The following is a 55,050-nucleotide window of genomic DNA, read 5'->3' on the forward strand; positions in this document are numbered from 1 at the left end:
GGCCCCCGGGGGGGGGGGGCGGGGGCCCCCCCCCCCCCGCCCCCGCGGGGGGGGGGGGGGGGGGCCGCCCCCGGGGGGGGGGCCCCCCGGGGGGGGGGGGGGCCCCCCCCCCCCCCCCCCCCCCCCCCACCGGTCTCAGCCCGTTCTCATCGTGTCCGCTCCGCCCGCCACGGCAGTTCGGCGGTCACCCGCGTGGGGCCGCCCGCCGGGGAGTCCACCACCAGGACCCCGTCCACCGCGTCCAGCCGCTCCGCCAGCCCGGCCAGTCCGGAACCCTCGGACACATCGGCGCCGCCCACGCCGTTGTCCACGATCTGGAGCATCAGCCGGTTCTCCGTCCGCCACACCTCCACGGCCGCCCAGGTCGCCCGCGAGTGCTTGCTGATGTTCTGCAGCAGCTCCGAGACCGTGAAGTAGGCGATGCCCTCGATGGCCGGCGCGGGCCGCTCCGCCAGGTCCACCTCCACCTTCACCGGCACCGTGCAGCGCGAGGCGATCGAGGACAGCGCGGCGTCCAGCCCCCGGTCGGTCAGCACCGCGGGATGGATGCCGCGGGCCAGGTCCCGCAACTCCTGCAGCGCCGTCTTCACCTCGCCGTGTGCCTCGTCCACCATCTGTGCCGCGACCTGCGGATCCTCCCGCAGCTTCTCCTTCGCCAGACCCAGATCCATGGCCAGAGCCACCAGCCGGGCCTGCGCCCCGTCGTGCAGATCGCGCTCGATGCGCCGCAGGTCCGCCGCCGCCGTGTCCACCACGACCCCGCGGTCCGACTCCAGCTCCACCACCCGTGTGGCCAGCCGCGACGGTCCGAGCAGCCCGTGCACCATCACCCGGTCCACCATCGTCAGCGCCCGCACGATCCACGGCGTGGCGAGGGTGAACAGCAGACCCACTCCCGCGGTCACCGTGATCTCGAACGGGTTGTCCAGGTAGATCTGGCGATGCTCGTCGCCGTACAGCTGTATGCCGTCCTGCCCGGCGTACATCGGGAAGGCCCAGAACCACAGCGGGTAGGTCAGCAGCGCCCAGCCCACCGACCAGACGGTCACGCTGACGACGAAGGAGAGCACCGTCCACGGCAGCTGCAGCACCGCGTACAGCAGGGCACGCCAGGAAGCGCCGCTCTTGAGCACGGCCCCGATCCACGCCATGAAGCCCTGCCGCTTCATCCGCAGCGGCTCCGGCTCGGCCACCTGCAGACCCAGCAGCCCCCGCGCCCGCGCCCGCTCCACCGCCCCGAACCCGCGGCAGCCGGCGAGCGCCGCCGCCAGCACCGGGACGCCGAGGAACGTCACCAGCAGGCCCGCCCCCAGTGACACCATCGTGATCGCGTAGGTGAACAGCAGAATGCTGATCGGCAGGCTCAGCAGCACATATCCCAGCTCGCGCCAGGTGCGTCCCTCGACCGGCGCGCGCAGCGCGGCCGGCAGCCGGTGCCGCCGTCCCTCGGCGTGCCCGGGATGTCCGGGCTCCGTGGTGAGCCCGTAGCCCTGTCCGTACTCCGTGCTCATCGGTGTCGTCCCTCTCCTCGTCCGGCGGCTGCGCTGTCGTACCTCCAGACTGCTCCGCCGCAGGTCGGCGGACCATGGAGTCCGTCGCAGTCTTGGGCGGGGGTTTTCCCTACCCCCGGCCGCGGACGGACGCTTCCCCGGGCGCCCTCCCGGTCCTGCCCGTGTCCTCGGCCAGGGCACCGGAACGGTCCCGCCACGGCAGCTCAGCCGTCACCGTCGTCGGACCGCCCTCCGGCGACTCCACGACGAACAGGCCGTCCACCGCGCCCAGCCGGTCGGCGAGGCCCCGCATACCCGTCCCGCCGTCCAGGCTCGCGCCCCCGCGCCCGTCGTCCCACACCTGTATGAGCAGCCGGCCCTCCGACCGCCACACGTCCACCGCGGCCGACCGGGCCCGGCTGTGCTTGCTGATGTTCTGCAGCAGCTCCGAGACGGTGAAGTAGGCGATGCCCTCGATGGCGGCGGCCGGCCGCTCGTCCAGGTCGGCCGTCACCTTCACCGGCACCGTGCAGCGCGAGGCGATCGAGGACAGCGCGGCGTCCAGCCCCCGGTCGGTCAGCACCGCGGGATGGATGCCCCGCGCGAGATCCCTCAGCTCCCGCAACGCCAGCTTCACCTCGCCGTGCGCCTCGTCGACCATCACCGCCGCGGCGTCGGGATCCTCCAGCAGCTTCTCCTTGGCCAGGCCCAGTCCCATCGCCAGATTGACCAGCCGGGCCTGCGCCCCGTCGTGCAGATCGCGCTCGATGCGCCGCAGGTCCGCCGCCGCCGTGTCCACCACGACCCCGCGGTCCGACTCCAACTCGGCGATGCGCCGCTCCAGTTCGTCGGAGGGCGACAGCAGACCGCGCACCATCGCCCGGTCGGCGTTGGCCAGGCCCCGCACGACGAACGGCAGCACCGGCCACAGCACGAACAGACCGGTCAGCGTGACGACGAAGGTGAGGATGCCCCATGGCAGCCGTATGAGCTCGTACAGGACGGTGCGCCAGCCCACCGGGTCCTTGACCGTCATCCACAGGTGCGGCCAGAACCCGCCGGAACCGCGCGTCGGCAGTCGGCTCGGCTCCTCCACCCGCACCCCGAGCAGCTTTCTGGCCCGTGCCCGTTCCATCCTGCCCAGCAGCCGGGAGCCCATCAGCCCGAGCGCGAGCAGCGGGAACCCGACCACCGTGACGGTCAGCCCGGCACCGGTGAACAGCATGGTCACCGTGTAGACGAAGCCGACCAGCGACACCGGCAGGTTCGCCAGGAGGTGGGCGATCTCCTTCCAGGTGTGCGCGTCGTACGCGAAACGGGCCGGCGGCGGGCGGTCGCCGCGCTCGGTCGGTTCCGGGACTGCCGTCATGGGCGTGCCCGGATTCGGGAAGGGTTCGGTCATGGGGACAAGCGTGCCCGGAGCCGGGGGCCGGCGCCATGAGGTGGACAGCCGGGATGCGCTGAGGAAAACTCCACCCCCGCATGCCGAGCGGTGACGGGCTGCTTACGGTGCATTTATCAGGGCCTAGACTCCCGTGCGTACAGACCGTCGAACCGTGACGTTCACCGGCACGGATCAAGGGCACGGCACAGGCATGGGCCAGGCATGGGCCAGGGCGCCGATCAAGGGAGTGAGGGGCGGACGTGCGGGAAACGACCGTCGTCGCGGCGGACTACTTCCAGTCCTACTCGGTCGTCGGACTGCTCGCCGTCGTCGGCCTGCTGTTCGTCGCCGTCGCCTTCGGGGCGGGACGCCTGCTGCGGCCGGTGGTCCCCACGCCCGAGAAGCTCCTGACGTACGAGTGCGGAGTCGACCCCGTGGGTGAGGGCTGGGCCCACACCCAGGTCCGCTACTACGTCTACGCCTTCCTCTACGTGATCTTCGCCGTCGACTCGATCTTTCTCTTCCCCTGGGCGACCGTCTTCGCCGCCGACGGCTACGGCGCGACCACCCTCGTGGAGATGTTCATCTTCCTCGGCTTCCTCGCCGTGGGACTGCTGTACGCATACAAGAAGGGCGTCCTGACATGGACGTGAACCCTGCCGCCCCCGAGCCCGTCCTGCTTCCGGAACCGAAGAGGCTCGGCGCGCTCGCCCGGCTGGCTCCCGAGCCGATGAAGGTGGTCCTCAACTGGGGCCGCCGCTACTCGCTGTGGGTCTTCAACTTCGGCCTCGCCTGCTGCGCGATCGAGTTCATCGCCGCGTCGATGGCCCGCCACGACTTCATCCGCCTCGGCGTCATCCCCTTCGCGCCGGGGCCGCGCCAGGCGGACCTGATGGTCGTCTCTGGCACGGTCACGGACAAGATGGCGCCCGCGGTGAAGCGCCTGTACGAGCAGATGCCCGAGCCCAAGTACGTCATCTCCTTCGGCGCGTGCAGCAACTGCGGCGGCCCGTACTGGGACTCCTACTCCGTCACCAAGGGCGTGGACCAGATCATCCCGGTCGACGTCTACGTCCCCGGCTGCCCGCCCCGGCCCGAGGCGCTGCTCCAGGGGATCCTGAAACTCCAGGAGAAGATCGCACGGGAGTCGCTGGGGGAGCGGTACGGGTCCGCCTCCGGCGCGGGGCGGCCGTCGACGGCGGCGCTGCAGAGCGGGCTGGTCCGGCCGCCGGCGCCGTCCGGTGAGGGGGAGGGCCGATGACCGCGGTCGGCTGGCTCCCCGCCGACGCCGAGGAACTGTTCGGTGCGGAGGCCACGGCGGAGGAGTCGTACGACGTCCTGACCGTCGACGTACCGCCCGCCTCCTGGATCACCGCGCTGGAGGCCGCGCGCGACCGGGTCGGCTGCACCTTCTTCGACTGGCTGAGCGCGGTCGACGAACCCGGCACCGGGTTCCACGTCACGGCGCACGTCGCGGCCCTGGCCCCGGTACGGCGCCTGCTGCTGCGCACCACGGTGCCGCACGAGGCCCCCACGCTGGCCTCCGCCGTGGACGTCTACGCGGGCGCCGCGTGGCACGAACGCGAGACGCACGAGATGTTCGGCGTCGACTTCACGGGCCACCCGGGCCTGGACCACCTGCTTCTTCCGGACGGTTTCGAGGGCCATCCCCTGCGCAAGGACTTCGTCCTCGCGGCCCGGGTCGCCAAGGCGTGGCCCGGCGCCAAGGAACCCGGGGAGCCCGCGGCGGGCGCGGCGCACGGCGGCCCCAAACGCCGCCAGATGCTTCCCCCCGGCGTTCCCGACCCCAACGAATGGGGCCCCCTCAAGGGCCAGCTCCCCCCGGCCCCGTCCCGCCCGGGCCGAGGCGCGGGCAGGACGGCGGCAGGCGCGGCACGACCAGCAGGAGACGGCCCCCGCCGTGCCCGCACGGCGGGGGAGGGTTCGGCGAGCCAGTCGGCCGCCGGGGCTCCCGCTCAGCCGCGCCGTGCCCGCACGGCGGGGGAGGGTTCGGCGAGCCAGTCGGCCGCCGGGGCTCCCGCCCAGCCGCGCCGTACCCGCACGGCGGGGGAGGGTTCGGCGAGCCAGTCGGCGGAGGCGCGCTCCGAGCCGACCGCTCCATCCGAGCCGACCGCTGCCCCCGCACGACGTGCGCGGAGCGCGAGTGAAGGTTCGGCGTCGCAGCGTTCCGGTGCCTCCGCGGCCGACGGCCCCCGCCGGGCGCGTACCGCGTCCGAGGGTTCCGCGAGCCGGCGCGCCGCGTCGGAGGCTCCGGCGGCGTCCGACGAATCCGCGGCAGCGGGCGACGAATCCGCCCCCGTGCCCACCGGGGACCGCCGGGACCAGAAGCCTCCCGCTGCTCCCCGCAGCCCGGACGCCCCCTGGCACCACGCCCGCCCCGCCTTCGCCCGACCCGAGGCGGAGACGAAGCCCGACACCGGTCCGGACCGTGAGACCCAGGGGGATGTGGCTCCGGACACCGGCTCGGAGCCCGAGGCCGAGGCCGGTCCCAGGCCGGCCCGCGAGGCCGAAGCGGTCCCCGAGCCCGGCTCGAAACTTGAAGGCGGGCCCAAGTCGGAACCCCGGCCGGTCCGAGAGCCTGCCCCCGAAGCCGAAGCCGAAGCCGAAGCCGAAGCCGAAGCCGAAGCCGAAGCCGAAGCCGAAGCCGAAGCCGAAGCCGAAGCCGAAGCCGTCTCCGAGGCCGGCTCGGAGAGCGAAAGCGGCCCCGGGACCCCCGCCCCCGAAGACCCCTCAGGAGGCCCGCGGTGAACGACGTGCTCGACGTCGCCCTGCGACTCCTGGTCGTGTTCGTCGTCTTCCTCACCTTCCCCCTGATCGTGGGCCAGACCGAGCACAAGGTGATGGCCCACATGCAGGGCCGCCTCGGCCCGATGTACGCCGGCGGCTTCCACGGCTGGGCCCAGCTCATCGCCGATGGCGTGAAGTTCGCGCAGAAGGAGGACGTGGTCCCGGCGGGAGCGGACCGACGTATCTTCCAGCTCGCCCCCGCCGTCGCCCTCCTGCCGTACCTCCTCGTCCTGCTCGCCATCCCGATCGGCCCGGGCGAGGGCGCGGTCGGCCAGGTGCTGGACGCCGGCGTGTTCTTCGTCCTCGCCGTCATGGGCGTGGGCGTCCTCGGCTCGCTCATGGCCGGCTGGGCCTCCGCCAACAAGTTCTCCCTCCTCGGCGGCCTGCGCACCGCCGCCCAGCTCCTCGCATACGAACTCCCGATGCTGCTCACCGCCGCCTCGGTGGCGATGGCGGCCGGCACGGTCTCCCTCGTCGGCATCCTCGACGCGTTCGAGTGGTGGTGGCTGCCCTGGCAGATCACCGGCGCGCTCGTCTTCTTCGTCGCCGGCCTCGCCGAACTCCAGCGTCCGCCCTTCGACATGCCGGTCGCCGACTCGGAGATCATCTTCGGCGCGTACACCGAATACACCGGCCTGCGCTTCGCCTTGTTCCTCCTCGCCGAGTACGCCGGGATCGTCGTCCTGTGCGGCCTGACCACCGTCCTGTTCCTGGGCGGCTGGCACGGCCCGTGGGGTGCCGACGGACTCGGCTGGGTCTGGACCCTGCTGAAGACCGCTGCCCTCGCCTTCGTCGTCATCTGGCTCCGCGTCACCTACCCCCGCCTGCGCGAGGACCAGCTCCAGAAACTCTCCTGGACCCTCCTCGTCCCCCTCTCCCTCGCCCAGATCGCCCTCACCGGCATCGTCAAGGTGGTGATCCGGTAACCATGACCGAGCCTCTTCCGCCCACCCGGCCCCGCATCCCCGGCTCCGGCCTGGCCAAGGGTCTGGCCGTCACCCTGCGGACGATGACGAAGAAGTCCGTCACCGCCCCGTACCCGGACACCCAGCCCGACCTCCCGCCCCGCACCCGCGGAGTGATCGGCCTGTTCGAGGAGAACTGCACGGTCTGCATGCTGTGCGCCCGCGAGTGCCCGGACTGGTGCATCTACATCGACTCCCACAAGGAGACGGTCCCGGCGGCGACCCCCGGCGGCCGCGAACGCAGCCGCAACGTCCTCGACCGCTTCGCCATCGACTTCTCCCTGTGCATGTACTGCGGTATCTGCATCGAGGTCTGTCCCTTCGACGCCCTGTTCTGGTCCCCGGAGTTCGAGTACGCCGAGACCGACATCCGCGACCTCACCCACGAGCGCGACAAGCTCCGCGAGTGGATGTGGACCGTTCCGGCCCCGCCCGCCCTCGACCCCGGCGCCGAGGAGCCGAAGGAACTCGCCGCCGCCCGCAAGACCGCCGACAAGCTCGCCGCCGCCCAGGCCGAACCGCAGGAGGAGAAGTCGTGATCCTCGCCGCAGCCGCAGGAACGGCCGCGCACGCCACGACCACCGCCGCCGCCGGGACGCACGGCTTCCTCTCCCCGACCGGCGTGGAGATCGCCTTCCTCCTCGTCGGCCTGGTCACCTTCGGGGCCGCCGTCATCACCGTCACCACCCGGCAGCTGGTGCACGCCGCCCTGTGGCTGGTGGTGGCCCTCGGTGGCCTCGCCGTCGAATACCTCCTGCTCACCGCCGAGTTCATCGCCTGGGTGCAGGTCCTCATCTACGTCGGTTCCGTGGTCGTCCTCCTCCTGTTCGGGCTCATGCTCACCAGGGCCCCCATCGGCCGCTCACCGGACGCCGACTCCGACAACCGCTGGGTCGCCCTCACCGTGGCCGTCGCCGCCGCGGCGGCCCTGGTCTGGGTCGTCGTCGACGCCTTCCGCACCACCTGGATCGACCTGGACGGCACCCCCGCCGGCTCCACGGACGTCACCGGCGCGAGTCTCTTCCAGCACTGGGTCCTCCCCTTCGAGGCCCTCTCCGTCCTCCTTCTCGCCGCCCTCGTCGGCGCGATCGTGCTGTCCCGCAAGGCGAAGGCCGACGCCGCGTCCGACGCGGCGGACACCCGGCGCGACACGGAAGGGGCCCGCTGATGCACCTCGCCTATCCCGCCGTCCTGTCCGCCCTCCTCTTCTGTACCGGCCTGTACGGCGTCCTCGCCCGCCGCAACGCGATCCTGGTCCTGATGTCGGTCGAGCTGATGCTCAACGCCGTCAACCTGAACCTGGTCGCCTTCGACGTCTGGCTCAGCCGGACCGCCGAGGACACCCTGCACTCCGGCCAGGCCCTCACCCTGTTCACCATCGCCATCGCCGCCGCCGAGATCGGCATCGGTCTGGCGATCGTCCTCGCCGTGTACCGCAACCGCGGCACCTCGGACATCGACAAGCTCCGCGACACCGCCGAGGGCCACGAGCCCGACGGCCCCGGCAGCGACGCCACCGGCCGCGAAGCCCCCGTGCCCCGGACGGCCGGCGAGAAGGCTGAGGCCACCGCGTGACCACGACCACCCTCGCCGTTCTCGTCCCCCTCCTTCCCTTCCTCGGCGCGCTCGCCGGGCTGCTCCTGGGCCGCACCGCCCCCGGCTTCGTCCGCCCGCTCGCCGTCCTGCCGGTGCTCGCCTCCCTCGTACTGGCCGCCGCGGTCGCCTGGCGCCAGGGCGGAGACCAGGCCGTCGACGCCGCGACCGAACTCACGCCCACCGGCTCGGTCCCGATCGAACTCGCCCTGCACATCGACGGCTTCGCCGCGCTGACCGCAGTCCTGGTCACCGTCGTCGCCACCTGCGTGCAGATCTACTCGACGGGTTACCTGCGCGACGACCCGCGCTACCCCTCCTACGCCGCCCTCGTCTCCCTGTTCACCTCCGCGATGCTCCTGGTCGTCTACTCCGGCGACCTGATGGTGCTGCTGGTCGGCTGGGAAGTCATGGGCATCTGCTCCTACTTCCTCGTCGGCCACTACTGGGAGACCCCCGAGGCCCGCGCCGCCTCCCTCAAGGCCTTCCTGGTCACCAAACTCGGTGATGTCCCCTTTCTCATCGGTCTGTTCGCCCTGGCCACCGAGACCGGGTCCTTCCGCATCACCCGGATCCTCGACGCCGTCGCGAACGGCGGCATCGAGCACCCCACGCTGATCGCCCTGCTGCTCCTGGCGGGCGTGGCCGGCAAGTCGGCACAGTTCCCGCTGCACACCTGGCTCCCCGACGCGATGGCGGGCCCGACCCCCGTCTCCGCGCTGATCCACGCCGCGACCATGGTCGCCGCCGGCGTCTACTTCATCGCCCGTCTCCTCCCGCTCTTCGAGGCCTCGCGGGCCGCGATGACCGTCCTCGCCGGCATGGCCGCCGTGACCATGGTCGGCTCGGCGCTCGCCGCGCTCGCCCAGGACGACATCAAACGTGTCCTCGCCTACTCGACGATCGGCCAGCTCGGCTACATGACCGGCGCCCTCGCCGTCGCCGACCGCGGCGCCGCCGTCTTCCACCTCCTGTCCCACGGTGCCTTCAAGGCGCTGCTGTTCCTCGCGGCCGGCGTGATCATCCACGCCTCCGGCACCAACTCCCTGGCCACCATGTCCCGCATGGGCAACCTGCGGGACCGGGTCCCCGACGCCTACTGGACGATGACCGTGGCACTCCTCGCGCTCGCCGCGATCCCGCCGTTCAGCGGTTTCTTCTCCAAAGAGGCCGTCCTCGGAGTCGCCGAACACGTCGTCACCGGCCACACCGGACACGCCCCCGCCGCAGCGGGCTGGATCGTCCTCCTCGCCGGCCTCGTCACCGCCCTGCTGACCGCCGCGTACGCGATGCGCCTGTGGCTGCTGGCCTTCCGCGGACACGGCGCCGAAGCACCCGACCACGGCAGACAGCCGCTGACGATGACCGCGGTGCTGTGGGTGCTCGCCGTACCGTCCCTCGCGCTCGGCGGTTTCGCCTTCCGCGTACTGCCCGACTGGTTCGACGGCCACGACCTGACCCCGACGCTCACCACCTCCGTGCTCGGCACGGGTGTGGCCCTGGTCGGCGGCATCATCACCTACGCCACCTGGCGGCACACCACCGCACATGCCGCCCGCGTCCCCCTCGGCGCCGTCGCCGCCCACCCCGAGGGCGACGCCGGACTGGTCGAGGCGGAGGCCATCGCCAGCCACGAACCGGCCTACGGGGACATCGCGTACGCACCCGACCCGTCGGACCCCGGGCGGCTGCTGCTCGGCCCGCTGCACCGCCACGCGGCCGCCGGCTTCCACCTGGACGTCGTGTACACGACCCTCTTCGTCCGCCCGGTCCGCGCAGGCGCGAGCCTCGTCCGGTTCCTCGACCGCGAGGTCGTCGAGACCTACGTACGCGGCGCGGGCACGCTGCCCCGCTGGCTCGGCGCCGCCGTACGACGGGCTCAGACCGGCAATCTGCAGACCTATGTGAGCGCGCTGCTCGCCGGCACCGTCGTCCTCGCGGTCGCCGCCGTCCTCGTCGCCACGGGAGCGTGAGCAGGCGTGATCGATATCAACGAGTCCGTGATGCAGTTCCTTCTGGCATTCCTCGTCGTCGGCCCGCTCCTCGGCGCCGCCGCCGCTCTCCTGCCGGCCCCGCCGGGACTGAAGGGGAAGTCACCCGACCAGGCGGTGCTCCGCCACGGTGTGACCGTCACCGCCGCGATCCTCATCGCGGCGATCGTCCTCGCGCTCGGCTTCGACCACGGCCGGCCGTCGAAGATGCAGGCCACGACCGACATCAGCTGGATCCCCGCACTGGACGTGCGCATCCACCTCGGCACCGACGGCATCTCCCTCCCCCTTCTGGTCCTGACCGCGCTGCTGACCTTCCTCTGCGCGCTCTACTCGTACTTCAAGCCGCCCGCGGGACCTTCCCCGAAGGCGTTCGTCGCCCTGCTGCTCGTCCTCGAGTCCGGCACCCTCGCGACCTTCGCCGTCCTCGACCTGATCCTGTTCTTCCTCGCCTTCGAGACGGTCCTCATCCCGATGTACTTCCTCATCGCCCGCTGGGGCGGCGAGGGCCGGGCCGGGGCCGCCTGGAAGTTCATCCTCTACACACTGCTCGGCTCCGTGGTCATGCTGCTCGGCCTGCTCCTGATCGGAATCAAGGCGGGCACATTCGACATGGTGGCACTCGCCACTGACAACGGCCGGTCACTGACCACATCCGTGCAGGTCATCGCTGTTCTGGCGATCGGTGTCGGGCTCGCGGTCAAGACCCCGATGTGGCCGCTGCACAGCTGGCTGCCCGACGCCCACACCGCCGCGCCGACCGTCGGCTCGGTCCTGCTGGCCGGCGTCCTGCTGAAGATGGGCACCTACGGGTTCGTCCGGATCCTGCTGCCCGCCGCGCCGGACGGCTTCCGTACCTTCGCGCCGTACCTCGCCGCGTTCGCCGTCGTCGGTGTCATCTACGGGTCCCTCGCCTGCCTGGCCCTCGCCAAGCGGGGCGCGAAGGGCGATCTCAAACGTCTCATCGCCTACTCCTCCGTCGGTCACATGGGCTTCGTCCTCCTCGGCATCGCGACCATGACCCCGACCGGCGTCAACGGCGCCCTGTTCGCCAACATCGCCCACGGCCTCATCACCGGCCTGCTGTTCTTCCTGGTCGGCGCCCTCAAGGACCGCACCGGCAGCACCGACCTCGACACTCTGGCCAAAGAGACCGGCGCCGCCCTCTACGGCAGGGCCCCGCGCCTCGGCGGCCTGCTCGCGTTCGCTGCCGTCGCCTCCCTCGGCCTGCCCGGCCTCGCCGGATTCTGGGGCGAGATGCTCGCCCTGTTCGGCGCCTTCGACCCCGCCGAAGGCCTCAGCCGCCCCGCCTTCCTCACCTTCATGGCCATCGGCGCGTTCGGCACCCTGCTGACGGCGGCGTACCTGCTGATCGTGGTCCGCCGGGTCTGTATGGGCGCAGCACCGCAGGACGCCCCGAAACTCACCGACGTGCGCTCCTACGAGTTCGCGGCCTGGACCCCGCTCGTCGTCCTCACCGTCGTCGCCGGCCTGTGGCCGAGGGTCCTCCTCGGACTGACCGACCCGGCCGTGCAGCAGCTCCTCGCAGGAGGCACCCGATGAGCTCCCTCGTCCAGTCCGTCGACTGGTTGGCCATCGCGCCGCCCACCATCGCGGCGGTCGTCGGACTCGTCGTCCTCGTCGCCGACCTCTTCGTGAGCGAGGCCAGGAAGCCGCTCCTCGGCCGGCTCTCGGTGGCTGGACTCGCCGCCGCCACACTGATGCTGCTGCCCCTCCTCGACGCCGACCGCAGCACCTTCTGCCTGGTCGGCGACGAAGGCGTGTGCAGCTACACCGCGGACCGTTTCACCCTCGTCATCCAGTTCCTGGTCCTCGGCGGCGCCTTCCTGGCCGCCCTCCTGTCCGTCACCGCCCTGAAGGACGAAGGCAAACGGCTCCCCGAGGGCGAGTACTGGTTCCTGTTCCTCTCCTCCGCGGCCGGTGCCGCCCTCCTGCCCGCCTCCCGCGACCTCGCGACCCTCATCGTCGCCCTGGAGGTCGCCTCCCTGCCGGCCTTCGCCCTGGTCGGCCTGCGGCACGGCGACCGGAAGTCCTCCGAAGCGGCCCTGAAGTTCTTCCTGTCCTCCGTCACCGCCACCGCGGTCAGCCTGCTGGGCATCAGCTTCGTCTACGCCGCCACCGGAACCCTCCACCTCACCCTGATCGCCGAACGTATCCAGGACGTCGACGGACAGTTCCACACCCTCACCCAGACCGGCGTCGTCCTCACCCTCATCGGCTTCGCCTTCAAGACCGCAGCCGTCCCCTTCCACTTCTGGGTTCCCGACACCTATGTGGGCGCCCCCCTGCCGATCGCCGCCTACCTGTCGGTCATCGGCAAAGCGGTCGGCTTCTCCGGCCTGGTCCTCGTCACCGTCGTCGCTCTCCCGTCGTACGCCGACGTCTGGGGCCCGGCCCTCGCCGCGCTGGCCGCCCTCACCATGACCGTCGGCAACGTGGGCGCCCTCAGACAACAGGCCACACGCGCGTACAGCGCGGTACGCCTCCTCGCCTGGTCGTCCGTCGGCCAGGCCGGCTACCTCCTGGTGCCGATCGCCGCCGCCGCGTACTCCGGCGACGCCGAGAAATCGATCGGCTCCACCGTCGCCTACGCCCTCATGTACGGCGCCGTGAACCTGGGCGCGTTCGCCGTGGCCGCCCTCGTCGGCCGCGCACACCGCCTCAACCGCGTCACCGACTACCGCGGCCTCTACGCCTCCAGCCCCCTCACCGCGCTCCTCCTGGGCTTCTTCCTGCTCTGCCTCGCCGGACTCCCGCCGGGCATCATCGGTCTCTTCGCCAAGGTCACCGTGTTCTCCGCGGCCGTCGACGCCGGACTGGGCTGGCTCGCCGTCGTCATGGCCGTCAACGTCGTCATCGCGCTGGTCTACTACCTCCAGTGGACGGCCCTGCTGTTCCGCGCCCCCGAGGGCGAACCGGTGAAGCACCGAATCCCCGCACCCCTCACCGCCGCCCTCGCCCTGACCGGTGTCATCGGCATCGCCCTGTCCGGCGCACCCCAGCTGGTCCTGCGCTTCACCGGCACCGGGCTCTTCTGAGCGCACCGGGCCGCGCCCCGCACGCGCGTACGGCCACGGCACGCCCACGCGCGTGTGCCGCCCGGGCCCGCGGCCGTCGTGGTGCCCGTGCCGGTACGCCCATGCGCGCGTGCCGCCCGGGACACTCCGGACGGCCGTCACCCGGACGGTTGACACGCGCCACCGCGCGCACAAGGGAACTAGTCCCCTTCGCCTGGCGTTGACCGGTACGGGAGGGTCCACTGGACGTGACACCACGAGACCGGTGGACAGCGCAGGTCAGAAGGAAGATCAGCAAGCAAGGGTCCCCCTGCCGCACGACTTGGAGGGCGTACCGTGCACCGCCGGCACAACGGGCTCAGGACAGCAGTCCTCCTCGGGGGACTGTCCGCACTCATCATCGTCATCGGCAGCTTCTTCGGCCGCATGGGGCTCGTCGTCGCCGTCCTGATCGCGCTGGGCACCAACGCGTACGCGTACTGGAACAGCGACAAGCTGGCCCTGCGCGCGATGCGCGCCCGCCCGGTGAGCGAGTTCGAGGCCCCGGGGCTGTACCGCATGGTCCGCGAGCTCTCCACCCAGGCCCGCCAGCCCATGCCGCACCTGTACATCTCCCCGACGGAGGCCCCCAACGCCTTCGCCACCGGCCGCAACCCGCGCAACGCCGCCGTGTGCTGCACCGAAGGCATCCTGCGCCTGCTCGACGAGCGGGAGTTGCGCGGCGTCATCGGCCACGAGCTCAGCCATGTCTACAACCGCGACATCCTGATCTCCTCGGTCGCCGGCGCCCTCGCCTCCGTGATCATGTTCCTGGTCAACTTCGCCTGGCTGATCCCGATCGGCCGCTCGGACGACGACGACGGCCCCGGCCTCCTCGGGATGCTGCTGATCATGATCCTCGGCCCGCTCGCCGCGTCCCTCATCCAACTGGCCATCAGCCGCTCCCGGGAGTACGAGGCCGACGCCTCCGGCGCCCAGCTCACCGGGGACCCACTCGCCCTCGCCGGCGCCCTGCGCAAACTGGAACACGGCACCAAACAGCTCCCCTTGCCCCCCGAGCCCCGCATCGAGACGGCCAGCCACATGATGATCGCGAACCCGTTCCGCCCGGGCCAGGGGCTCTCGAAGATGTTCTCCACCCACCCGCCGATGGCGGAACGCATCGCCCGGCTCGAGAAGATGGCAGGTCACCACCAATGAAGACCATCCTGAATCTCATATGGCTCGTCTTCAGCGGCTTCTGGCTGTTCCTCGGCTACCTGCTCGCGGGCGTGCTGCTCTGCATCACGGTCATCGGCATCCCCTTCGGCGTCGCCGCCTTCCGCATAGGTGTCTACGCCCTGTGGCCCTTCGGGTACACGACGGTCGAGCGCCGGGACGCGGGAGCCCCTTCCTTCCTCGTCAACGTGCTGTGGCTGCTCCTCGCGGGCTGGTGGCTGGCGCTCGGCCACATCCTCACCGGTATCGCCCTGTGCGTGACGCTCATCGGAATCCCGCTGGGCCTCGCCAACTTCAAGCTGATCCCGGTCTCACTGTTCCCGCTGGGCCGCGAGATCGTGCGGACGGACCAGGCGTTCACGCAGCGCTGACAAGGCGGGACGCGCCCTCATGGTCACGTCGTGACCTGGGCGTTGTCCACAACCCAGAGGTTGTCCACAGGCCCGCACGAATGTCAGTGGCGACCCGCATCATGAATCCATGACCGAGCACGAGCAGTTGCTGACACAGGTGGCGGACAAGGCCCGCAACACCCGCCCATGGGGCTGGCCTTCCCTCCCCGACCCCGTCGACGCGGCCACACTGGCACGCGCCGAGGCCACTCTGGGCTTCGCCCTGCCCCCGCTGCTCGCCGAGCTCTATCTGCGCATAGCGGACGGTGGATTCGGCCCCGAGTACGGATTGCTGCCCCTGCTGGACAGCGCGCCCTCCGGTGAACCCGCCGTCGTGACCCAGTACCTCGCCAACCGCATGAGCGGCCGCGAGGATCCCGACTGGCCCTGGCCCGAGGGAATGCTGCCCATATCCCACTGGGGCTGTGGCATGTACGCCTGCGTCGACTGCCGCTCGTCCCAGGCCACCGTCCTCCTCTTCGAACCCAACCCGGGCGACCCCGACCACGCCTGGTTCCTCGACGCGCCCGGCCTCACGGACTGGCTCCATTCCTGGGTCCGGGGCACGGGCTGGTACGAGGAGGGGAACGAGGGGACGGACCTGGCCCCCTGGACCGGGTTCGCGGACCGCGGGACGCCGGTGCCGACGTCCTGACCGAGCTCCGCGAAGGCCGCCGTGACGCCCGGAAGAGCATCCCCGAGCTCAAGGCCCTAGAGGGCCGGGCGTCCCCGGGGAACCCACCGCACCTGCGAGCGCGGCCCGCTCGCACCCGGGCCCGCCACGACTACCGCCCGCCCCCGACCCGCCGCCGCACGCCGTAAGCCGCCATCCCCACCACCAGCACCCCCGCGCCCACGGCCACCGGGACCCACGGCAGCGAGAACGCCAGCGCCAGGCACCCGGCGAGCCCCACCGCCGGCACCACCCGCGTCACCGGCCGTGAATCGAGCGTCCAGGCCGATGCGTTGGCCACCGCGTAGTACGTCAGCACACCGAAGGAGGAGAACCCGATGGCGCCCCGCACATCCACCGTGGCGGCCAGGACGGCGACCACAGCGCCCACGGCCAACTCCGCCCGGTGCGGCACCCGGAACCGAGGATGCACGGCGGCGAGGGCACCCGGCAGATGCCGGTCCCGGGCCATGGCCAGCGTCGTCCGTGAGACCCCCAGGACCAGGGCGAGCAGCGAACCCAGCGCGGCCACCGCCGCCCCCACCCGCACCACCGGCACCAGCCCGGGAACACCGGCGGCCCGCACCGCGTCGGCGAGCGGCGCGGTGGCGTCACCCAGCCCCTTCGACCCCAGTACCGAGAGGACGGCCACAGCGACAGCCGCGTACACGACCAGCGCGATGCCCAGGGCCAGCGGGATCGCCCGGGGGATGGTGCGCGCAGGATCCCGGACCTCCTCACCGAGGGTCGCGATACGGGCGTACCCGGCGAAGGCGAAGAACAGCAGACCGGCCGCCTGAAGCACCCCGCCGGCACCGCCGGAGACCCCGATGCCCAGCCGCCCGGCTTCGGCCTCTCCCGACGTCAGACACATGACCACAACGGAAGCGAGGACAGCCAGGACCACACCCACGATCGCCCGCGTCAGCCACGCGGACTTCTGGACACCGCCGTAGTTCACCGCGGTCAGCGCCACCACGGCGGCCACCGCCACGGCGTGCGCCTGCCCCGGCCAGACGTACGCGCCCACGGTGAGGGCCATCGCCGCGCAGGAGGCCGTTTTCCCGACCACGAACGCCCAGCCCGCGAGGTAACCCCAGAAGTCCCCGAGCCGCTCGCGCCCGTACACGTACGTGCCGCCCGAGGCCGGGTACAGGGTGGCGAGGCGCGCCGACGACGTGGCGTTGCAGTAGGCGACCACGGCGGCGACCGCCAGCCCGAGGAGCAGTCCGGAACCGGCCGCGTGCGCGGCGGGCGCCAGGGCTGCGAAGATCCCGGCTCCCACCATCGAGCCGAGACCGATGATCACGGCGTCACCGACGCCGAGCGTACGCCGCAGGGCGGGGCCGGACGTCTCTGTCATGAGGCCGCACCCTACTGATCACGTGCAACCGGCAGGTGTACGCGTGACGTCCTTCACGGTGCGAGGAGAGCGGGAAAGGGGCAGGTACACGGCATGACGATCATCAGCTGGATCATCCTGGGACTGTTGGCCGGAGCCATGGCGAAGTTCCTGCTGCCCGGCCGTGATCCGGGCGGCCTCATCGGCACGACGCTGATCGGCGTCGCCGGTGCGTTCATCGGGGGCTGGATATCGGCGCGTTGGCTGGACCACCCGATCACCAAGGACTTCTACGACGGCACCACCTGGGCCGCCGCGATCGGCGGCTCGCTCGTCCTCCTGATCGCCTACCGCATCCTGTTCGGCCACTCGCGCGACTGACCGCGCACCGCGCGCGGCGGGCCCTGAGCCGCAGCCGGCGGGCGAGAAGGGTGGTCACCGCCCGCGTGCCCACCCTTCCTCGTGCCCGTGCGGCGCACGAACGCCACCGGCCCCGGCCCGCTCGGCCGGACCTACCGGTAGTTCACGTACCGCCCGCCTGAAGCCCTGACCTGCATGTGATCCCCGAAAGGGGATGTGACGTGCAGAAACTACTTTCAGTAATTGCCATCGTTTCGCAGGGTTACTCGGGGCCTTGTGCCCTGCAAGTGCCCTCGCGTGCCCGCGCCCCGCCTGGCTCCGTTCATCTGCCACCGCAGACAGAGCGGCGCCGCCCGATGCTCACAACACCGGACGGCGCCTTGATCCGAACCCCTTCGCATCAAGGAGTCCAGACCCATGCCGGACCGTACCCCGGACGCCGTCCGCGACTTCCTCGCGGTCGTCCTCGACGCCCTCGACATTCCCGCGCCCGCCACGGTCGGCGACGAGCAGGCGCACGACCGGGTGCTGTGCGACCGCGCCGCGCACGCGAAGATCGCGCTCCGCGACGCCCTCGACGGCGGCCCGCTCGGCATCGAGTGGACGACCCGGTACCTCCGCGAGCGCCTCGCCGAGACGCCGCCCGCCGGCTACGTCACCAGCGAGCAGGCGCGCACCGCGCTGGCCGCGGGCAAGTCGTGGTCCGAGGCAGTCACGCCCCAGGGTGGTGCGGCGTGACTGCCATGTCCCGTGCAACGCGCCGCATCGTCGTCGCGCACCTCACTGACCGCGGCATGAGTCCGGCGGATATTGCCGCTGAGCTGGGAGTTTCCCGCGACACGGTGCGCAGGGACCTGGCGGACGCGCCCCCGCTGGCGCCCGCTCCGGAGCCCAAGCCTGCGCCGCCGGTTGCGGCCGGTCTGCTGCTGCCCGACGAGCCGCAGTTGCGCCGCAATCTCGCGGTGCTCACCGCCGCATACGGTGCGCGCCCGGAGGACGCGGCCCGATTCGCGATCCGCCAGGCCGCCCGCCACGTGCGCGCCTGGCGAGCCGCCCGCGGCTGACGCGAGGAAATGGCACTGCCCCCGGCCGTCGTACGCGGTCCGGGGCAGTGCTGTGGTTCGTCCCGTCAGTTGCGCGCCCTGCGCTCCGCGCGGCGCCAGGCCCAGTACAGGCGCTCAGCCTCCGGGCAGACGGGCCGTCCTACCTCCGGACGGTCGACGTCCGGCATGCAGACAGTGCAGCCGATGCAGTGGTCGGCGAGCGCGATGAACGCTGCGTCGGCCGACACCTCGCCACCCTCGGCGGCCTGGCTGGCGCTCACTGCTGGCCCTTGTGTGCTTCGGCGCGGTGGCGGCGCAGCAGCACGCGGTAGTCGATCGCCCGGGAGAGGTCGCCCTCAAGCTCGGCGGCCTGCTCCTGGTTCTCCAGCCGGATGCAGTCGGCGCATGCGGGCACGGTCGGGGTCGGCGGGGTTGCTCTACGATTCACGGTGTCGTCGCTCCCTTGTGGCGGTGGCCACGCCCCCGGGCCCTGACCGACCGCGGGGGTCCCTTGTGGCCCGACACGCTACCGCAGGCGCGATATGCGCGATACCCCCGATAGGCGCGCGTGCCTCGCCATGCGCGCTCTCCCTGCCTAGCTTCGAGCTCATGAAGTGGAAGCCTGGCGAGCCGAAGTGGCGGCAGTTGTACGAGGTCCTGCGGGAACGCATCCTCGACGGCACCTATCCGCCGGGCAGCAAGTTGCCAAGCGTTGTGCAGCTCACGGCGGAGTACGACATCTCGGAGGTGCCGGCGCGGCACGCGCTCAAGGAGCTGCGCGCGGTCGGCCTGGCGGAGATGCACGTCGGCGAGGGAACGTTCGTCACGGAGTTGCCGACGCCGGAAGAGCAGTAGGCCCCGGCTGGATGCCGGGGCTCGGGAGCATGGCCTACAGGCTGCGGTTCATGGCGATGCCGTGTTCGGCGGCCAGGGCGACAAGCCGGTCAGGGTCGGCAGGGCAGTGCACCTCATGGCGCAGCAGCACCGCGCCGGCTTCCGTCACCTTCACCTCGTTGTCGCACTGCGGGCAGTCGTAGGTCAGTTCGGCCATGCGGTAGATGGTGAGGGCGGTCTGTACCGGCTGGGGGTAGTGGAGCGGCACGACCGGCATGACGATGGTTGCCGGGCCTCGCTGCCATACCTCGTGTCCCTCGTCGGCCATGCGGAGGCGTACGGGGACGGCGGCCCGCACGGTGGCGAGCAGCCGTTCGTTTCGCTTCTGAAGCTGCCAGCGCCTGCCCTCGCAAGCGGAGTTGAAGCGGAGAACCGGCGGGCTGACGTCACGGCGAACCAACAAGAGCGTGCTTGAGGTCCTGGCCGACGAGGGCTTGGTACAGCATGTGCAGGGAGAGGGCGTGTTCGTGATCGCGCTCCCCGGGGAGCCCGCGGACGCGTAGGAACGCCGACACCCATGACGCCCCTCGCGCGTGATCCTGCCGCGATCGCCCGCCTGTGACCTGCTGAAACGGCCTGTTGAACGGATCCGTGATCCTTGCAGTCGGATTGTTTCGCTTCAGTTATTCTTCTTCGACGGGTCCGCCGCAGTGGATGCACACGCCAGGCTGCATGATCCCGTCGCGGCAGTCGTGAGGGAAACCGCCTGGCCCGTCGTACTCGCGCGTCATTTCGGCGTAACAGCTCCGGGAGCGCTCGCACCGGGTGCAGCAGTCATGACTTGTGATGAACCGGTGCGCCTTCTTCTTGCACCCTCCATGGCCGCACCGCCGGTACCCGCCGGACCCGCTGCTGAAGTGTGTGCCGAAGCTGCCTGGGTCGTCGCCAAACCTGCGGCGGACATCCTCGTCTGCCTCGGCGGTGTCGCGCGGCCATGCGCTTACGACGAACTGCCCGACAACTGCGGCAGCACCCAGTACAGCCCATCCCCATTTGCCACGCATGTGGCTTCCCCCTTGTGGTCGGTTCAGCGACGACGGTATCGGGTGTCACCGCTGGCTGGGATGACAGCTCCTCACGCGCTTCAGGGATGTCGTACTGGTGCGGCACGGGCCCTGGCCCGGTGGTGGGGACGCGAGGGCCCCGGACCTTCCCTGATGGAAGGGCTCCGGGGCCCTCGTCATGTCCGCGGTCACTCGCCGAGCATGAGCCGGTCGTACGTGGTGCGGTGCTCCTCGAATGTGCGCACCTGATCGGCGCTGCACATCGCGAGCAACTGCTCACGGGTCTCCGGAGGCCGGTAGTGGTCGGCGGCGGCCTCGGCGGCGCGGCGCTCCTGTTCGGCGGCGAACCGGGCGTAGGCGGGCGACACGTAGCCCTGCTGCTCGACGGTGCGGCGGCGCGGTGCCGGATCGGGCGCGGCGGCGGTGACGTGCTCGCGGGTCACTTGGACTTGCCCCCCTTCGCGGCGGCCAGGAAGGCGCGGACGACGTCCCGGTGCCGGTGCGCCTGCTCGGCGAGCGGGGCCCGGTCGAACGCGGTCTCCCCCGGGCCGGTCGGCACGCCGGCCGCGGCCTCCGTCACCAGGACGGCGAGCAGTCGGGCGGCGCCGATGTGGGACCGGGAGTCGTCGCCGAACGCGAGGGCAGCCGTGGTCGGGTCGACGGTCGGCGCGGTCCGCGTCGCCTTCACCCGGCACGATTCCCGGGTGACGTATCCGTCCTGCTCGACCTGCTCGTAACGGTGCATCGGCCCGGCGCCGGCCGACCGAAGCATGCGGGCCGCTTCGGTGACGGCCTGGTCGTGGGCGTCGGCGGCGGCGAGCATGTCGGCGATCGCCGTGCGGGCCCGGTCGTACGCCTCGGCCACGGGCGCACGGCCGGCCCGCTCCTCGACCACGGTGAGCGCGTTCGCAACCAGGGCGGCGCGGTGCTGCTCGGCGGCCTTGGCGGCGGCGCGCTCGGCCTTCCTGCGGGCGGCTTCGGCGCGGAGCTTGGCGAACCCTGACAGCTCGCGCTGCTCGGCGAGTTGCTGCGGGGTGACCTTGTCGTCTCCGTCGCGCACGCGCTCTTCGAGGGCGTCGAGCAGGGCGTCAGCCTCGCGCGCTTCGGTTTCGGCCTGGGCGACTTCGGGCGTTGTGCCGATGCCGGGTGCGGTGGTCATGGTGTGGCTTGTCCTCCGTGGCGGAATGTGTCAAGTGAGGCCCGGTCGATCGCCCATGTGCGGGTGCCGATGCGGCGGGCGGTGAGGGTGCCGTACCGGGCGAGGCGCCGCACGTACCCGGCGGTGCAGCCGAGCAGTGCGGCGGCCTCGCTCACCGACACCTCCGTAACCGGGGCCACGGTGGCAGTGGCGGGTGGCACGGTGCCGTTATCGGAACTGTGGTCGATTACGGCGGCGCGGTGGAGGTCACGGAGTAGGGCGCGGGCGTCTGGGGTCAGTGCGCCGCCTCCGGTGCGGACGCGGTCGCCGAGGTACAGCACGACGGCGTTGAAGACGGTGGGGGCGAGGGTGCGCGGCACGATGACGGCGCCCTCGTTGACGGGTCGGCTGCTCATTGGCGCCGCCTCGGGACGGTCGTTCGATTTTGTTACCGCGCTGTTCGATTTTGGCGGGGTGTCGCTGCTGTCGACTCCCTCGGCGTCGGTTCGGCCCTCACGCGCGCGAGGTTGGCCCAGTCCACTGGCGGTCTGTTCGCCGCGAGATAGCTTGGCGGCGTGCCGTGCCCGTAGGCCGTGGGTGCGCTGCTCGGCGAGTGCGGCGCGGTCGGCTGCCTGCTGGTCGCGGCGGGCGCGTACGGCGGCTATGCGGGCGGCTATGGCCTGCTCGACGTGGCTAACCATGGGCGGCCCCGTCCTGCTCGGCGGCGGTGCGGGCGAGCCGTGCCGCGAGGGCGGGGTTCGAGCGGGACAACTTCCGCAGGGTGCGGGTCAAGGCCTGCTGCTCGCGGGCCAGTGCGGCGCGGTGCCGGGCCGACTTCCCCTCGACCTCGGTCGCATCCTTGGCGAGCCGGTCGAGGATGTCGGCGGCCTCGGCGGCGATCCGGGCGACCTCGGCGAGCAACTCGGAGTCGTGGCGGCGACCTTCGCGGGCGAGGCGGGCCAGAGCACGGCGGAACCGGCGGTTGGCATCGTCGAGCTGGTCACGGCCGGGGTAGCCGCTCGGCTGCTCACCGGGGGCAGTGGGGGTACTAGGCATGGGGTTGGTCCTCTCGTACATGTACGTGCGCCCGCGAGGCGATCCGGGGCGCGACCGGTCGCGGACGCCGGTGCTGTGGTTCAGGTGCGCGCGCGAGACGGGGTGCATCACAGGGGGACATCAGTTCGATTGGGTGGTCTAGAGGTGGGCCCGGCGCGGTACGCATCCGGGCCCGGTGGTCCGGGGTCTGGTCTGGGGGTGGTCCGGGGTTGTTCGGCCCTTGTTTCCGCTGGTCAGGCGGGGGTGGGCCGGGTGGTCCGGGCTGAGTCGCGGAACTATCTGTGGATAGTGCGTGCGGGTGTGCGCCTGTGTGCGCGGGAGACTTTCTGGAATTGCCCGGACCACCCGGACCAGGTGGTGTGACCTGCGTTTTTGCATGCCACGCACCCCGGACCGATCCCGGACCATTACCCGGACCACCCTGGGCGCGGTGTCGGGCGGTCGAGCCGTACGCCGATGTACGACGGTGTCCGGACGCCACCGATGCGGATCTTGGATTCCTTGATGCCCGCGCCGGCGGCGAACAGGTCGCGGCTGAACGTCGGCTTCGTGCCCGGGTGGTCACGCCCTTCGGTGCGGCACCAATCGCGCCATGCCTCGTACAGGTCGTCCTTCGGCGTGCTGGCCTCGGGGTCGAGCTGGCACCAGTCGGCGAGGAACGCGCGGATCGGGCTGGTACTGGCGTTGAGCAGGGCGACGGCCTCGGCGGACGATGCGGGTTCGACGAGACGTCCGCGGGCGGAGAGCCGGTCGAGACCGTCGAGGGCCCAGTTCAGGATGCCCGGCATCTCGCGGGCCAGGTCGCGTTCGAGGGTGGTGTCTTCGCGTCCGAGGTTGCTGATCGTCATGGTGAGGATGAGCAGCCGGGATGCGATGGCGCCGGATGAGTCGCGGAACGCGGGCAGTTCGTTGGACAGCAGCATGAACCGCGCCGGGAGCCGTCCGGACCATGGTTCCTTGTGCTTGCGGTCGACGGTGACGGCGTCCTCACCGGAGATGGTGAGTAGTCGTTCGACGATGGTCTCGGCGCCCTGTCGGGGAAGGCGGGCGTCCGCGACGATCGCGAGGGACTTCCCGACGAGGTCGGCGAGACCGAAGTTCGTCGTCAGGGACGACATGGTCGGGCCGGTCATGTTCCGCTTGCCGACCAACGCGGTCAGGGTGCGGGCGATCGTGCCCTTACCGGACCGCATGGGGCCGACGATGAGGAGCATCTTCTGTAGGTCGGTGCGTCCGGATAGGACGTATCCGAACCACTCCTGTAGGGCCTGGACCGCGTCGGGGTCGTCGGGCCAGATGGAGTTCAGGAAGCCGAGCCACCGCGCCGGGGCGGGTGCCGCGGGGTCGTAGTCGAACGGCACGGACACGCGGTTGAAGAACATGGGCGTGAGCGGGTGCAGTTGCCGCGTGGTGACGTCGAGCAGACCGTTCTCACAGGCGACGATGGTGAGCCGCTCACGGTCCGGCGCCGCGAGCCACGTCGGGGGCTCGGTGTCCGCGGGCAGGTGCACGATCGCGGCCATGGCTTCCATGAGGTTCGCGACCTTCGCCGAGGTAGGCGCCCAATCGACGGTCTTGTCCCGTCCGTTGCGGTCGGTCGTGGTGTAGGTGGCGTGCTCGACGCGCGGGTACAGGTCGGCGCGCATGGCGGCGGCGTCGTCCTCGTCCCAGTGCGGGCCACGCCACCGCATCCACGCACCGCGCCAGTGCCGCAGGGTGAACGTGCCGTGGTCCTGCCAGGCGGGCAGCAGCGCGCGGGCGACCGCCATGGGATGGGTCGGCGAGGGGAGGTGCAGCGGCTCGGCCGGCGCCTCGGCGGGCGGCGGCACGTAGTCAGGGGACAGGTGGGGGAACAGCTGAACCACCGGCTCAGGCTCGGGCCTGGCCGGTGACACGGCGTCGCCGTAGTCGGCGGTCATCGGGGGGCGGACTCCAAGGTCTTGCGGGCGGTGGGCAGGTCGACTTGGCGGCCGTCGACGAGGTGCCGGCGGTAGCCGGGGCGGCCCGGGACGGCGACCGGCGGCCAGCCGGGGGCGGCGGTGACGGGGCGCGGCGGGCGGCGGCCGGCGCGGGCCCGGACCTCGGCGACCGTGGGCCGCTTCGCGAGGGCGGGGGCGATCCGGCGGGCTTCGGCGTCCGCGTCGGCGACGATGCGGCGCCACCACTCCTCGGGGTCGTCGGTGAGCAGCCGGTCGAGTTCGTCGGCCTCGGCGCGGTGCTGGCGCCAATGCTCGGCGGCCTCGAAGATGGCGGCGGCCTTGCGGGGGTCGTTGGCGACGAGGGCGCGCCAGGCGGGGCCGCCGTACGTGGGCCAGGTGTCGACGCCGAGCGCGGTCACCTGGACGGCGGCCCATACGGCGACGGCGTCCGTCGTGGCGGGGTTCGTGCGGGGGCTGGTCATGCCGGGGCCACCTCTCGCAGGTTCAGGCGTGCGGCGACCTCGGCGACGGACCAACCGCGGGCGGTGAGCCGGTCGGCTTCGGCACGCAACTCGCCCGGGGTCAGGCCGTACGTGCTTGGCGCGGCGGGCGCGACCTCGTGCAGCTCGGGGTCACGGTGGGCGCCGCAGGGGAGCGGCGCGGTGCGGGCCGCGGCGGCGTGGCGGCGGCGCAGTTCGGAGGGAACGCCGGACGTCCCCGGCGCCGAGGCGGCGCCGGGGGGCACGGTCATGGTGCGGTTAGTCACCGGGCGCCCCGCAGGGCATCGACGAGGGCGGCCTCGACGACGTCGAGCGGGGCGCCGAGCTCGGCCGACGCGACCTGGTACAGGATGCCGACGGCGGCCAGGCCGGACGCGGCGGCCCGGACGTCGCCGCGCATGACGGCGGCGCGGTACTTGTCCGCCTCCGACTTCATCAGCTCGGCGAGCTTGGCGATACCGGACGGCACCTCGACGGCGCCGGGCACGGTCACGAACGTGTTCGCGCGCTGGGCGGCGATCACCGGATCGGCGGCGCGGTCCCCATCGAGTAGGACGGAGGGGAAGGCGGGGGCGTCGGTAAGCGAGGCGACGGGCGCCATGGTGGTGGGCTGTGCGAGCATTGCTCTGTGCCTATCTGTGAGGCGCGGCCCGGGGAGTTGCTGAGGAGCGATGAACCCCGGGTCGCGGTGTTTCTACGGGTGGGTGCTGGGCCCTCAGCGCGGGATTACGCGGTGCGCCAACACCGCGCCCTTAGCTGAGGGCCGCTTCATGCGGCTATGGCCTGGGAGTCGAGCCACTGCTCGATGTCGTCCCAGCGGGCACGGAGGTGACGGCCGACCTTGATGAACTTCGGGCCGCCGCCACGGTGGGACCACTGGTAGACCGTGGACAGGGGCACGCCGACGTAGTCCGCGAGTTCCTGCGGGGTGGCGAGCTTGCGGCGCTGGGTGGGCGCAACTTCGAGGGAAAGGGCGCGGGTGGGCATGCTGCTCCTGTTCGAGCGAAGGTATCGTTCCGCTGCACGACGATCTTCCAGCGCCTTGCACTGACTGTCAAGCGGACGATAATCTTCGCTCCATGGAGTCAGGGTCAGGACAAGAAAGCGTGCAGGGCGGCGCCTCCAATGAGGCGCCAACCCCCGAGGAATGGGCTGCTGAGCTTGAACGGGCGCCTACCTTCGGCGTCGCCTTGGGCCGGCGCCTCCAAGAATTGCGCGAGGCTCAAGAGCTCACCGCGGAGCAAGTGGCGCAGACGGCGCAACGTCTCGGCCTGTCGTGGCATCGGCCGACAGTGGGCCAGATCGAAAAAGGCAAGCGCGGTATCAGCGGCGTTGAACTCCTGTTGCTGCCCGTGATCTACGGTCAGCCGCTCCGGGAGTTGCTGCCCGAGGGGGCGGTGTGGCTTACGGATGAGGCAGCCGCTCGGCGGAGCTCCATCCTCGCCAACCTCAACGACCCCATCCAAGGGGCGAACATGGCGCCTGGCCAATGGCACCTCAAGGGCTTCGACATGGACGAGACCATGCGACAGGTTGAGCGCCTGGTCGTGCAGACCATGGCCAGGTGGCCGGCGGGCGCGAAGCGCAATCCGACTCCCGACGAGGCGGAGGGCAAGGCAGCGAAGCGGCTCGACACCACCCCCGAGTACGTGGCATACGCGGCGCGGGAGCTGTGGGGGCGGAGTCTGACGGAGGAGCGGGACGCCCGTTTGAGTGACCGCGCCACCGCGCCAGAAACGCCCCGAGCACTCCAGAGTGCCCGCGGCCACATCACCCGCGGTCTACTTACGGAGTTGGAGCCAGTCATTCACCAGTACGAACAGCACCGCATCGACCCGGACGGGCCGTTCAGATGGGTGCCGCCGGGCGAGACCGAAGGGGAGGGGCCGGAGCATGGCTAGCGTCTACGACCGGTGGCACCTCTCCCGCCCGAAGAAGGGCGCCGAGCCCTGCGCCGAGCACTCCAGCAAGACGCGCCTCCTCGTGCCCAGCAAGGACCACGGCAAGGGCAAGCGCTGGCAGGTCCGTTGGCGCGACGCGGCGGGGGAGCAGCAGAAGGAGAACTTCGCCAAGCGCAGCCAGGCCGACACCCGCGCGGCCACGATCGAGGCGGACCTTGCCCGCGGCCTGTACGTCGACCCGGCGGCCGGCAAGGAGAGCTTCCGTGCGGTCGCCGAGCGCTGGCGTACCTCGGCGGTACACCGGGACGGCACCACGTCGCGTGTTGAGCGGGCCTTGCGGATTCACATCTACCCGACGTTCGGGGACCGGCCGATCGTGACGATCCGGCCGTCCGAGGTGCAGGCATGGGTCAAGGACCGGTCGCAGGTCCTCGCCCCGTCCACGCTGCGGGTGACGTTCGCCTACCTGGTATCCGTGATGCACACCGCCGTACGGGACCGGACGATCGCTGTGAACCCGTGCGCAGGCATCAAGCTTCCCGAGGTGCGCCGCCCGGAGATCGTCCCGCTCCACAAGGATGCGGTTCGGGCGCTGATCGAAGCGGCGCCGCCCCGGTACCGCGCCATGATCCTGCTCGCCGTTGCCTCGGGCCTGCGGCAGGGTGAGGTGTTCGGTCTGGAAGTCGAGTGCGTCGACTTCCTGCGGCGCGAGGTGATCGTGCGGCAGCAGCTCATCACCCCGGACAAGGGCACCGACGCCGACCCGGAGGAGACGCCCGAGCCGTACCTCGGCGAGCCCAAGACGCACGAGAGCTACCGCACCGTTCCCCTCGCCGGCCTGGCGGTCGACGCCCTCGCGGCGCACCTACAGCAGTACCCGGCGGCCGAAGTCGACATCGAGGACCGGACGGACCCGCGGAAACCACGCCGCCGCAAGGCACGCATGCTGTTCACCACCGACCGCGCCGATGTCCTCAAGCGGGCCAACTGGTCACACGTCTGGGCGCGCATGGAGGAGCGGGCGAACGAAGCCCTCAGCAAGGCGTACGCCGAGGCGTACGCGGCATGGGTGCAGCGCGGCCGGCCGAAGGGCGAGGAGCCCGCGCCCGTACGGGTGCCGGACGGGGCGAGTATGCACGACCTGCGCCACTTCTACGCCTCGGCGCTCATCAAGAACCGGGAGAGCGTGAAGACGGTTCAGAGGCGCCTCGGCCACTCGAAGCCATCGATCACGCTCGACATCTACACCCATCTGTGGCCCGACGATGAGGACACGACGCGGGCAGCCGTCGAGGCGGTCCTCAGCGATGTGCCCGCGTTGTGCCCTCAGCCCAAGATCATTTCCGGATAGTGCAGGTCAGCCGCTCGGGTCAGCGGTAGTTCACGAACTGCAGGGCGAAGTCGAAGTCCTTGCCCTTGAGCAGCGCGATGATGGCCTGCAGGTCGTCGCGGCTCTTGGAGCTGACCCGCAGCTCGTCGCCCTGTACCTGGGCCTTCACGCCCTTCGGGCCCTCATCGCGGATGATCTTCGCGACCTTCTTCGCGTTGTCCTGGGAGATGCCCTCCTCGATGGACGCGAAGATCTTGTACTCCTTGCCCGAGAGCTGGGGCTCGCCCGCGTCCAGGGCCTTCAGGGAGATGCCCCGCTTGATCAGCTTGGACTGGAAGACGTCGAGGACAGCCTTCACCCGGTCCTCGGAGTTCGCCTCCATGAGGATCTTCTCCCCGGACCACGAGATCGAGGCACCCACGCCCTTGAAGTCGTAGCGCTGCGAGATCTCCTTGGCGGTCTGGTTGAGGGCGTTGTCGACCTCCTGCCGCTCGACCTTCGAGACGATGTCGAAACTGGAGTCGGCCATGTCCTGTGGCTCCTTGTATCGGGGTGCGTACCGGGCTGCGCACCGGATGCGTACCGGCGTACGTGAAGCGGCCCCCGAGCCCGGCATCGGTCCCTGGCCGCATCCGGACCAGCCTAGTCATCCCCCGGCCCCCGGGTGATGATCAATCGGGTGGCGAAGCACCCCTGCCCATCGGGTATTGTTTACGTCGTTGCCACGGAGCACCGCCGAAAAGCGGTTCGACGGCAGCGACCCCGGCGGTGTGCCCGAGCGGCCAAAGGGAGCAGACTGTAAATCTGCCGGCTCAGCCTTCCCAGGTTCGAATCCTGGCGCCGCCACATTGGGGAAGACCCCCTCCGGACTGCGGAAACGCAGTCCGGAGGGGGTCTCTTCGCGTCCGTGGGCGCCTTCCTGTCCGCGGGCGGAGGTCCGGGGCACACTGGGCCCATGTCGTCCCGTCGCCGCCTCTGTCCCGAGTGCCGTCGTGAGATCGCCGTCGTCGCCGGGCGGTACGCGCGGCACGATCCGCCCGGCGCCCGGGGGAGCGGGGAACTGACCTCGTGCCCCGGGTCACGCAGGCACGCCCGACTCGGGGCGGAACAGCCCTCGCTGGACGGCTATGCGGTCCCGGAGTTCCCCGGACAGATGCCCCTCTTCTAGCCCGTCCTCCAGCCCGGCCGGCTCAGTTGCCGGCCACCGACTTCACGGCCACCGACACCGGCGCGGGGCCGCTGATCAGCTCCAGGGTCAGGCCTGCCGTCGCGGGGGTGTCCACCAGCTCCGCCAGCACGGCGGCCACGTCGTCGCGCGGGACCGGGCCGCGGCCCGTGTGGGCCTCCAGGCGGATCAGACCGGTGCCGGCGTCGTCGGTGAGCTGACCGGGTCGCAGGACCGTCCAGTCCAGGGCGTCCAGACCGCGTACGTACGCGTCCGCCTCGCCCTTGGCGCGCAGGTACACGTCGAAGACCTCGTCGCCCCTGTGGGCCGGGTCCGCGCCCATGGACGACACGATCACGAAGCGCCGCACACCCGCGCGGACGGCCGCGTCGGCGAAGAGGACCGCCGCCGCCTTGTCCACCGTCTCCTTGCGCTCCACACCGCTGCCCGGCCCGGCACCCGCCGCGAACACCGCCGCGTCCGCGCCCTCCAGCCGCTCCGCGACCTCCTCCACCGACGCCGACTCCAGGTCGAGCACGACCGGTTCGGCACCCAGCTGCCGCAGTTCGTCGGCCTGTTCGGGTGCCCGGATGATGCCCGCCGCCTCGTCCCCCCGTGCGGTGAGCAACCGCTCCAGCCGCAGCGCGATCCGACCATGACCACCAGCGATGACAATGCGCATGCCTCCGACCGTACGCCGGGGCGACCCCGTCCGCCGCGCAACGCACCAGGGACCCGCCCGGCTCTATGCGGTGCCCCGGCCCTGCCTGGGCAGTCCCGGTTCCATCTCCGCCGCCGAACCGCAGTACTCCCGTACCGCGCTCGTCCGCGCCACCACCCGCCCCCCGTGCACCACGATGCGGCTGTACCCCAGCGACAGCGCCTCCGAGAGCCTGTCCCCGCGGACCGCCAGCAGTTCGGCCGGGAAACCCGCCTCCACGCGCACCTCGGGCAGTCCCAGGGCCGCCCGCGCCGACGCGCTCACCGCGGCGTAGGCGTCCTCGGCGGACAGCCCGTGACGGGAGGCCAGCAGGTACGCCGCCTCCAACGGGTCGCCGCGGCCCACCGGGTTCGACACGTCCCGCAGGGCACCGCTCCCGGCGGCCACCCGCACTCCCGCCGACCGCAGCAGCCGTACCGGAGCCGCGCCCCGGCGGTCCACGGCGCCGCAGCCGCCCTGCGGCAGGCACACCACCGTCACCCCGGCCGCCGCGAGCCGGTCCGCGGTCCGCGCGGCCGGCTCGGCGGGCAGCCGGGCGAGACCGCCGCACGGGCCGAGGGCGACCCCCGGCCGCAGCCCGCCCGCCATGGCCGCGAACCGGGCCAGACGGGCGGGGTCGGCGGCGTCCGTGTGCAGATCGACGGGGCAGCCGTGTTCGGAGGCGACCTCCAGGACCGTCTCCACGTACCCCGTGGGATCGGGGTCGAGGTCGGGGCAGCCGCCCACCACGGACGCGCCCATCTTCACCGCGTCCCGCAGCACCGCGAGCCCGTCCGCCCCGGCCACCCCGGTCAGCACCCGCGGCACCGCCACCGTCGTCAGTTCGGCCAGCCCGCGCAGCGAGCGCTCCGTCCGCAGCACGGCGGTCAGCGCGCCGAGCCCGGCCATGTCGCCCACGCGCACATGCGCCCGCAGTGCCGTCGCGCCGTGCCCGAGCTGGAGCAGTGCCGCCTCCGTCGCGCGGCGCCGGACGTCCCGGGGGTCGTACGAGACGGGGCCGCCGCCGTCGGCGGACAGAGCCGTGTCCGGGTGGGCGTGGGGTTCCGCGGGGGCCGGCAGGAGCAGATAGCCGGTGAGATCGACTTGCGTGACACACGCACGCGTGCCGTCCGCCGCCAGGCTGCCGGCCGTACCGACCGCCTCGATGCGCCCGCCGCCCAGCCGTACGTCCACGGTCCGGCCGTCGGTGAGGCGCGCGCCGCACAGCAGCAGCGGGGCCGGATCGACCGGAACCGGACCCGAGGACGAGGGCGGACGGGGCGGTGGCTGCGGCCGGCTGTCGGGCATCGCGTTCCAGGGGCTCGGGCTGCGCGCGGAGGGCAAGGTCACGCAGGCAAGATCACGCAGAGTGAGTCGAGCCTAGGCCGAGGGCCCGCCCCTCGCCGGGAGGAGCCCAATAGTCGTACCGGCGTGGTCCGCCCCGGAAGAGGAGGGCCGAAACGGATTTGGGCGAACGGCGGCGAACCGTGTAATGTCTTCATCGCTCGCCCCAATAGCTCAGTCGGCAGAGCGTCTCCATGGTAAGGAGAAGGTCAACGGTTCGATTCCGTTTTGGGGCTCTGGTGTGTGAGGTTCCCGCCGCGAGGCGGGGTCCGATCGCATCAAAGCGGTGTAGCTCAGTCGGTAGAGCAAGCGGCTCATAATCGCTGTGTCACCGGTTCAAGTCCGGTCACCGCTACAGACAGTAGCCGATTGCGGGGTCGGTCCTTCGATCGGCTACTCTCGTTTGCGTTAATATCATCAACCCGTCCGTCAAGGAGCACTCACGTGGCTGCCACCGACGTCCGCCCGAAGATCACGCTGGCCTGCGTGGAGTGCAAGGAGCGGAACTACATCACCAAGAAGAACCGGCGTAACAACCCGGACCGTCTTGAGATGAAGAAGCACTGCCCGCGTTGCAAGGCGCACACCGCGCACCGCGAAACGCGATAAATCAGGCTCGTACACGAGGCCGTCCCCCCAGCCAGGGGGGCGGCCTCGTGTCGTTTTCCCGCCGACCGGATACGGTCAGGACCGGCCGACCGCAGTTCAGACACAGGAGGTACCGCGCGCATGGCGCTCGACCAGTCCTTCGTTGGGCGGACCTACCCGCCCACCGAGCCCTACGAGGTGGGCCGGGAGAAGATCCGCGAGTTCGCCGAGGCAGTGGGGGACGCCAACCCGGCGTACACGGACGCGGAGGCCGCCAAGGCGCTCGGCCACCCCGATGTGATCGCCCCGCCCACCTTTGTGTTCGCGATCACCTTCAAGGCCGCCGGGCAGGTCGTCGCCGACCCCCAGCTCGGCCTCGACTACAACCGGGTGGTGCACGGCGACCAGAAGTTCGCCTACGTCCGTCCCGTACGCGCCGGTGACCGGCTCGCCGTCACCTCGACCATCGAGAAGATCAGGTCGATGGCCGGCAACGAGGTGCTGGACATCCGTGGCGAGGTGCACGACCAGGCGGGCGAGCACGTCGTGACCGCCTGGACCAAGCTGGTGGCCCGCCCGGCCGAGGAGGCGTGAACAACACCATGACGGCGAAGATCTCCTACGCCGACGTCGAGGTCGGCACCGAGCTGCCCGCACAGACGTTCCCCGTGACCCGGGCCACCCTCGTCCAGTACGCGGGCGCCTCCGGCGACTTCAACCCCATCCACTGGAACGAGAAGTTCGCCAAGGAGGTCGGCCTGCCCGACGTGATCGCGCACGGCATGTTCACCATGGCCGAGGCGATCCGCGTGGTGACCGACTGGGTGGGCGACCCGGGCGCGGTCGTCGAGTACGGCGTCCGCTTCACCCGGCCGGTCGTCGTCCCCGATGACGATCAGGGCGCCACCATCGAGGTCAGCGGCAAGGTCGCCGCCAAGCTCGACGACAACACGGTCCGCGTGGACCTCACCGCGACCAGCGCCGGACAGAAGGTGCTGGGGGTTTCGCGGGCGGTCGTCCGGCTGAGCTGAGCCGAACCGGCCGAGGAGAGGGGCTGTCGGTGCCGTCTCGTAGTCTTGGGCCCGTGCAGGAACTCCACGACGCCCCCCTCGCCCCGCTGACCACCTTCCGGCTGGGCGGACCCGCGACCCGGCTGGTCACCGCGACGACCGACGACGAGGTGATCGCCGTCGTCCGGGAGGCCGACGACAGCGGTACGCCGCTGCTGGTCATCGGCGGCGGCTCCAACCTGGTCATCGGCGACAAGGGCTTCGACGGCACCGCCCTCGTCGTCGCGACCAAGGGCTTCACCCTGGACGGTACGCGACTGGAGCTGGCCGCCGGCGAGGTGTGGACCGACGCCGTCGCCCGCACCGTGGAGGCGGGTCTCGCCGGTGTCGAGTGCCTGGCCGGCATCCCCGGCTCGGCGGGCGCGACCCCGGTCCAGAACGTCGGGGCGTACGGCCAGGAGGTCTCCTCCACCATCACCGAGGTCGTCGCCTACGACCGCCGTACCCGCCGGACCGTCACCCTCGGCAACGAGGAGTGCGCCTTCTCCTACCGCCACAGCCGCTTCAAGGCCGACCCCGAGCGCTACGTCGTCCTGCGGGTGCGCTTCGCGCTGGAGGACGCGGGCGGCCTCTCCGGCCCCGTCAAGTACGCCGAGACGGCCCGCGTCCTCGGAGTCGCGCCGGGCGAGCGGGTACCGCTGGCCACGGCCCGCGAGACGGTGCTGAAGCTCCGCGCGGGGAAAGGCATGGTCCTGGACCCCGAGGACCACGACACCTGGTCGGCCGGCTCCTTCTTCACCAACCCGATCCTCGACGACGAGGCGTTCGCGGCCTTCCACGCGCGCGTACGGGAGCGGCTCGGTGACGGCGTCGAGCCCCCCGCGTACCCCGCGGGCGACGGCCACACCAAGACCTCCGCGGCCTGGCTGATCGACAAGGCCGGCTTCACCAAGGGCTACGGCCGGGGCCCGGCCCGCATCTCCACCAAGCACACCCTCGCCCTCACCAACCGGGGTGAGGCGACCACCGAAGACCTGCTGGCGCTCGCCCGCGAGGTCGTCGCCGGCGTGCGGGAGGCCTTCGGCGTCACGCTGGTCAACGAACCCGTCACGGTGGGCGTGAGCCTGTAGCGGGCCGCAGCCGAATCTCCGTTGCCGTCCGGCACCCGGGCCCGTGATCCCGGGCGCACGAGGCCGACCCCACGCACCTGGGACCGCGCCGGTCCCGTCCCCGGACGGGCCCGCGCGAGCACCGCGTCGTCCAGCCCCGGCAGACCTGGTCTGCCCCAAGCCCTGTCCGCCCCGAGACCACTTCAAGCGACCGGGGCGCCGAGCCAGTCGTCCACGCCCGACAGCAGCTTCGCCTTCACGTCCTCCGGGGCCGCCGAGCCCCGTACCGACTGGCGGGCCAGTTCGGCCAGTTCCTGGTCCGTGAAGCCGTGGTGGTCCCGCGCGAACTCGTACTGCGCCGCCAGCCGGGAGCCGAACAGCAGCGGGTCGTCCGCGCCCAGCGCCAGCGGTACGCCCGCCTCGAACAGGGTCCGCAGGGGGACGTCCTCGGGCTTCTCGTAGACGCCCAGCGCCACGTTGGACGCCGGGCACACCTCGCACGTCACCTGCCGGTCCGCGAGCCGCTGCATCAGCCGCGGGTCGTCCGCCGCCCGCACGCCGTGACCGATCCGGTGCGCCTCCAGGTCGTCCAGGCAGTCCCGTACCGAGGCGGGGCCCGCCAGTTCGCCGCCGTGCGGCGCGGACAGCAGCCCTCCGTCCCGCGCGATCGCGAACGCACGGTCGAAGTCGCGGGCCATCCCGCGCCGCTCGTCGTTGGAGAGGCCGAATCCCACGATCCCCCGGTCCGCGTACCGCACCGCCAGCCGGGCCAGCGTGCGCGCTTCCAGGGGATGCTTCATCCGGTTGGCCGCCACCAGCACCCGCATCCCGATCCCGGTGTCCCGCGCCGCCGTGTCCACCGCGTCCAGGATGATCTCCAGCGCCGGGATCAGCCCGCCCAGCCGGGGCGCGTACGACGTCGGGTCCACCTGGATCTCCAGCCAGCCCGAGCCGTCCCGCACCTCCTCCTGCGCCGCCTCCCGCACCAGCCGCTGGATGTCCTCGGACTCCCGCAGACACGAGCGCGCCGCGTCGTACAGCCGCTGGAAGCGGAACCAGCCGCGCTCGTCCGTGGCCCGCAGTCTCGGCGGCTCCCCGCTGGTCAGCGCGTCGGTCAGCGCCTCGGGCAGCCGCACGCCGTACTTGTCGGCCAGTTCCAGCAGGGTGGCGGGCCGCATGGACCCGGTGAAGTGCAGATGCAGATGGGCCTTCGGCAGCTCAGAGAGATCACGTACACGCGGGGGGTACCCCCCTGAAGAGCTCAGCATTCCGTGATCCTGCCGCACCTCCCCGCCGTCCCGGTAGCGCTTTCCCCTTTCGTGGTCTTGCTCGCACAAACGAACGGGGGCGCCCGGGAGGAAACCCGGGCGCCCCCGCGGGGAAAGGGCGACGTCAGTCGCGCGCCTCCGCCAGCAGCTTCTGGATCCGGCTCACGCCCTCGACGAGGTCCTCGTCGCCCAGCGCGTACGACAGCCGCAGGTAGCCCGGCGTACCGAACGCCTCACCCGGCACCACCGCGACCTCGGCCTCCTCCAGGATGAGCGCGGCCAGCTCGACCGAGTTCTGCGGCCGCTTGCCCCGGATCTCCTTGCCGATCAGCGCCTTCACCGAGGGGTAGGCGTAGAACGCACCCTCGGGCTCCGGGCAGAGCACGCCGTCGATCTCGTCGAGCATCCGGACGATGGTCTTCCGCCGCCGGTCGAAGGCCTCGCGCATCTTCGCGACCGCGGTCAGGTCGCCGGAGACGGCGGCGAGTGCGGCCACCTGGGCGACATTGGAGACGTTCGACGTGGCGTGCGACTGCAGGTTGGTCGCGGCCTTCACCACGTCCTTCGGGCCGATGATCCAGCCGACCCGCCAGCCCGTCATCGCGTACGTCTTCGCGACACCGTTGACCACGACGCACTTGTCGCGCAGCTCGGGCAGGAGCGCGGGCAGCGACACCGACGCGGCGTCGCCGTAGACCAGGTGCTCGTAGATCTCGTCCGTCAGCACCCACAGGCCGTGCTCGACGGCCCAGCGGCCGATCGCCTCGGTCTCGGCCTCGCTGTAGACCGCGCCGGTCGGGTTCGACGGGGAGACGAAGAGGACGACCTTCGTCTTCTCGGTGCGGGCCGCCTCCAGCTGCTCCACGCTCACGCGGTAGCCGGTCGTCTCGTCGGCGACCACCTCGACCGGGACACCGCCGGCCAGCCGGATCGACTCCGGGTACGTCGTCCAGTACGGCGCCGGGACGATGACCTCGTCACCCGGGTCGAGGATCGCGGCGAAGGCCTCGTAGATGGCCTGCTTGCCGCCGTTGGTGACCAGGATCTGGGACGGGTCCACCTCGTAGCCGGAGTCGCGCAGCGTCTTGGCGGCGATCGCGGACTTCAGTTCGGGCAGACCGCCGGCCGGCGTGTAGCGGTGGTACTTCGGGTTCTTGCAGGCTTCGATCGCGGCTTCGACGATGTAGTCCGGCGTCGGGAAGTCGGGCTCACCGGCGCCGAAGCCGATCACCGGTCGCCCGGCGGCCTTGAGGGCCTTGGCCTTGGCGTCCACGGCGAGGGTGGCGGACTCGGAGATCGCACCGACTCGGGCGGAGACCCGGCGCTCGGTGGGAGGGGTTGCAGCGCTCATGGGGCCCATCGTTCCAGACCGGAAACCCACGAGGCACGGGGGTTTCACGGACTGAACAACACCGGGCAAACCCCTGAACACCAGTCCGGATCGGCGCCGCCGGTCCGCCGCGGCCAGGACGATCTTCCGCCGGGGCGGTGCTTCCCGGGCACTTTCTGTTCGACGCCCGGCCCAGGAGCACGTACACTCTCACCTCGTTGGCCTTCAGCGGCCCGCGCTCAGCCGGTGCACACCAAGCATCCGGTCGGATGCGGTACGTTGGGGAACGCACAAAGGGTCGTAGCTCAATTGGTAGAGCACTGGTCTCCAAAACCAGCGGTTGGGGGTTCAAGTCCCTCCGGCCCTGCTACACACACCTTCGCCAGGATGTGTGCGCATGTACGTACAGCAATGCACCGCCGTGCGGGCTCAGACCGGGCGCGGCACGGCCACGACCCGGAATCAGGTGAGGACGAGTGACGGACGCCGTGGGCTCCATCGACATGCCTGATGCCGAGGACGAAGCGCCGGACTCCCAGAAGAAGACCCGCAAGGGCGGCAAGCGGGCCAAGAAGGGTCCGTTCAAGCGCCTCGCGCTCTTCTACCGTCAGATCATCTCGGAGCTCCGCAAGGTCGTCTGGCCGACCCGCAACCAGCTGACGTCGTACACGACTGCCGTGATCGTCTTTGTCGTCCTGATGATCGGTCTGATCACCCTGATCGACTATGGCCTCAGTCACGCCGCCAAGTACGTCTTCGGCTGAGCCGAGAGCGAAGAGCGCCGAGGTATCCGGCGCTCCTTTTCGCATGTTCCACCCCTTGTATCCAGGAAGAAGCAGCCACCGTGTCTGACCCGAACGTGAACGACGCCGTTGAGCCTTACGGCGAAGGGGCCGAGTCCGCCGAGGACGCGCTCGCCGCCGTCGAAGGCGCGGACGTCGAGGACACCGAGGCCTCCGCCGAGGCCGAGGCTGCCGACACCACCGCGGACGAGAGCGCCGAGGCGGACGAGACCACCGAGGACGAGAGCGCCGAGGTCGTGGAAGCGGCCGAGGAGGCCGAAGAGCCCGAGGACGACCGCGACCCGGTCGAGAAGCTCCGCGAGGAACTGCGGACGCTGCCCGGCGAGTGGTACGTCATCCACACGTACGCGGGCTACGAGAACCGGGTGAAGACCAACCTGGAGCAGCGCGCCGTCTCGCTGAACGTCGAGGACTACATCTTCCAGGCCGAGGTGCCGCAGGAAGAGGTCGTCCAGATCAAGAACGGCGACCGCAAGACGATCAAGCAGAACAAGCTTCCGGGCTACGTCCTGGTCCGCATGGACCTGACGAACGAGTCCTGGGGCGTCGTCCGCAACACCCCCGGTGTCACCGGCTTCGTGGGCAACGCCTACGACCCGTACCCGCTGACGCTGGACGAGATCGTCAAGATGCTCGCCCCGGAGGCCGAGGAGAAGGCCGCCCGCGAGGCCGCCGAGGCCGAGGGCAAGCCGGCTCCGCAGCGCAAGGTCGAGGTCCAGGTGCTGGACTTCGAGGTCGGCGACTCGGTCACCGTCACCGACGGCCCGTTCGCCACGCTGCAGGCGACCATCAACGAGATCAACCCCGACTCCAAGAAGGTCAAGGGCCTGGTGGAGATCTTCGGCCGCGAGACGCCGGTCGAGCTCTCCTTCGACCAGATCCAGAAGAACTGACCCTTCTGGCACACAGCGTCCGAGCAGGTCAGGTGAGCGGTCGCACGCTTGCCTGACCTGCTCGGTTTTTAGCCGCGCATCCATACCCGTTATCGTTGTGCGGTATGCCTACGTCCGGGTTGTCCCCATGACGTGGGCAGGACCCGAATCGAAAGGACCCGGAGAGCCATGCCTCCCAAGAAGAAGAAGGTCACGGGGCTCATCAAGCTCCAGATCCAGGCCGGTGCCGCGAACCCGGCTCCGCCGGTCGGCCCCGCGCTGGGTCAGCACGGCGTGAACATCATGGAGTTCTGCAAGGCCTACAACGCCGCGACCGAGTCGCAGCGCGGCTGGGTCATCCCGGTGGAGATCACGGTCTACGAGGACCGTTCCTTCACCTTCGTCACCAAGACGCCGCCGGCCGCCAAGATGATCCTCAAGGCCGCGGGCGTGGAGAAGGGCTCCGGCGAGCCGCACAAGACCAAGGTCGCGAAGATCACCGCTGCCCAGGTCCGCGAGATCGCCACCACCAAGATGCCCGACCTCAACGCCAACGACCTGGACGCCGCGTCGAAGATCATCGCCGGCACCGCCCGTTCCATGGGCATCACGGTCGAGGGCTGACCTCCACCCCCGTAAGCCAAGCAGTAGTGGAAGGGCCGGCTCGGCCCGGACCACGACTCCTCGACAATTCACAGGAGCTTTCAGTGAGCAAGCGCAGCAAGTCTCTCCGCGCTGCGGACGCCAAGATCGACCGGGAGAAGCTGTACGCCCCGCTCGAGGCCGTCCGTCTCGCCAAGGAGACGTCCACGACCAAGTTCGACGGCACCGTCGAGGTCGCCTTCCGTCTGGGTGTCGACCCGCGCAAGGCCGACCAGATGGTCCGTGGCACCGTGAACCTCCCGCACGGCACCGGTAAGACCGCCCGGGTCCTGGTCTTCGCGACCGGTGACCGTGCCGAGGCCGCGCGTGCCGCGGGCGCCGACATCGTCGGCGCCGACGAGCTGATCGACGAGGTGTCGAAGGGCCGTCTGGACTTCGACGCCGTCGTCGCCACCCCGGACCTCATGGGCAAGGTCGGCCGCCTCGGCCGCGTGCTCGGTCCCCGTGGTCTGATGCCGAACCCCAAGACCGGCACCGTGACCCCGGACGTGACCAAGGCCGTCACCGAGATCAAGGGCGGCAAGATCGAGTTCCGCGTCGACAAGCACTCGAACCTGCACTTCATCATCGGCAAGTCGTCCTTCGACGACACCAAGCTGGTGGAGAACTACGGCGCCGCGCTGGAGGAGATCCTCCGTCTGAAGCCGTCCGCCGCCAAGGGCCGCTACATCAAGAAGGCCGCCATCACCACCACGATGGGCCCCGGCATTCCGCTCGACCCGAACCGCACCCGCAACCTCCTCGTCGAGGAGGACCCGGCCGCCGTCTGAGCCGGGCGGGCCGGATGACCGGCCCGTGCACGCTGTGAGAGCCCGTTCCCGCGCCTCGTCCGAGGCGAGGGGACGGGTTTTTTCGTACGACAGTGTCAGTGACGTGGGTTACCGTTCCTTTGACTTCACAGGCGTAGCACAGCGAAACAACCAGGGGTGGGAATCATGGGCATGGCCGCATGGAAGCGCGCGGGTGTCTGTCTGACGGCCGCGGCCGTCGTCGCGGGCGTCGCGGGCTGTCAGGACAGTGACGGGGGCGGGACGAAGAAGAAGGCCGCCGACTCGGCGGAGTCCAAGACCCAGACGCAGAACGAGATGACGAAGGTCCTCCAGGCCGCCTTCAAGAACACCTCGGAGGCCAAGTCCTCCAAGGTCCGGATGACCATGACGATGCCGGCCGCGGTGGACGGCGGCGGCACCATGGAGCTCTCCGGCGTGCAGGGCTGGGACCCCGCCGTCATGGACGTCACCATGAAGGGTTCCGCGCTCACCGCGGGCGACCCGGACGCTCCCGAGCAGATCCGCATGATCATGCTGGACAACGCCATGTACATGGACATGGGCGCCAAGCAGGCCGCCGAGATGGACGGCAAGCGCTGGATGAAGATGGACTTCGCCGCCATAGCGGAGGCGTCCGGCGACGCCGAGATCCAGAAGCAGATGACCAGCGGCCTGGAGAACATGAACCAGGACCCGGCGCAGCAGCTCGCCCTGCTGCTCGAGTCGCCGAGCCTGAAGCACGTCGGCCCGGAGAAGGTCGACGGCGTCCAGACCCAGCACTACAAGGGCACTCTGAGCTTCGAGGAGATGCTCGACGCCAACAAGTCGACGGACGGCCTGCTCTCCGCGAAGGAGCGCGAGGAGCTGCTCGCCAACGTCGAGAAGACCGGCCTGAAGGGGTACGACACCCAGGTCTGGGTCAACGAGGACAACTACCCGGTCAAGATGGTCGTCGGTATGAAGATGGCCCAGGGCACGATGAACATGACGGCGAACTACTCCGACTACGGCGCCAAGGCCGAGGTCGAGGCCCCGCCGGCGAAGGACACCTTCGACCTCATGGAGATGCTGAAGGAGCTTGAGGGCCTCGGGGCGGACTCCGAGGCCGGTCTCAGCTCCTGAGGCTCCTGACGCCCCCGATCGGCCGATTTGCTTGACGCCGATCCGTTCGCGTACTCTTCCACAGAAGCCAAAGACCGCTGGTCGTTGCCGTGTGCTCGTCAGAGTTCGCGGTGGCCGAAGGATCCGCTGAACTGCGGACGACCCGCGCAGGTGTCAGTGGAAGAGTTCCCGGAGATCGCTGCCGCGAGTACGCGAGTAACCGGTTGAGCTACGCCCCGTGCGCCTGCGCCGGGGCGTTTCGTTTTCCCCAGTCCTCCTTCGGGTCCGCGCGGTCCGAATCACCCGGAAGGAGGCCGAGGCTCTATGGCGAGGCCCGACAAGGCTGCCGCGGTTGCCGAGCTGACGGACAAGTTCCGCAGCTCCAACGCCGCTGTGCTGACCGAGTACCGCGGTCTCACCGTGGCGCAGCTCAAGACGCTGCGTCGTTCGCTCGGTGAGAACGCCCAGTACGCCGTGGTGAAGAACACGCTGACCAAGATTGCGGCCAACGAGGCCGGGATCACGCTCGACGACCAGCTCTTCGCTGGCCCGACGGCGGTCGCCTTCGTCACCGGTGACCCGGTGGAGTCGGCGAAGGGTCTTCGTGACTTCGCCAAGGACAACCCGAATCTCGTCATCAAGGGCGGCGTCCTTGACGGCAAGGCGATGTCCGCCGACGAGATCAAGAAGCTTGCGGACCTCGAGTCCCGCGAGGTTCTGCTCGCCAAGCTGGCGGGCGCTTTCAAGGGCAAGCAGACGCAGACTGCTCAGCTCTTCCAGGCGCTCCCCTCGAAGCTCGTCCGCACCGTGGACGCGCTCCGTGCCAAGCAGGACGAGCAGGGCGGTGCCGAGTAATTCGGCTCGCTTTCCGATCCTCGCCGCATGAGGTGAGGGTCGATGCGGGCCCGACGTACGCCCGCCTCACCCCGTACATCCGGCACCTGCCGATTTAGTGGAAGGACCGCCATCATGGCGAAGCTCAGCCAGGAAGACCTGCTCGCCCAGTTCGAGGAGATGACCCTCATCGAGCTCTCCGAGTTCGTGAAGGCCTTCGAGGAGAAGTTCGACGTCACCGCCGCCGCGGCCGTCGCCGTTGCGGGCCCGGCCCAGGGTGGCCCGGCCGCCCCGGTCGAGGAGGAGAAGGACGAGTTCGACGTCATCCTCACCGGTGCCGGCGACAAGAAGATCCAGGTCATCAAGGTCGTGCGTGAGCTGACCTCCCTGGGTCTGAAGGAGGCCAAGGACCTCGTGGACGGCGCCCCGAAGCCCGTCCTCGAGAAGGTCGCCAAGGACGCCGCCGAGAAGGCCGCCGAGTCCCTCAAGGGCGCCGGCGCCTCCGTCGAGGTCAAGTAGGACCTTCCGGGTCCGCCAGGGCCTGCTGCGCGTCCCGCGGGACGTGTAACGCTCAAGCGCTGAGGAGCGATCATCCATCCGGGTGGTCGCTCTTCGGCGTACGAGGGGTCCTGCGGCGGCTGCCTTGCACCCGGGACGGCGGGGAGTAGGGTGATCTTCGTTGTGCCTCCGGGGGCCGCGAAGATCTGCCTGGTGGCAGGCGGTTCCGGCAAGAGGGCCTTGACGAACCGCACGCAGCGCGCAATTCTCAGGACGCGTCGTCACAAGGATCCGGATCCTAGGCATGGATCGACGGCAAAGAGGGCAGTATGAACGTGCGTTGAGGGCAGCGCCTTGTAGCAGGAGTTGAGAAGAACGAGGGCCTCCACCGGTTCCGTAAACCGGCATTGGACATCAGTGAGCCAAGTGGCTACACTGACCCTTTGCGCTGCCTGTTAGCTGTCCCCTGCCCGTCACCAGGGGCATGCCCTCGCTCGAGCATCGACGACTAGATCATCTCCGACCTGGGATGTCTGTCTCTCTGCCCAGTGGGGGGCCGGTACGCGCGTAGTGAGTCCGAGCCCTCGGAAGGACCCCCTCTTGGCCGCCTCGCGCAACGCCTCGACCGCGAATACGAACAACGGCGCCAGCACCGCCCCGCTGCGCATCTCCTTTGCAAAGATCAAGGAGCCTCTCGAGGTTCCGAACCTGCTCGCGCTGCAGACCGAGAGCTTCGACTGGCTGCTCGGGAACGCCGCTTGGCAGAGTCGGGTCGAGGAGGCTCTCGAGAACGGGCACGACGTCCCCACCAAGTCCGGTCTGGAGGAGATCTTCGAAGAGATCTCCCCGATCGAGGACTTCTCCGGGTCGATGTCGCTGACCTTCCGCGACCACCGTTTCGAGCCGCCGAAGAACTCCATCGACGAGTGCAAGGACCGCGACTTCACGTATGCGGCCCCGCTCTTCGTCACCGCCGAGTTCACCAACAACGAGACCGGCGAGATCAAGTCCCAGACCGTCTTCATGGGCGACTTCCCGCTCATGACGAACAAGGGCACGTTCGTCATCAACGGCACCGAGCGTGTCGTGGTGTCGCAGCTGGTCCGTTCGCCGGGTGTCTACTTCGACTCCTCCATCGACAAGACGTCCGACAAGGACATCTTCTCCGCCAAGATCATCCCGTCCCGGGGTGCCTGGCTGGAGATGGAGATCGACAAGCGCGACATGGTCGGCGTCCGTATCGACCGCAAGCGCAAGCAGTCCGTCACCGTCCTCCTGAAGGCGCTCGGCTGGACCACCGAGCAGATCCTCGAGGAGTTCGGCGAGTACGAGTCCATGCGCGCCACCCTGGAGAAGGACCACACCCAGGGCCAGGACGACGCGCTGCTCGACATCTACCGCAAGCTCCGTCCGGGCGAGCCCCCCACGCGTGAGGCCGCGCAGACGCTGCTCGAGAACCTCTACTTCAACCCCAAGCGCTACGACCTCGCCAAGGTCGGCCGCTACAAGGTGAACAAGAAGCTCGGCGGGGAGGAGCCGCTGGACGCCGGCGTGCTCACCACCGACGACGTCATCGCCACCATCAAGTACCTGGTGAAGCTGCACGCCGGTGAGACCGAGACGGTCGGCGAGTCCGGCCGCTCGATCATGGTCGAGACCGACGACATCGACCACTTCGGCAACCGCCGCATCCGCAACGTCGGTGAGCTGATCCAGAACCAGGTCCGTACGGGTCTCGCCCGTATGGAGCGCGTCGTGCGCGAGCGCATGACCACCCAGGACGTCGAGGCGATCACGCCGCAGACCCTGATCAACATCCGGCCGGTCGTCGCCTCCATCAAGGAGTTCTTCGGCACCAGCCAGCTGTCGCAGTTCATGGACCAGAACAACCCGCTGTCGGGGCTGACGCACAAGCGTCGTCTGAACGCCCTCGGCCCGGGTGGTCTCTCCCGTGAGCGGGCCGGCTTCGAGGTCCGTGACGTGCACCCGTCGCACTACGGCCGTATGTGCCCGATCGAGACGCCGGAAGGCCCGAACATCGGTCTGATCGGTTCGCTCGCCTCCTACGGCCGGATCAACCCGTTCGGCTTCATCGAGACGCCGTACCGCAAGGTCATCGAGGGACGGGTCAGCGACGAGGTCGACTACCTGACCGCCGACGAGGAGGACCGCTTCGTCATCGCGCAGGCCAACGCCCCGCTCAACGACGAGATGCGGTTCGTCGAGAACCGGATCCTGGTCCGCCGTCGTGGCGGCGAGGTCGACTACGTCCCCGGTGACGACGTCGACTACATGGACGTCTCGCCGCGCCAGATGGTGTCGGTCGCGACCGCCATGATCCCGTTCCTCGAGCACGACGACGCCAACCGTGCCCTCATGGGCGCGAACATGATGCGCCAGGCCGTGCCGCTCATCAAGAGCGAGTCCCCGCTCGTCGGCACCGGCATGGAGTACCGCTCCGCCGTCGACGCCGGCGACGTGGTCAAGGCCGAGAAGGACGGTGTGGTCCAGGAGGTCTCCGCGGACTACATCACCACCGCCAACGACGACGGCACGTACATCACGTACCGCCTGGCCAAGTTCTCGCGCTCCAACCAGGGCACCTCGGTCAACCAGAAGGTCATCGTCAACGAGGGCGACCGGATCATCACCGGCCAGGTCCTCGCCGACGGCCCGGCCACCGAGAACGGCGAGATGGCGCTCGGCAAGAACCTGCTGGTCGCGTTCATGCCGTGGGAGGGTCACAACTACGAGGACGCGATCATCCTGTCGCAGCGCCTCGTACAGGACGACGTCCTCTCCTCGATCCACATCGAGGAGCACGAGGTCGACGCCCGTGACACCAAGCTCGGCCCCGAGGAGATCACCCGGGACATCCCGAACGTCTCCGAGGAGGTCCTCGCCGACCTCGACGAGCGCGGCATCATCCGCATCGGTGCCGAGGTCGTCGCCGGCGACATCCTCGTTGGCAAGGTCACGCCCAAGGGTGAGACCGAGCTGACCCCCGAGGAGCGGCTGCTGCGCGCGATCTTCGGTGAGAAGGCCCGTGAGGTCCGTGACACCTCGCTGAAGGTGCCGCACGGCGAGATCGGCAAGGTCATCGGCGTCCGCGTCTTCGACCGCGAAGAGGGCGACGAGCTGCCGCCGGGCGTGAACCAGCTGGTCCGCGTCTACGTCGCGCAGAAGCGCAAGATCACCGATGGTGACAAGCTCGCCGGCCGTCACGGCAACAAGGGCGTCATCTCCAAGATCAACCCGATCGAGGACATGCCGTTCCTCGAGGACGGCACCCCGGTCGACATCATCCTCAACCCGCTGGGTGTCCCGTCCCGAATGAATCCGGGACAGGTCCTGGAGATCCACCTCGGCTGGCTCGCCAGCCGCGGCTGGGACGTCTCCGGCCTCGCGGAGGAGTGGGCCGAGCGGCTGCAGGTCATCGGCGCCGACAAGGTCGAGCCCGGCACCAACGTCGCCACCCCGGTCTTCGACGGTGCGCGTGAGGACGAGCTCGCGGGTCTGCTCCAGCACACCATCCCGAACCGCGACGGCGAGCGCATGGTGCTCCCGTCCGGCAAGGCGCGGCTGTACGACGGCCGCTCGGGTGAGCCGTTCCCGGAGCCGATCTCGGTCGGCTACATGTACATCCTGAAGCTGCACCACCTGGTCGACGACAAGCTGCACGCCCGTTCGACCGGTCCGTACTCCATGATCACCCAGCAGCCGCTGGGTGGTAAGGCTCAGTTCGGTGGCCAGCGGTTCGGCGAGATGGAGGTGTGGGCACTCGAGGCGTACGGCGCCGCCTACGCCCTCCAGGAGCTGCTGACCATCAAGTCCGACGACGTCACCGGCCGCGTGAAGGTCTACGAGGCCATCGTCAAGGGCGAGAACATCCCCGAGCCCGGCATCCCCGAGTCCTTCAAGGTCCTCATCAAGGAGATGCAGTCCCTGTGCCTGAACGTGGAGGTGCTGTCCAGCGACGGTATGTCCATCGAGATGCGTGACACCGACGAGGACGTCTTCCGCGCTGCGGAGGAGCTCGGCATCGACCTGTCCCGGCGCGAGCCGAGCAGCGTCGAAGAGGTCTGACGGGAGTGGGGCGGCCTGATGGACATCGGGCCGCCCGCCCCAGGACCCCCGTATCAGACCCCAAGACTTACAACCCTGAGAGGGATTGACGCATAGTGCTCGACGTCAACTTCTTCGACGAGCTCCGGATCGGTCTGGCCACCGCTGACGACATCCGTCAGTGGAGCCACGGCGAGGTCAAGAAGCCCGAGACGATCAACTACCGCACGCTCAAGCCCGAAAAGGACGGACTCTTCTGCGAGAAGATCTTCGGTCCGACCCGGGACTGGGAGTGCTACTGCGGCAAGTACAAGCGCGTCCGCTTCAAGGGCATCATCTGTGAGCGCTGTGGCGTCGAGGTCACGCGCGCCAAGGTGCGCCGCGAGCGGATGGGCCACATCGAACTGGCCGCGCCCGTCACGCACATCTGGTACTTCAAGGGCGTTCCGTCGCGCCTCGGCTACCTGCTCGACCTCGCCCCGAAGGACCTGGAGAAGGTCATCTACTTCGCGGCGTACATGATCACGTACGTCGACGACGAGCGCCGCACCCGCGACCTGCCCTCGCTGGAGGCCCACGTCTCCGTCGAGCGCCAGCAGGTCGAGAACCGCCGCGACTCCGACCTCGAGGCCCGCGCCAAGAAGCTCGAGACGGACCTCGCCGAGCTGGAGGCCGAGGGCGCCAAGGCCGACGTGCGCCGCAAGGTGCGCGAGGGCGCCGAGCGTGAGATGAAGCAGCTGCGCGACCGCGCGCAGCGCGAGATCGACCGCCTCGACGAGGTGTGGACCCGGTTCAAGAACCTCAAGGTCCAGGACCTCGAGGGCGACGAGCTGCTCTACCGCGAGCTGCGTGACCGCTTCGGCACGTACTTCGACGGCTCGATGGGTGCCGCGGCGCTGCAGAAGCGCCTGGAGTCCTTCGACCTCGAGGAGGAGGCCGAGCGTCTCCGCGAGATCATCCGCACCGGCAAGGGCCAGAAGAAGACCCGTGCGCTCAAGCGGCTGAAGGTCGTCTCCGCGTTCCTGCAGACGTCCAACAGCCCCAAGGGCATGGTGCTCGACTGCGTGCCGGTCATCCCGCCGGACCTGCGTCCGATGGTGCAGCTGGACGGTGGCCGCTTCGCGACCTCCGACCTGAACGACCTGTACCGCCGTGTCATCAACCGCAACAACCGCCTGAAGCGGCTTCTCGACCTCGGCGCGCCCGAGATCATCGTGAACAACGAGAAGCGCATGCTCCAGGAGGCCGTCGACGCGCTCTTCGACAACGGCCGTCGCGGTCGCCCGGTGACGGGCCCCGGCAACCGTCCGCTGAAGTCGCTGTCCGACATGCTCAAGGGCAAGCAGGGCCGCTTCCGTCAGAACCTGCTCGGCAAGCGAGTCGACTACTCGGCGCGTTCCGTGATCGTCGTCGGCCCGCAGCTGAAGCTGCACCAGTGCGGTCTGCCGAAGGCCATGGCGCTGGAGCTCTTCAAGCCGTTCGTGATGAAGCGCCTGGTCGACCTGAACCACGCGCAGAACATCAAGAGCGCCAAGCGGATGGTCGAGCGCGGCCGCACGGTCGTGTACGACGTCCTGGAAGAGGTCATCGCGGAGCACCCGGTTCTGCTGAACCGTGCGCCCACCCTGCACCGCCTCGGCATCCAGGCCTTCGAGCCGCAGCTGGTCGAGGGCAAGGCCATCCAGATCCACCCGCTCGTCTGCACCGCGTTCAACGCGGACTTCGACGGTGACCAGATGGCCGTGCACCTGCCGCTGTCCGCGGAGGCGCAGGCCGAGGCCCGCATCCTGATGCTGTCCTCGAACAACATCCTCAAGCCGGCCGACGGCCGTCCGGTGACGATGCCGACCCAGGACATGGTCCTCGGTCTGTTCTTCCTCACCACCGACGGCGAGATGCGCGACCTCAAGGGCGAGGGCCGTTCCTTCGCCTCGGTCGCGGAGGCGATCATGGCCTTCGACGCGGGCGAGCTGTCGCTCCAGTCGAGGATCGACGTCCGCTTCCCGGTCGGCACCATCCCGCCGCGCGGCTGGACCCCGCCGGCGGACGAGGACGCCGAGTCCGGCTCCGTGTGGCAGCAGGGTGACCCCTTCCTGCTGAACACCACCCTGGGCCGTGCGCTCTTCAACGAGCTGCTGCCCGAGGACTACCCGTTCGTCGACTACGAGGTCGGCAAGAAGCAGCTCTCCGAGATCGTCAACGACCTCGCCGAGCGCTACCCGAAGGTCATCGTGGCGGCGACGCTCGACAACCTGAAGGCGTCCGGCTTCTTCTGGGCGACCCGTTCCGGCGTCACCGTGGCCATCTCCGACGTCGTCGTTCCCGAGGCGAAGAAGGAGATCGTCAAGGGCTACGAGGCGCAGGACGAGAAGGTCCAGAAGCAGTACGAGCGCGGTCTGATCACCAAGGACGAGCGCACGCAGGAGCTCATCGCGATCTGGACCAAGGCGACCAACGAGGTCGCCGAGGCGATGAACGACAACTTCCCGAAGACCAACCCGATCTTCATGATGGTGAACTCGGGCGCACGAGGCAACATGATGCAGATGCGTCAGATCGCCGGTATGCGTGGTCTGGTGTCGAACGCGAAGAACGAGACGATCCCGCGGCCCATCAAGGCATCGTTCCGTGAGGGTCTGTCCGTGCTGGAGTACTTCATCTCCACGCACGGTGCCCGTAAGGGTCTGGCGGACACCGCTCTGCGTACCGCCGACTCGGGTTACCTCACCCGTCGTCTGGTCGACGTCTCCCAGGACGTCATCATCCGCGAGGAGGACTGCGGCACCGACCGCGGTCTGCGTCTCAAGATCGCGAGCCGGGACGAGACGGGCGTGCTCCGCAAGGAGGGCGACGTCGAGACGTCCGTGTACGCGCGCTGCCTCGCCGAGGACATCGTGATCGACGGGCAGGTGCTGGCCCCGGCCGGCACCGACCTGGGCGACGTCCTCATCGAGGAGCTCGTCTCCCGCGGCGTCGAGGAGGTCAAGACCCGCTCGGTCCTGACCTGCGAGTCCGCCGTCGGCACCTGCGCGATGTGCTACGGCCGTTCGCTGGCCACCGGCAAGCTGGTCGACATCGGTGAGGCGGTCGGCATCATCGCCGCCCAGTCCATCGGTGAGCCCGGTACCCAGCTGACGATGCGTACCTTCCACACCGGTGGTGTGGCCGGTGACGACATCACCCAGGGTCTGCCCCGTGTCGTCGAGCTCTTCGAGGCCCGTACGCCCAAGGGCGTCGCCCCGATCTCCGAGGCCTCCGGCCGCGTGCGGATCGAGGAGACCGAGAAGACCAAGAAGCTCGTCGTCACCCCGGACGACGGCAGCGACGAGACGGCGTTCCCGATCTCGAAGCGCGCCAAGGTCCTGGTCGGCGAGGGCGACCACGTCGAGGTGGGCCAGCAGCTCACCGTGGGTGCCACCAACCCGCACGACGTGCTGCGCATCCTGGGTCAGCGTGCCGTCCAGGTCCACCTGGTCGGCGAGGTCCAGAAGGTCTACAACTCGCAGGGTGTGTCGATCCACGACAAGCACATCGAGATCATCATCCGGCAGATGCTCCGCCGAGTGACGATCATCGAGTCCGGCGACGCCGAGCTGCTGCCCGGCGAGCTGGTCGAGCGCTCCAAGTTCGAGACCGAGAACCGTCGTGTGGTCCAGGAGGGCGGTCACCCGGCCTCCGGTCGTCCGCAGCTGATGGGTATCACCAAGGCCTCGCTGGCGACGGAGTCCTGGCTGTCGGCCGCCTCCTTCCAGGAGACGACCCGAGTGCTGACGGACGCGGCGATCAACGCCAAGTCCGACAGCCTCATCGGCCTCAAGGAGAACGTCATCATCGGTAAGCTCATCCCGGCCGGTACGGGTCTGTCCCGCTACCGCAACATCCGGGTCGAGCCGACCGAGGAGGCCAAGGCCGCGATGTACTCGGCCGTCGGTTACGACGACATCGACTACTCGCCGTTCGGCACGGGCTCCGGCCAGGCCGTTCCGCTGGAGGACTACGACTACGGTCCGTACAACCAGTAAGGCGTACGTCTGAAGCACTGAGGGGCGGTCACTCCGTACGGGGTGGCCGCCCTTCGGCGTACCTGGAGGGGAGCGGCCGGGCAGGAGTACGCCGGAACCGGCAGGAGGGGGACCGGTCGCCGGCGACGAGCCCGGTCGGCCCGGTGACCGGCTGCTGCGCGGGGCGGCGCCGGTGACCGGCCGAGTCCTCGGGTCGGGCCCCGGCGGAACCGGTTTCCGGACCGGTTCCGTCCCTACCCGTGCCGGAACGTCCGCTCCAGCGCATCATGGAGGGACCCGGTGTGACGGGGGAGATGGTGCTCGGTGTCGTATTCGCCGTATCCGCAGGGGCAGCCCTGGCAGCAGGGGCACGGTGTGCCGCAGCCATGGGGCGGGCAGCCGTGGGGTGGCCAGGCCGCCCCGTCGATGCTGGCCTCGCACGCCGACCGGGAGCGGGCCGTGGACGTCCTCAGAGCCGGGTACGGCGAGGGGCGGCTGGAGAAGTCCGAGTTCGACCGGCGTGTCGCGCGGGCGTACGCGGCCCGTACGGTGGGGGAGCTGGCGCTGCTGGTGGCCGACCTGCCGCAGGGGCCCGTACCGTATGCCGCGCGCGCCGTGCCGGCGGTGTTCCTGCCGGTGCCCCCGGCGCGGGTGAACGGCAAGGCGGTCGCCTCCGCCGTCTGCGGCGGGCTCTGCCTGGTCACCTTCGGGCTCACCGGCATCCCGGCGGTGATCCTGGGACACGCGGCGCGGGCCGAGATCACACGAACGGGGGAGGAGGGCGACGGGCTGGCGCTGACCGGTCTGGCGCTCGGCTGGCTGGCGAACGGGGCGTGGGCGGTCCTGATGCTCCTGTCGTTCGCGCTCGCGCTGGCCTCCGGTTGACAATCGAAGACCGACGTGCTCCGCGCGGCGGCGCGGGTCGGGCCCATTTGTTTTGACCGCAGCGAATGCGATAGGTACGCTCAGACCTTGTGCCTGGGGTGTGCCCTGGCCTCCGTGCGTGCCCATCACACCGCACCGGGGGCCGATGAACGGTCACCGCAATCCACACGTTCTTTCCGCTTCGCGGCGGAGGTTCGCGGGATTCGACACACCCGACCGCGTGGGTCGGCGATGTTCCAGGTTAGCTTCACCATTCGGCACACAGAAACCGGAGAAGTAGTGCCTACGATCCAGCAGCTGGTCCGAAAGGGCCGGCAGGACAAGGTCGAGAAGAACAAGACGCCCGCACTCGAGGGTTCGCCCCAGCGCCGTGGCGTCTGCACGCGTGTGTTCACGACCACCCCGAAGAAGCCGAACTCGGCCCTGCGTAAGGTCGCGCGTGTGCGTCTGACCAGCGGGATCGAGGTCACTGCTTACATTCCGGGTGAGGGGCACAACCTGCAGGAGCACTCCATCGTGCTCGTGCGCGGTGGCCGTGTGAAGGACCTGCCCGGTGTTCGCTACAAGATCATCCGCGGTTCGCTTGACACCCAGGGTGTCAAGAACCGCAAGCAGGCCCGCAGCCGCTACGGCGCCAAGAAGGAGAAGTAGAAATGCCTCGTAAGGGCCCCGCCCCGAAGCGCCCGGTCATCATCGACCCGGTCTACGGTTCTCCTCTGGTGACCTCCCTGATCAACAAGGTGCTGCTGAACGGCAAGCGCTCCACCGCCGAGCGCATCGTGTACGGCGCCATGGAGGGCCTGCGCGAGAAGACCAGCAACGACCCGGTCATCACGCTGAAGCGCGCGCTGGAGAACATCAAGCCGACCCTCGAGGTCAAGTCCCGCCGTGTCGGTGGTGCGACGTACCAGGTTCCGATCGAGGTCAAGCCCGGTCGTGCCAACACGCTCGCGCTGCGCTGGCTGGTCGGTTACTCCCGCGCCCGTCGCGAGAAGACCATGACCGAGCGTCTGCTCAACGAGCTTCTCGACGCCTCCAACGGCCTGGGTGCCGCTGTGAAGAAGCGCGAGGACACGCACAAGATGGCCGAGTCCAACAAGGCCTTCGCGCACTACCGCTGGTAGTCGCTACCCACATCGAGACCGAGAGAAGACCGAAGCCTTATGGCTACCACTTCACTTGACCTGGCCAAGGTCCGCAACATCGGGATCATGGCCCACATCGACGCGGGCAAGACGACCACCACCGAGCGGATCCTGTTCTACACCGGTGTGTCGTACAAGATCGGCGAGGTCCACGACGGCGCCGCCACGATGGACTGGATGGAGCAGGAGCAGGAGCGTGGCATCACGATCACGTCCGCTGCCACCACCTGTCACTGGCCGCTCGAGGACAACGACTACACGATCAACATCATCGACACCCCGGGGCACGTCGACTTCACCGTCGAGGTGGAGCGTTCCCTGCGGGTGCTCGACGGTGCCGTGACCGTGTTCGACGGTGTCGCCGGTGTCGAGCCCCAGTCCGAGACGGTGTGGCGTCAGGCCGACCGTTACGGCGTGCCGCGCATCTGCTTCGTCAACAAGCTGGACCGCACCGGCGCCGAGTTCCACCGCTGTGTGGAGATGATCTCGGACCGTCTGGGCGCCCAGCCGCTCGTCATGCAGCTCCCGATCGGCGCCGAGGCCGACTTCAAGGGCGTCGTGGACCTGGTCCGCATGAAGGCGTTCGTGTGGTCCGCCGAGGCCGCCAAGGGCGAGATGTACGACGTCGTCGACATCCCGGCCACGCACACCGAGGCCGCCGAGGAGTGGCGCGGCAAGCTGATCGAGGCCGTCGCCGAGAACGACGAAGAGATCATGGAGCTGTACCTGGAGGGCCAGGAGCCCACCGAGGAGCAGCTGTACGCCGCGATCCGTCGCATCACCATCGCCTCCGGCAAGTCCGAGGACACCACGGTCACCCCGGTGTTCTGCGGCACCGCGTTCAAGAACAAGGGCGTCCAGCCCCTGCTCGACGCGGTCGTGCGTTACCTGCCGACCCCGCTCGACGTCGAGGCCATCGAGGGCCACGACGTCAAGGACCCCGAGGTCGTCGTCACGCGCAAGCCGTCCGAGGACGAGCCGCTCGCCGCGCTCGCCTTCAAGATCATGAGCGACCCGCACCTCGGCAAGCTCACCTTCGTCCGGGTCTACTCGGGCCGCCTGGAGTCCGGCACCGCCGTGCTGAACTCCGTCAAGGGCAAGAAGGAGCGCATCGGCAAGATCTACCGCATGCACGCCAACAAGCGTGAGGAGATCGAGTCGGTGGGCGCCGGCGACATCGTCGCCGTCATGGGCCTGAAGCAGACCACCACCGGTGAGACGCTGTCCGACGACAAGAAGCCGGTCATCCTGGAGTCCATGGACTTCCCGGCGCCGGTCATCCAGGTCGCCATCGAGCCCAAGTCGAAGGGCGACCAGGAGAAGCTGGGCGTCGCGATCCAGCGTCTGGCCGAGGAGGACCCGTCCTTCCAGGTCCACTCGGACGAGGAGACGGGCCAGACCATCATCGGTGGTATGGGCGAGCTGCACCTCGAGGTGCTGGTCGACCGTATGCGCCGTGAGTTCAAGGTCGAGGCCAACGTCGGCAAGCCGCAGGTCGCCTACCGTGAGACGATCCGCAAGGCCGTCGAGCGCGTGGACTACACCCACAAGAAGCAGACCGGTGGTACCGGTCAGTTCGCCAAGGTGCAGATCGCGATCGAGCCGATCGAGGGCGGCGACGCCTCGTACGAGTTCGTGAACAAGGTGACCGGTGGCCGCATCCCGAAGGAGTACATTCCTTCGGTGGACGCCGGTGCGCAGGAGGCCATGCAGTTCGGCATCCTGGCCGGCTACGAGATGACGGGCGTCCGCGTCACGCTCATCGACGGTGGCTACCACGAGGTCGACTCCTCCGAGCTCGCGTTCAAGATCGCCGGTTCGCAGGCCTTCAAGGAGGCCGCGCGCAAGGCTTCGCCCGTGCTCCTGGAGCCGATGATGGCCGTCGAGGTCACCACGCCCGAGGACTACATGGGTGAGGTCATCGGCGACATCAACTCCCGCCGTGGCCAGATCCAGGCCATGGAGGAGCGGGCGGGTGCCCGCGTCGTGAAGGGTCTCGTGCCCCTCTCGGAGATGTTCGGTTACGTCGGCGACCTGCGCAGCAAGACGTCCGGCCGTGCCAGCTACTCCATGCAGTTCGACTCCTACGCCGAGGTTCCGCGGAACGTCGCCGAGGAGATCATCGCGAAGGCCAAGGGCGAGTGACGGGCTCCGTTTAACGGACCCCGTCCCCACGCCTTAGGCTTGACCCCGGAGCCTGCAGGGGACATTCCGCCGTCACCTCGGTGGGATGTCCCGGGTCCGGGTTTCCCAGCAAAGATCACCTGGCGCCGACGAGCAAGGCGTACCAGAACCACTCTCAGGAGGACCCCCGTGGCGAAGGCGAAGTTCGAGCGGACTAAGCCGCACGTCAACATCGGCACCATCGGTCACATCGACCACGGTAAGACGACCCTCACGGCCGCCATTACCAAGGTGCTGCACGACGCGTACCCGGACCTGAACGAGGCCTCGGCCTTCGACCAGATCGACAAGGCTCCCGAAGAGCGCCAGCGCGGTATCACCATCTCCATCGCGCACGTCGAGTACCAGACCGAGACGCGTCACTACGCCCACGTCGACTGCCCCGGTCACGCGGACTACATCAAGAACATGATCACGGGTGCGGCGCAGATGGACGGCGCCATCCTCGTGGTCGCCGCCACCGACGGCCCGATGCCGCAGACCAAGGAGCACGTGCTCCTGGCCCGCCAGGTCGGCGTTCCGTACATCGTCGTCGCCCTGAACAAGGCCGACATGGTGGACGACGAGGAGATCCTGGAGCTCGTCGAGCTCGAGGTCCGTGAGCTGCTCTCCGAGTACGAGTTCCCGGGCGACGACCTGCCGGTCGTCAAGGTCTCCGCGCTGAAGGCCCTCGAGG

Annotated in this window: 58 protein-coding genes and 4 tRNA genes (1 of these 62 cut by a window edge); 42 read left to right on the forward strand and 20 right to left on the reverse strand. The window is 69.8% G+C overall.

Features of this window, described 5'->3' with window-relative positions; translation table 11 throughout:
- Nucleotides 1-146: 146 nt before the first annotated feature.
- Both ACH4VX_RS33080 and ACH4VX_RS33085 read right to left on the reverse strand, forming a co-directional pair.
- Nucleotides 147-1,511 carry a sensor histidine kinase gene (locus tag ACH4VX_RS33080; RefSeq protein WP_398372728.1) on the reverse strand — a complete coding sequence of 455 codons (1,365 nt, stop codon included), beginning with the start codon at nucleotides 1,509-1,511 and terminating at the stop codon, nucleotides 147-149.
- Nucleotides 1,512-1,620: 109 nt separating this feature from the next.
- Entirely contained in the window at nucleotides 1,621-2,892 is a 1,272-nt protein-coding gene (locus tag ACH4VX_RS33085; protein WP_398372730.1) for a sensor histidine kinase, read from the reverse strand.
- 242 nt (nucleotides 2,893-3,134) lie between these two features.
- On the opposite strand from ACH4VX_RS33085, the gene ACH4VX_RS33090 reads away from it, so the two are divergent.
- From ACH4VX_RS33090 to ACH4VX_RS33150, 13 genes are all read left to right on the forward strand, one after another.
- A complete protein-coding gene (locus ACH4VX_RS33090; RefSeq protein WP_030860845.1) occupies nucleotides 3,135-3,527 on the forward strand; it encodes an NADH-quinone oxidoreductase subunit A in 393 nt (130 codons plus the stop codon).
- Nucleotides 3,518-4,135 (forward strand): NADH-quinone oxidoreductase subunit B, encoded by a 618-nt coding sequence (locus tag ACH4VX_RS33095; RefSeq protein ID WP_398372732.1) that lies wholly within the window; start codon nucleotides 3,518-3,520, stop codon nucleotides 4,133-4,135. The genes ACH4VX_RS33090 and ACH4VX_RS33095 overlap by 10 nt, the downstream gene beginning before the upstream one ends.
- Nucleotides 4,132-5,643, forward strand: coding sequence for an NADH-quinone oxidoreductase subunit C (locus ACH4VX_RS33100; protein ID WP_398372734.1), 1,512 nt, complete (start codon nucleotides 4,132-4,134; stop codon nucleotides 5,641-5,643). Before ACH4VX_RS33095 ends, ACH4VX_RS33100 begins: the two co-directional genes overlap by 4 nt.
- Nucleotides 5,640-6,608, forward strand: coding sequence for an NADH-quinone oxidoreductase subunit H (locus tag ACH4VX_RS33105; protein ID WP_398372736.1), 969 nt, complete (start codon nucleotides 5,640-5,642; stop codon nucleotides 6,606-6,608). Before ACH4VX_RS33100 ends, ACH4VX_RS33105 begins: the two co-directional genes overlap by 4 nt.
- Nucleotides 6,609-6,610: 2 nt before the next feature.
- Entirely contained in the window at nucleotides 6,611-7,186 is a 576-nt protein-coding gene (locus tag ACH4VX_RS33110) for a NuoI/complex I 23 kDa subunit family protein (protein WP_398372738.1), read from the forward strand.
- Nucleotides 7,183-7,815, forward strand: a complete 633-nt coding sequence (locus ACH4VX_RS33115; protein ID WP_398372740.1) for an NADH-quinone oxidoreductase subunit J — start codon at nucleotides 7,183-7,185, stop codon at nucleotides 7,813-7,815. The genes ACH4VX_RS33110 and ACH4VX_RS33115 overlap by 4 nt, the downstream gene beginning before the upstream one ends.
- Entirely contained in the window at nucleotides 7,815-8,222 is a 408-nt protein-coding gene (gene nuoK / locus ACH4VX_RS33120; protein WP_398372741.1) for an NADH-quinone oxidoreductase subunit NuoK, read from the forward strand. The genes ACH4VX_RS33115 and nuoK overlap by 1 nt, the downstream gene beginning before the upstream one ends.
- Nucleotides 8,219-10,213, forward strand: coding sequence for an NADH-quinone oxidoreductase subunit L (locus ACH4VX_RS33125; RefSeq protein ID WP_398372743.1), 1,995 nt, complete (start codon nucleotides 8,219-8,221; stop codon nucleotides 10,211-10,213). Before nuoK ends, ACH4VX_RS33125 begins: the two co-directional genes overlap by 4 nt.
- 6 nt (nucleotides 10,214-10,219) lie before the next feature.
- A complete protein-coding gene (locus ACH4VX_RS33130) occupies nucleotides 10,220-11,794 on the forward strand; it encodes a NuoM family protein (RefSeq protein WP_398372745.1) in 1,575 nt (524 codons plus the stop codon).
- Nucleotides 11,791-13,290, forward strand: coding sequence for an NADH-quinone oxidoreductase subunit N (locus ACH4VX_RS33135; RefSeq protein ID WP_398372747.1), 1,500 nt, complete (start codon nucleotides 11,791-11,793; stop codon nucleotides 13,288-13,290). The genes ACH4VX_RS33130 and ACH4VX_RS33135 overlap by 4 nt, the downstream gene beginning before the upstream one ends.
- Nucleotides 13,291-13,605: 315 nt before the next feature.
- Nucleotides 13,606-14,469 carry a zinc metalloprotease HtpX gene (gene htpX, locus ACH4VX_RS33140; protein WP_398372749.1) on the forward strand — a complete coding sequence of 288 codons (864 nt, stop codon included), beginning with the start codon at nucleotides 13,606-13,608 and terminating at the stop codon, nucleotides 14,467-14,469.
- Complete coding sequence (locus tag ACH4VX_RS33145) at nucleotides 14,466-14,858, forward strand: YccF domain-containing protein (protein ID WP_398372751.1); 393 nt, start codon at nucleotides 14,466-14,468, stop codon at nucleotides 14,856-14,858. The genes htpX and ACH4VX_RS33145 overlap by 4 nt, the downstream gene beginning before the upstream one ends.
- 109 nt (nucleotides 14,859-14,967) lie before the next feature.
- Nucleotides 14,968-15,534 carry an SMI1/KNR4 family protein gene (locus tag ACH4VX_RS33150; protein WP_398372753.1) on the forward strand — a complete coding sequence of 189 codons (567 nt, stop codon included), beginning with the start codon at nucleotides 14,968-14,970 and terminating at the stop codon, nucleotides 15,532-15,534.
- Nucleotides 15,535-15,664: 130 nt separating this feature from the next.
- Here the strand turns inward: ACH4VX_RS33150 and ACH4VX_RS33155 are convergent, their stop codons facing one another.
- The gene (locus tag ACH4VX_RS33155) at nucleotides 15,665-16,915 is read right to left on the reverse strand and encodes an APC family permease (RefSeq protein ID WP_398372754.1); all 1,251 of its coding nucleotides are present in this window, start codon (nucleotides 16,913-16,915) and stop codon (nucleotides 15,665-15,667) included.
- Between the two features lie 93 nt (nucleotides 16,916-17,008).
- Between ACH4VX_RS33155 and ACH4VX_RS33160 the strand changes: the two genes are divergently transcribed.
- The 3 genes from ACH4VX_RS33160 (at nucleotide 17,009) to ACH4VX_RS33170 (ending at nucleotide 18,318) form a co-directional block, all read left to right on the forward strand.
- Entirely contained in the window at nucleotides 17,009-17,275 is a 267-nt protein-coding gene (locus ACH4VX_RS33160; RefSeq protein ID WP_398372756.1) for a GlsB/YeaQ/YmgE family stress response membrane protein, read from the forward strand.
- A gap of 396 nt (nucleotides 17,276-17,671) precedes the next feature.
- On the forward strand, nucleotides 17,672-17,992 hold the full coding sequence (locus ACH4VX_RS33165; protein ID WP_398372758.1) for a hypothetical protein: 321 nt from the start codon (nucleotides 17,672-17,674) through the stop codon (nucleotides 17,990-17,992).
- A gap of 5 nt (nucleotides 17,993-17,997) precedes the next feature.
- Entirely contained in the window at nucleotides 17,998-18,318 is a 321-nt protein-coding gene (locus tag ACH4VX_RS33170; protein WP_398372824.1) for a helix-turn-helix domain-containing protein, read from the forward strand.
- Nucleotides 18,319-18,383: 65 nt separating this feature from the next.
- Here the strand turns inward: ACH4VX_RS33170 and ACH4VX_RS33175 are convergent, their stop codons facing one another.
- Nucleotides 18,384-18,578 carry a hypothetical protein gene (locus ACH4VX_RS33175; protein WP_398372760.1) on the reverse strand — a complete coding sequence of 65 codons (195 nt, stop codon included), beginning with the start codon at nucleotides 18,576-18,578 and terminating at the stop codon, nucleotides 18,384-18,386.
- Entirely contained in the window at nucleotides 18,575-18,745 is a 171-nt protein-coding gene (locus ACH4VX_RS33180; RefSeq protein WP_398372762.1) for a hypothetical protein, read from the reverse strand. The genes ACH4VX_RS33175 and ACH4VX_RS33180 overlap by 4 nt, the downstream gene beginning before the upstream one ends.
- 161 nt (nucleotides 18,746-18,906) lie before the next feature.
- On the opposite strand from ACH4VX_RS33180, the gene ACH4VX_RS33185 reads away from it, so the two are divergent.
- Nucleotides 18,907-19,152 carry a winged helix-turn-helix domain-containing protein gene (locus ACH4VX_RS33185; RefSeq protein ID WP_398372764.1) on the forward strand — a complete coding sequence of 82 codons (246 nt, stop codon included), beginning with the start codon at nucleotides 18,907-18,909 and terminating at the stop codon, nucleotides 19,150-19,152.
- 34 nt (nucleotides 19,153-19,186) lie between these two features.
- On the opposite strand, the gene ACH4VX_RS33190 is transcribed toward ACH4VX_RS33185, so the two are convergent.
- The 10 genes from ACH4VX_RS33190 to ACH4VX_RS33235 form a co-directional block, all read right to left on the reverse strand.
- Complete coding sequence (locus tag ACH4VX_RS33190) at nucleotides 19,187-19,591, reverse strand: hypothetical protein (protein WP_398372765.1); 405 nt, start codon at nucleotides 19,589-19,591, stop codon at nucleotides 19,187-19,189.
- Between the two features lie 792 nt (nucleotides 19,592-20,383).
- The gene (locus ACH4VX_RS33195; RefSeq protein ID WP_398372767.1) at nucleotides 20,384-20,638 is read right to left on the reverse strand and encodes a hypothetical protein; all 255 of its coding nucleotides are present in this window, start codon (nucleotides 20,636-20,638) and stop codon (nucleotides 20,384-20,386) included.
- Nucleotides 20,635-21,354 (reverse strand): hypothetical protein, encoded by a 720-nt coding sequence (locus tag ACH4VX_RS33200; RefSeq protein WP_398372768.1) that lies wholly within the window; start codon nucleotides 21,352-21,354, stop codon nucleotides 20,635-20,637. Before ACH4VX_RS33200 ends, ACH4VX_RS33195 begins: the two co-directional genes overlap by 4 nt.
- A complete protein-coding gene (locus tag ACH4VX_RS33205) occupies nucleotides 21,351-22,034 on the reverse strand; it encodes a helix-turn-helix domain-containing protein (protein ID WP_398372770.1) in 684 nt (227 codons plus the stop codon). Before ACH4VX_RS33205 ends, ACH4VX_RS33200 begins: the two co-directional genes overlap by 4 nt.
- A complete protein-coding gene (locus tag ACH4VX_RS33210; protein ID WP_398372772.1) occupies nucleotides 22,027-22,389 on the reverse strand; it encodes a hypothetical protein in 363 nt (120 codons plus the stop codon). The genes ACH4VX_RS33205 and ACH4VX_RS33210 overlap by 8 nt, the downstream gene beginning before the upstream one ends.
- Nucleotides 22,390-22,796: 407 nt before the next feature.
- The gene (locus tag ACH4VX_RS33215; RefSeq protein ID WP_398372773.1) at nucleotides 22,797-24,308 is read right to left on the reverse strand and encodes a phage/plasmid primase, P4 family; all 1,512 of its coding nucleotides are present in this window, start codon (nucleotides 24,306-24,308) and stop codon (nucleotides 22,797-22,799) included.
- Entirely contained in the window at nucleotides 24,305-24,790 is a 486-nt protein-coding gene (locus ACH4VX_RS33220) for a DUF2742 domain-containing protein (protein WP_398372774.1), read from the reverse strand. The genes ACH4VX_RS33215 and ACH4VX_RS33220 overlap by 4 nt, the downstream gene beginning before the upstream one ends.
- A complete protein-coding gene (locus ACH4VX_RS33225; protein ID WP_398372776.1) occupies nucleotides 24,787-25,059 on the reverse strand; it encodes a hypothetical protein in 273 nt (90 codons plus the stop codon). The genes ACH4VX_RS33220 and ACH4VX_RS33225 overlap by 4 nt, the downstream gene beginning before the upstream one ends.
- Nucleotides 25,060-25,070: 11 nt before the next feature.
- Entirely contained in the window at nucleotides 25,071-25,430 is a 360-nt protein-coding gene (locus ACH4VX_RS33230; RefSeq protein WP_398372778.1) for a hypothetical protein, read from the reverse strand.
- A 146-nt stretch (nucleotides 25,431-25,576) separates the two neighbouring features.
- Nucleotides 25,577-25,795: a helix-turn-helix transcriptional regulator gene (locus ACH4VX_RS33235; RefSeq protein WP_398372779.1), complete on the reverse strand. Its 219-nt coding sequence runs from the start codon at nucleotides 25,793-25,795 to the stop codon at nucleotides 25,577-25,579.
- Between the two features lie 119 nt (nucleotides 25,796-25,914).
- Here ACH4VX_RS33235 and ACH4VX_RS33240 point away from each other — a divergent pair, with 119 nt between their 5' ends.
- Together ACH4VX_RS33240 and ACH4VX_RS33245 are read left to right on the forward strand one after the other, a co-directional pair.
- Nucleotides 25,915-26,709 carry a helix-turn-helix transcriptional regulator gene (locus ACH4VX_RS33240; protein WP_398372781.1) on the forward strand — a complete coding sequence of 265 codons (795 nt, stop codon included), beginning with the start codon at nucleotides 25,915-25,917 and terminating at the stop codon, nucleotides 26,707-26,709.
- The gene (locus ACH4VX_RS33245; RefSeq protein WP_398372783.1) at nucleotides 26,702-28,060 is read left to right on the forward strand and encodes a tyrosine-type recombinase/integrase; all 1,359 of its coding nucleotides are present in this window, start codon (nucleotides 26,702-26,704) and stop codon (nucleotides 28,058-28,060) included. Before ACH4VX_RS33240 ends, ACH4VX_RS33245 begins: the two co-directional genes overlap by 8 nt.
- Before the next feature lie 19 nt (nucleotides 28,061-28,079).
- Here ACH4VX_RS33245 and ACH4VX_RS33250 read toward each other — a convergent pair whose 3' ends face one another.
- Nucleotides 28,080-28,568: a YajQ family cyclic di-GMP-binding protein gene (locus ACH4VX_RS33250; protein ID WP_398372785.1), complete on the reverse strand. Its 489-nt coding sequence runs from the start codon at nucleotides 28,566-28,568 to the stop codon at nucleotides 28,080-28,082.
- A gap of 235 nt (nucleotides 28,569-28,803) precedes the next feature.
- Between ACH4VX_RS33250 and ACH4VX_RS33255 the strand changes: the two genes are divergently transcribed.
- Both ACH4VX_RS33255 and ACH4VX_RS33260 read left to right on the forward strand, forming a co-directional pair.
- Nucleotides 28,804-28,885, forward strand: a tRNA-Tyr gene (locus tag ACH4VX_RS33255).
- 109 nt (nucleotides 28,886-28,994) lie between these two features.
- The gene (locus tag ACH4VX_RS33260) at nucleotides 28,995-29,207 is read left to right on the forward strand and encodes a hypothetical protein (protein ID WP_398372786.1); all 213 of its coding nucleotides are present in this window, start codon (nucleotides 28,995-28,997) and stop codon (nucleotides 29,205-29,207) included.
- A gap of 22 nt (nucleotides 29,208-29,229) precedes the next feature.
- On the opposite strand, the gene ACH4VX_RS33265 is transcribed toward ACH4VX_RS33260, so the two are convergent.
- Together ACH4VX_RS33265 and ACH4VX_RS33270 are read right to left on the reverse strand one after the other, a co-directional pair.
- On the reverse strand, nucleotides 29,230-29,886 hold the full coding sequence (locus tag ACH4VX_RS33265; RefSeq protein ID WP_398372787.1) for an NAD(P)H-binding protein: 657 nt from the start codon (nucleotides 29,884-29,886) through the stop codon (nucleotides 29,230-29,232).
- 63 nt (nucleotides 29,887-29,949) lie between these two features.
- The gene (locus ACH4VX_RS33270) at nucleotides 29,950-31,212 is read right to left on the reverse strand and encodes an amidohydrolase family protein (RefSeq protein ID WP_398372826.1); all 1,263 of its coding nucleotides are present in this window, start codon (nucleotides 31,210-31,212) and stop codon (nucleotides 29,950-29,952) included.
- Between the two features lie 199 nt (nucleotides 31,213-31,411).
- On the opposite strand from ACH4VX_RS33270, the gene ACH4VX_RS33275 reads away from it, so the two are divergent.
- From ACH4VX_RS33275 to ACH4VX_RS33300, 6 genes are all read left to right on the forward strand, one after another.
- Nucleotides 31,412-31,484: transfer RNA gene (locus ACH4VX_RS33275), tRNA-Thr, on the forward strand.
- A gap of 46 nt (nucleotides 31,485-31,530) precedes the next feature.
- Nucleotides 31,531-31,603, forward strand: a tRNA-Met gene (locus ACH4VX_RS33280).
- A gap of 89 nt (nucleotides 31,604-31,692) precedes the next feature.
- On the forward strand, nucleotides 31,693-31,857 hold the full coding sequence (rpmG, locus tag ACH4VX_RS33285; RefSeq protein ID WP_006347275.1) for a 50S ribosomal protein L33: 165 nt from the start codon (nucleotides 31,693-31,695) through the stop codon (nucleotides 31,855-31,857).
- 120 nt (nucleotides 31,858-31,977) lie between these two features.
- On the forward strand, nucleotides 31,978-32,430 hold the full coding sequence (locus ACH4VX_RS33290) for a MaoC family dehydratase N-terminal domain-containing protein (RefSeq protein WP_398372789.1): 453 nt from the start codon (nucleotides 31,978-31,980) through the stop codon (nucleotides 32,428-32,430).
- An 8-nt stretch (nucleotides 32,431-32,438) separates the two neighbouring features.
- On the forward strand, nucleotides 32,439-32,867 hold the full coding sequence (locus ACH4VX_RS33295) for a MaoC family dehydratase (RefSeq protein ID WP_398372828.1): 429 nt from the start codon (nucleotides 32,439-32,441) through the stop codon (nucleotides 32,865-32,867).
- 53 nt (nucleotides 32,868-32,920) lie between these two features.
- Nucleotides 32,921-33,976: a UDP-N-acetylmuramate dehydrogenase gene (locus tag ACH4VX_RS33300; RefSeq protein WP_398372790.1), complete on the forward strand. Its 1,056-nt coding sequence runs from the start codon at nucleotides 32,921-32,923 to the stop codon at nucleotides 33,974-33,976.
- A gap of 182 nt (nucleotides 33,977-34,158) precedes the next feature.
- Here the strand turns inward: ACH4VX_RS33300 and ACH4VX_RS33305 are convergent, their stop codons facing one another.
- Nucleotides 34,159-35,223 carry an adenosine deaminase gene (locus tag ACH4VX_RS33305; protein ID WP_398372792.1) on the reverse strand — a complete coding sequence of 355 codons (1,065 nt, stop codon included), beginning with the start codon at nucleotides 35,221-35,223 and terminating at the stop codon, nucleotides 34,159-34,161.
- A gap of 124 nt (nucleotides 35,224-35,347) precedes the next feature.
- Complete coding sequence (locus ACH4VX_RS33310; RefSeq protein WP_398372794.1) at nucleotides 35,348-36,574, reverse strand: pyridoxal phosphate-dependent aminotransferase; 1,227 nt, start codon at nucleotides 36,572-36,574, stop codon at nucleotides 35,348-35,350.
- 273 nt (nucleotides 36,575-36,847) lie between these two features.
- Between ACH4VX_RS33310 and ACH4VX_RS33315 the strand changes: the two genes are divergently transcribed.
- The 15 genes from ACH4VX_RS33315 to tuf form a co-directional block, all read left to right on the forward strand.
- A tRNA-Trp gene (locus ACH4VX_RS33315) sits at nucleotides 36,848-36,920 on the forward strand.
- Between the two features lie 109 nt (nucleotides 36,921-37,029).
- A complete protein-coding gene (secE, locus tag ACH4VX_RS33320; RefSeq protein WP_398372796.1) occupies nucleotides 37,030-37,317 on the forward strand; it encodes a preprotein translocase subunit SecE in 288 nt (95 codons plus the stop codon).
- A gap of 80 nt (nucleotides 37,318-37,397) precedes the next feature.
- Entirely contained in the window at nucleotides 37,398-38,249 is an 852-nt protein-coding gene (gene nusG / locus ACH4VX_RS33325; protein ID WP_398372797.1) for a transcription termination/antitermination protein NusG, read from the forward strand.
- Between the two features lie 168 nt (nucleotides 38,250-38,417).
- Nucleotides 38,418-38,852, forward strand: coding sequence for a 50S ribosomal protein L11 (gene rplK, locus ACH4VX_RS33330; protein ID WP_030860889.1), 435 nt, complete (start codon nucleotides 38,418-38,420; stop codon nucleotides 38,850-38,852).
- Between the two features lie 83 nt (nucleotides 38,853-38,935).
- Nucleotides 38,936-39,661 (forward strand): 50S ribosomal protein L1, encoded by a 726-nt coding sequence (gene rplA / locus ACH4VX_RS33335; RefSeq protein ID WP_398372799.1) that lies wholly within the window; start codon nucleotides 38,936-38,938, stop codon nucleotides 39,659-39,661.
- Nucleotides 39,662-39,826: 165 nt separating this feature from the next.
- Nucleotides 39,827-40,783: a hypothetical protein gene (locus ACH4VX_RS33340; RefSeq protein ID WP_398372801.1), complete on the forward strand. Its 957-nt coding sequence runs from the start codon at nucleotides 39,827-39,829 to the stop codon at nucleotides 40,781-40,783.
- Between the two features lie 303 nt (nucleotides 40,784-41,086).
- On the forward strand, nucleotides 41,087-41,617 hold the full coding sequence (gene rplJ / locus ACH4VX_RS33345; RefSeq protein ID WP_030823469.1) for a 50S ribosomal protein L10: 531 nt from the start codon (nucleotides 41,087-41,089) through the stop codon (nucleotides 41,615-41,617).
- A 114-nt stretch (nucleotides 41,618-41,731) separates the two neighbouring features.
- Nucleotides 41,732-42,115, forward strand: coding sequence for a 50S ribosomal protein L7/L12 (gene rplL / locus ACH4VX_RS33350; protein ID WP_030039747.1), 384 nt, complete (start codon nucleotides 41,732-41,734; stop codon nucleotides 42,113-42,115).
- Nucleotides 42,116-42,694: 579 nt separating this feature from the next.
- Complete coding sequence (rpoB, locus tag ACH4VX_RS33355; RefSeq protein WP_398372803.1) at nucleotides 42,695-46,180, forward strand: DNA-directed RNA polymerase subunit beta; 3,486 nt, start codon at nucleotides 42,695-42,697, stop codon at nucleotides 46,178-46,180.
- Nucleotides 46,181-46,275: 95 nt separating this feature from the next.
- Complete coding sequence (locus tag ACH4VX_RS33360; RefSeq protein ID WP_398372805.1) at nucleotides 46,276-50,181, forward strand: DNA-directed RNA polymerase subunit beta'; 3,906 nt, start codon at nucleotides 46,276-46,278, stop codon at nucleotides 50,179-50,181.
- 303 nt (nucleotides 50,182-50,484) lie between these two features.
- Entirely contained in the window at nucleotides 50,485-51,045 is a 561-nt protein-coding gene (locus tag ACH4VX_RS33365) for a DUF1707 and DUF4190 domain-containing protein (protein ID WP_398372807.1), read from the forward strand.
- A 279-nt stretch (nucleotides 51,046-51,324) separates the two neighbouring features.
- Nucleotides 51,325-51,696, forward strand: a complete 372-nt coding sequence (gene rpsL / locus ACH4VX_RS33370; RefSeq protein WP_003948652.1) for a 30S ribosomal protein S12 — start codon at nucleotides 51,325-51,327, stop codon at nucleotides 51,694-51,696.
- Between the two features lie 2 nt (nucleotides 51,697-51,698).
- Entirely contained in the window at nucleotides 51,699-52,169 is a 471-nt protein-coding gene (rpsG, locus tag ACH4VX_RS33375) for a 30S ribosomal protein S7 (protein WP_005481264.1), read from the forward strand.
- A 39-nt stretch (nucleotides 52,170-52,208) separates the two neighbouring features.
- Complete coding sequence (gene fusA / locus ACH4VX_RS33380; protein WP_398372809.1) at nucleotides 52,209-54,335, forward strand: elongation factor G; 2,127 nt, start codon at nucleotides 52,209-52,211, stop codon at nucleotides 54,333-54,335.
- Between the two features lie 168 nt (nucleotides 54,336-54,503).
- On the forward strand, nucleotides 54,504-55,050 hold the 5' end (the start) of the coding sequence (tuf, locus tag ACH4VX_RS33385) for an elongation factor Tu (RefSeq protein ID WP_398372811.1). It continues 647 nt past the right edge of the window; only the first 547 of its 1,194 coding nucleotides appear in the window; it begins with the start codon at nucleotides 54,504-54,506; its stop codon lies beyond the right edge, outside the window.

This window comes from Streptomyces sp. NPDC020731 (assembly GCF_044334705.1).
Classification (GTDB): Bacteria; Actinomycetota; Actinomycetes; order Streptomycetales; family Streptomycetaceae; genus Streptomyces.

Bases quoted from the DNA above. Each gene is read 5' to 3' on its own strand.
- ACH4VX_RS33265 (WP_398372787.1), bottom strand. From the start codon at position 29,886: ATGCGCATTGTCATCGCTGGTGGTCATGGTCGGATCGCGCTGCGGCTG.
- ACH4VX_RS33260 (WP_398372786.1), top strand. From the start codon at position 28,995: ATGTCGTCCCGTCGCCGCCTCTGTCCCGAGTGCCGTCGTGAGATCGCC.
- fusA (WP_398372809.1), top strand. From the start codon at position 52,209: ATGGCTACCACTTCACTTGACCTGGCCAAGGTCCGCAACATCGGGATC.
- ACH4VX_RS33215 (WP_398372773.1), bottom strand. From the start codon at position 24,308: ATGACCGCCGACTACGGCGACGCCGTGTCACCGGCCAGGCCCGAGCCT.
- nuoK (WP_398372741.1), top strand. From the start codon at position 7,815: ATGCACCTCGCCTATCCCGCCGTCCTGTCCGCCCTCCTCTTCTGTACC.
- ACH4VX_RS33155 (WP_398372754.1), bottom strand. From the start codon at position 16,915: ATGACAGAGACGTCCGGCCCCGCCCTGCGGCGTACGCTCGGCGTCGGT.
- ACH4VX_RS33210 (WP_398372772.1), bottom strand. From the start codon at position 22,389: ATGCCTAGTACCCCCACTGCCCCCGGTGAGCAGCCGAGCGGCTACCCC.
- ACH4VX_RS33185 (WP_398372764.1), top strand. From the start codon at position 18,907: ATGAAGTGGAAGCCTGGCGAGCCGAAGTGGCGGCAGTTGTACGAGGTC.
- ACH4VX_RS33085 (WP_398372730.1), bottom strand. From the start codon at position 2,892: ATGACCGAACCCTTCCCGAATCCGGGCACGCCCATGACGGCAGTCCCG.
- ACH4VX_RS33100 (WP_398372734.1), top strand. From the start codon at position 4,132: ATGACCGCGGTCGGCTGGCTCCCCGCCGACGCCGAGGAACTGTTCGGT.
- ACH4VX_RS33080 (WP_398372728.1), bottom strand. From the start codon at position 1,511: ATGAGCACGGAGTACGGACAGGGCTACGGGCTCACCACGGAGCCCGGA.
- ACH4VX_RS33235 (WP_398372779.1), bottom strand. From the start codon at position 25,795: ATGCCCACCCGCGCCCTTTCCCTCGAAGTTGCGCCCACCCAGCGCCGC.
- ACH4VX_RS33310 (WP_398372794.1), bottom strand. From the start codon at position 36,574: ATGAGCGCTGCAACCCCTCCCACCGAGCGCCGGGTCTCCGCCCGAGTC.
- ACH4VX_RS33110 (WP_398372738.1), top strand. From the start codon at position 6,611: ATGACCGAGCCTCTTCCGCCCACCCGGCCCCGCATCCCCGGCTCCGGC.
- ACH4VX_RS33245 (WP_398372783.1), top strand. From the start codon at position 26,702: ATGGCTAGCGTCTACGACCGGTGGCACCTCTCCCGCCCGAAGAAGGGC.
- ACH4VX_RS33305 (WP_398372792.1), bottom strand. From the start codon at position 35,223: ATGCTGAGCTCTTCAGGGGGGTACCCCCCGCGTGTACGTGATCTCTCT.
- rplL (WP_030039747.1), top strand. From the start codon at position 41,732: ATGGCGAAGCTCAGCCAGGAAGACCTGCTCGCCCAGTTCGAGGAGATG.
- ACH4VX_RS33150 (WP_398372753.1), top strand. From the start codon at position 14,968: ATGACCGAGCACGAGCAGTTGCTGACACAGGTGGCGGACAAGGCCCGC.
- ACH4VX_RS33270 (WP_398372826.1), bottom strand. From the start codon at position 31,212: ATGCCCGACAGCCGGCCGCAGCCACCGCCCCGTCCGCCCTCGTCCTCG.
- ACH4VX_RS33200 (WP_398372768.1), bottom strand. From the start codon at position 21,354: ATGACCACCGCACCCGGCATCGGCACAACGCCCGAAGTCGCCCAGGCC.
- rplK (WP_030860889.1), top strand. From the start codon at position 38,418: ATGCCTCCCAAGAAGAAGAAGGTCACGGGGCTCATCAAGCTCCAGATC.
- ACH4VX_RS33230 (WP_398372778.1), bottom strand. From the start codon at position 25,430: ATGCTCGCACAGCCCACCACCATGGCGCCCGTCGCCTCGCTTACCGAC.
- ACH4VX_RS33290 (WP_398372789.1), top strand. From the start codon at position 31,978: ATGGCGCTCGACCAGTCCTTCGTTGGGCGGACCTACCCGCCCACCGAG.
- ACH4VX_RS33095 (WP_398372732.1), top strand. From the start codon at position 3,518: ATGGACGTGAACCCTGCCGCCCCCGAGCCCGTCCTGCTTCCGGAACCG.
- ACH4VX_RS33340 (WP_398372801.1), top strand. From the start codon at position 39,827: ATGGGCATGGCCGCATGGAAGCGCGCGGGTGTCTGTCTGACGGCCGCG.
- ACH4VX_RS33250 (WP_398372785.1), bottom strand. From the start codon at position 28,568: ATGGCCGACTCCAGTTTCGACATCGTCTCGAAGGTCGAGCGGCAGGAG.
- ACH4VX_RS33205 (WP_398372770.1), bottom strand. From the start codon at position 22,034: ATGGTTAGCCACGTCGAGCAGGCCATAGCCGCCCGCATAGCCGCCGTA.
- ACH4VX_RS33295 (WP_398372828.1), top strand. From the start codon at position 32,439: ATGACGGCGAAGATCTCCTACGCCGACGTCGAGGTCGGCACCGAGCTG.
- ACH4VX_RS33170 (WP_398372824.1), top strand. From the start codon at position 17,998: ATGTCCCGTGCAACGCGCCGCATCGTCGTCGCGCACCTCACTGACCGC.
- rplJ (WP_030823469.1), top strand. From the start codon at position 41,087: ATGGCGAGGCCCGACAAGGCTGCCGCGGTTGCCGAGCTGACGGACAAG.
- ACH4VX_RS33145 (WP_398372751.1), top strand. From the start codon at position 14,466: ATGAAGACCATCCTGAATCTCATATGGCTCGTCTTCAGCGGCTTCTGG.
- ACH4VX_RS33165 (WP_398372758.1), top strand. From the start codon at position 17,672: ATGCCGGACCGTACCCCGGACGCCGTCCGCGACTTCCTCGCGGTCGTC.
- rpsG (WP_005481264.1), top strand. From the start codon at position 51,699: ATGCCTCGTAAGGGCCCCGCCCCGAAGCGCCCGGTCATCATCGACCCG.
- ACH4VX_RS33160 (WP_398372756.1), top strand. From the start codon at position 17,009: ATGACGATCATCAGCTGGATCATCCTGGGACTGTTGGCCGGAGCCATG.
- ACH4VX_RS33220 (WP_398372774.1), bottom strand. From the start codon at position 24,790: ATGACCAGCCCCCGCACGAACCCCGCCACGACGGACGCCGTCGCCGTA.
- ACH4VX_RS33225 (WP_398372776.1), bottom strand. From the start codon at position 25,059: ATGACCGTGCCCCCCGGCGCCGCCTCGGCGCCGGGGACGTCCGGCGTT.
- ACH4VX_RS33135 (WP_398372747.1), top strand. From the start codon at position 11,791: ATGAGCTCCCTCGTCCAGTCCGTCGACTGGTTGGCCATCGCGCCGCCC.